General features: G+C 62.7%; 49 protein-coding genes, 1 tRNA gene and 1 rRNA gene (1 of these 51 running past the window's edge). 22 read left to right on the forward strand and 29 right to left on the reverse strand.

Going from position 1 to position 57,671, the window contains the following annotated elements:
- The 5 genes from ACW8PS_RS06065 to clpB all read right to left on the reverse strand — a co-directional run.
- Positions 1–734, reverse strand: a 16S ribosomal RNA gene (locus ACW8PS_RS06065); the annotation flags it as partial.
- Positions 735–1,401: 667 nt separating this feature from the next.
- Positions 1,402–2,004: a protein-methionine-sulfoxide reductase heme-binding subunit MsrQ gene (gene msrQ, locus ACW8PS_RS06070; RefSeq protein ID WP_491526417.1), complete on the reverse strand. Its 603-nt coding sequence runs from the start codon at positions 2,002–2,004 to the stop codon at positions 1,402–1,404.
- Positions 2,005–2,102: 98 nt separating this feature from the next.
- Entirely contained in the window at positions 2,103–3,008 is a 906-nt protein-coding gene (gene msrP, locus ACW8PS_RS06075) for a protein-methionine-sulfoxide reductase catalytic subunit MsrP (protein ID WP_491526418.1), read from the reverse strand.
- 70 nt (positions 3,009–3,078) lie between these two features.
- On the reverse strand, positions 3,079–4,566 hold the full coding sequence (locus tag ACW8PS_RS06080) for an FMN-binding glutamate synthase family protein (RefSeq protein WP_491526494.1): 1,488 nt from the start codon (positions 4,564–4,566) through the stop codon (positions 3,079–3,081).
- Between the two features lie 244 nt (positions 4,567–4,810).
- Positions 4,811–7,426 (reverse strand): ATP-dependent chaperone ClpB, encoded by a 2,616-nt coding sequence (gene clpB, locus ACW8PS_RS06085; RefSeq protein WP_491526419.1) that lies wholly within the window; start codon positions 7,424–7,426, stop codon positions 4,811–4,813.
- Between the two features lie 356 nt (positions 7,427–7,782).
- Here clpB and ACW8PS_RS06090 point away from each other — a divergent pair, with 356 nt between their 5' ends.
- Together ACW8PS_RS06090 and pyrF are read left to right on the forward strand one after the other, a co-directional pair.
- A complete protein-coding gene (locus tag ACW8PS_RS06090; RefSeq protein WP_491526420.1) occupies positions 7,783–7,965 on the forward strand; it encodes a hypothetical protein in 183 nt (60 codons plus the stop codon).
- Positions 7,966–8,185: 220 nt separating this feature from the next.
- Positions 8,186–8,881 (forward strand): orotidine-5'-phosphate decarboxylase, encoded by a 696-nt coding sequence (gene pyrF, locus ACW8PS_RS06095; protein WP_491526421.1) that lies wholly within the window; start codon positions 8,186–8,188, stop codon positions 8,879–8,881.
- A gap of 130 nt (positions 8,882–9,011) precedes the next feature.
- Here pyrF and ACW8PS_RS06100 read toward each other — a convergent pair whose 3' ends face one another.
- Entirely contained in the window at positions 9,012–9,296 is a 285-nt protein-coding gene (locus tag ACW8PS_RS06100) for an NfeD family protein (protein ID WP_491526422.1), read from the reverse strand.
- The gene (locus ACW8PS_RS06105; RefSeq protein WP_491526423.1) at positions 9,296–10,189 is read right to left on the reverse strand and encodes an SPFH domain-containing protein; all 894 of its coding nucleotides are present in this window, start codon (positions 10,187–10,189) and stop codon (positions 9,296–9,298) included. The genes ACW8PS_RS06100 and ACW8PS_RS06105 overlap by 1 nt, the downstream gene beginning before the upstream one ends.
- Before the next feature lie 106 nt (positions 10,190–10,295).
- Here ACW8PS_RS06105 and ACW8PS_RS06110 point away from each other — a divergent pair, with 106 nt between their 5' ends.
- Entirely contained in the window at positions 10,296–11,549 is a 1,254-nt protein-coding gene (locus ACW8PS_RS06110; RefSeq protein ID WP_491526424.1) for a DNA polymerase IV, read from the forward strand.
- A gap of 97 nt (positions 11,550–11,646) precedes the next feature.
- On the opposite strand, the gene ACW8PS_RS06115 is transcribed toward ACW8PS_RS06110, so the two are convergent.
- A complete protein-coding gene (locus ACW8PS_RS06115) occupies positions 11,647–12,525 on the reverse strand; it encodes an N-formylglutamate amidohydrolase (RefSeq protein WP_491526425.1) in 879 nt (292 codons plus the stop codon).
- Positions 12,526–12,662: 137 nt separating this feature from the next.
- On the opposite strand from ACW8PS_RS06115, the gene ACW8PS_RS06120 reads away from it, so the two are divergent.
- Both ACW8PS_RS06120 and ykgO read left to right on the forward strand, forming a co-directional pair.
- Positions 12,663–12,737, forward strand: a tRNA-Val gene (locus ACW8PS_RS06120).
- A gap of 67 nt (positions 12,738–12,804) precedes the next feature.
- Positions 12,805–12,930, forward strand: coding sequence for a type B 50S ribosomal protein L36 (gene ykgO, locus ACW8PS_RS06125; RefSeq protein WP_010141322.1), 126 nt, complete (start codon positions 12,805–12,807; stop codon positions 12,928–12,930).
- 76 nt (positions 12,931–13,006) lie between these two features.
- On the opposite strand, the gene ACW8PS_RS06130 is transcribed toward ykgO, so the two are convergent.
- The 9 genes from ACW8PS_RS06130 to ACW8PS_RS06170 all read right to left on the reverse strand — a co-directional run bounded on the left by ACW8PS_RS06130 (position 13,007) and on the right by ACW8PS_RS06170 (position 24,069).
- On the reverse strand, positions 13,007–15,322 hold the full coding sequence (locus ACW8PS_RS06130) for a peptidoglycan-binding protein (RefSeq protein WP_491526427.1): 2,316 nt from the start codon (positions 15,320–15,322) through the stop codon (positions 13,007–13,009).
- A 64-nt stretch (positions 15,323–15,386) separates the two neighbouring features.
- Positions 15,387–16,619: a phenylacetate--CoA ligase family protein gene (locus tag ACW8PS_RS06135; RefSeq protein WP_491526428.1), complete on the reverse strand. Its 1,233-nt coding sequence runs from the start codon at positions 16,617–16,619 to the stop codon at positions 15,387–15,389.
- Positions 16,619–17,446, reverse strand: coding sequence for an ABC transporter ATP-binding protein (locus ACW8PS_RS06140; protein ID WP_491526429.1), 828 nt, complete (start codon positions 17,444–17,446; stop codon positions 16,619–16,621). Before ACW8PS_RS06140 ends, ACW8PS_RS06135 begins: the two co-directional genes overlap by 1 nt.
- A gap of 97 nt (positions 17,447–17,543) precedes the next feature.
- Complete coding sequence (locus ACW8PS_RS06145; RefSeq protein ID WP_491526431.1) at positions 17,544–18,824, reverse strand: ABC transporter substrate-binding protein; 1,281 nt, start codon at positions 18,822–18,824, stop codon at positions 17,544–17,546.
- Positions 18,825–18,882: 58 nt separating this feature from the next.
- Positions 18,883–19,959 carry a branched-chain amino acid ABC transporter permease gene (locus ACW8PS_RS06150; protein WP_491526433.1) on the reverse strand — a complete coding sequence of 359 codons (1,077 nt, stop codon included), beginning with the start codon at positions 19,957–19,959 and terminating at the stop codon, positions 18,883–18,885.
- Positions 19,959–20,204, reverse strand: a complete 246-nt coding sequence (locus ACW8PS_RS06155) for a hypothetical protein (RefSeq protein WP_491526434.1) — start codon at positions 20,202–20,204, stop codon at positions 19,959–19,961. The genes ACW8PS_RS06150 and ACW8PS_RS06155 overlap by 1 nt, the downstream gene beginning before the upstream one ends.
- Positions 20,205–20,207: 3 nt before the next feature.
- Positions 20,208–21,194 carry a branched-chain amino acid ABC transporter permease gene (locus ACW8PS_RS06160; protein WP_491526435.1) on the reverse strand — a complete coding sequence of 329 codons (987 nt, stop codon included), beginning with the start codon at positions 21,192–21,194 and terminating at the stop codon, positions 20,208–20,210.
- A gap of 80 nt (positions 21,195–21,274) precedes the next feature.
- A complete protein-coding gene (locus tag ACW8PS_RS06165) occupies positions 21,275–22,096 on the reverse strand; it encodes an ABC transporter ATP-binding protein (RefSeq protein ID WP_491526437.1) in 822 nt (273 codons plus the stop codon).
- The gene (locus ACW8PS_RS06170; protein WP_491526439.1) at positions 22,093–24,069 is read right to left on the reverse strand and encodes an AMP-binding protein; all 1,977 of its coding nucleotides are present in this window, start codon (positions 24,067–24,069) and stop codon (positions 22,093–22,095) included. The genes ACW8PS_RS06165 and ACW8PS_RS06170 overlap by 4 nt, the downstream gene beginning before the upstream one ends.
- A gap of 228 nt (positions 24,070–24,297) precedes the next feature.
- Here ACW8PS_RS06170 and ACW8PS_RS06175 point away from each other — a divergent pair, with 228 nt between their 5' ends.
- The 3 genes from ACW8PS_RS06175 to ACW8PS_RS06185 all read left to right on the forward strand — a co-directional run bounded on the left by ACW8PS_RS06175 (position 24,298) and on the right by ACW8PS_RS06185 (position 27,233).
- Positions 24,298–26,202: a PAS-domain containing protein gene (locus ACW8PS_RS06175; protein ID WP_491526495.1), complete on the forward strand. Its 1,905-nt coding sequence runs from the start codon at positions 24,298–24,300 to the stop codon at positions 26,200–26,202.
- Complete coding sequence (locus tag ACW8PS_RS06180) at positions 26,199–26,900, forward strand: response regulator transcription factor (protein WP_491526441.1); 702 nt, start codon at positions 26,199–26,201, stop codon at positions 26,898–26,900. The genes ACW8PS_RS06175 and ACW8PS_RS06180 overlap by 4 nt, the downstream gene beginning before the upstream one ends.
- A gap of 201 nt (positions 26,901–27,101) precedes the next feature.
- The gene (locus ACW8PS_RS06185; RefSeq protein WP_491526442.1) at positions 27,102–27,233 is read left to right on the forward strand and encodes a hypothetical protein; all 132 of its coding nucleotides are present in this window, start codon (positions 27,102–27,104) and stop codon (positions 27,231–27,233) included.
- 2 nt (positions 27,234–27,235) lie between these two features.
- Here the strand turns inward: ACW8PS_RS06185 and fdhF are convergent, their stop codons facing one another.
- Entirely contained in the window at positions 27,236–30,010 is a 2,775-nt protein-coding gene (fdhF, locus tag ACW8PS_RS06190) for a formate dehydrogenase subunit alpha (protein ID WP_491526443.1), read from the reverse strand.
- A gap of 178 nt (positions 30,011–30,188) precedes the next feature.
- Here fdhF and ACW8PS_RS06195 point away from each other — a divergent pair, with 178 nt between their 5' ends.
- Complete coding sequence (locus ACW8PS_RS06195) at positions 30,189–30,839, forward strand: histidine phosphatase family protein (protein ID WP_491526444.1); 651 nt, start codon at positions 30,189–30,191, stop codon at positions 30,837–30,839.
- A gap of 14 nt (positions 30,840–30,853) precedes the next feature.
- A complete protein-coding gene (locus ACW8PS_RS06200) occupies positions 30,854–31,897 on the forward strand; it encodes a saccharopine dehydrogenase (RefSeq protein ID WP_491526445.1) in 1,044 nt (347 codons plus the stop codon).
- Here ACW8PS_RS06200 and ACW8PS_RS06205 read toward each other — a convergent pair.
- Together ACW8PS_RS06205 and ACW8PS_RS06210 are read right to left on the reverse strand one after the other, a co-directional pair.
- Entirely contained in the window at positions 31,894–32,196 is a 303-nt protein-coding gene (locus ACW8PS_RS06205; protein ID WP_491526446.1) for a DUF3775 domain-containing protein, read from the reverse strand. The genes ACW8PS_RS06200 and ACW8PS_RS06205 overlap by 4 nt on opposite strands.
- 128 nt (positions 32,197–32,324) lie before the next feature.
- Complete coding sequence (locus tag ACW8PS_RS06210) at positions 32,325–32,489, reverse strand: hypothetical protein (RefSeq protein WP_491526447.1); 165 nt, start codon at positions 32,487–32,489, stop codon at positions 32,325–32,327.
- Positions 32,490–32,653: 164 nt separating this feature from the next.
- On the opposite strand from ACW8PS_RS06210, the gene ACW8PS_RS06215 reads away from it, so the two are divergent.
- Both ACW8PS_RS06215 and ACW8PS_RS06220 read left to right on the forward strand, forming a co-directional pair.
- Positions 32,654–32,896: a hypothetical protein gene (locus tag ACW8PS_RS06215; RefSeq protein ID WP_491526448.1), complete on the forward strand. Its 243-nt coding sequence runs from the start codon at positions 32,654–32,656 to the stop codon at positions 32,894–32,896.
- Positions 32,897–33,003: 107 nt separating this feature from the next.
- Positions 33,004–33,651 (forward strand): pseudouridine synthase, encoded by a 648-nt coding sequence (locus ACW8PS_RS06220; RefSeq protein WP_491526449.1) that lies wholly within the window; start codon positions 33,004–33,006, stop codon positions 33,649–33,651.
- Between the two features lie 4 nt (positions 33,652–33,655).
- Here the strand turns inward: ACW8PS_RS06220 and ACW8PS_RS06225 are convergent, their stop codons facing one another.
- Entirely contained in the window at positions 33,656–34,705 is a 1,050-nt protein-coding gene (locus tag ACW8PS_RS06225) for a serine/threonine protein kinase (protein WP_491526450.1), read from the reverse strand.
- A gap of 50 nt (positions 34,706–34,755) precedes the next feature.
- A complete protein-coding gene (locus tag ACW8PS_RS06230; RefSeq protein ID WP_491526451.1) occupies positions 34,756–36,201 on the reverse strand; it encodes an aldehyde dehydrogenase family protein in 1,446 nt (481 codons plus the stop codon).
- Between the two features lie 164 nt (positions 36,202–36,365).
- On the opposite strand from ACW8PS_RS06230, the gene ACW8PS_RS06235 reads away from it, so the two are divergent.
- The 4 genes from ACW8PS_RS06235 to ACW8PS_RS06250 all read left to right on the forward strand — a co-directional run bounded on the left by ACW8PS_RS06235 (position 36,366) and on the right by ACW8PS_RS06250 (position 41,028).
- Complete coding sequence (locus ACW8PS_RS06235) at positions 36,366–37,019, forward strand: peroxiredoxin (RefSeq protein WP_491526452.1); 654 nt, start codon at positions 36,366–36,368, stop codon at positions 37,017–37,019.
- Between the two features lie 325 nt (positions 37,020–37,344).
- On the forward strand, positions 37,345–37,995 hold the full coding sequence (locus ACW8PS_RS06240; RefSeq protein ID WP_491526453.1) for a TetR/AcrR family transcriptional regulator: 651 nt from the start codon (positions 37,345–37,347) through the stop codon (positions 37,993–37,995).
- 11 nt (positions 37,996–38,006) lie between these two features.
- Positions 38,007–39,689 carry an ABC transporter permease gene (locus tag ACW8PS_RS06245; protein ID WP_491526454.1) on the forward strand — a complete coding sequence of 561 codons (1,683 nt, stop codon included), beginning with the start codon at positions 38,007–38,009 and terminating at the stop codon, positions 39,687–39,689.
- A gap of 67 nt (positions 39,690–39,756) precedes the next feature.
- Positions 39,757–41,028, forward strand: a complete 1,272-nt coding sequence (locus ACW8PS_RS06250; protein ID WP_491526456.1) for a tetratricopeptide repeat protein — start codon at positions 39,757–39,759, stop codon at positions 41,026–41,028.
- 21 nt (positions 41,029–41,049) lie between these two features.
- Here ACW8PS_RS06250 and ACW8PS_RS06255 read toward each other — a convergent pair whose 3' ends face one another.
- The gene (locus ACW8PS_RS06255; protein ID WP_491526458.1) at positions 41,050–42,057 is read right to left on the reverse strand and encodes an extracellular solute-binding protein; all 1,008 of its coding nucleotides are present in this window, start codon (positions 42,055–42,057) and stop codon (positions 41,050–41,052) included.
- Positions 42,058–42,232: 175 nt separating this feature from the next.
- Between ACW8PS_RS06255 and ACW8PS_RS06260 the strand changes: the two genes are divergently transcribed.
- From ACW8PS_RS06260 to ACW8PS_RS06275, 4 genes are all read left to right on the forward strand, one after another.
- Positions 42,233–43,408, forward strand: a complete 1,176-nt coding sequence (locus ACW8PS_RS06260) for an MFS transporter (protein ID WP_491526459.1) — start codon at positions 42,233–42,235, stop codon at positions 43,406–43,408.
- Positions 43,409–43,519: 111 nt separating this feature from the next.
- Entirely contained in the window at positions 43,520–45,010 is a 1,491-nt protein-coding gene (locus tag ACW8PS_RS06265) for a SulP family inorganic anion transporter (RefSeq protein ID WP_491526460.1), read from the forward strand.
- Between the two features lie 11 nt (positions 45,011–45,021).
- A complete protein-coding gene (locus ACW8PS_RS06270) occupies positions 45,022–45,873 on the forward strand; it encodes a universal stress protein (RefSeq protein WP_491526461.1) in 852 nt (283 codons plus the stop codon).
- Between the two features lie 48 nt (positions 45,874–45,921).
- Positions 45,922–46,884 (forward strand): ornithine cyclodeaminase family protein, encoded by a 963-nt coding sequence (locus tag ACW8PS_RS06275; protein WP_491526462.1) that lies wholly within the window; start codon positions 45,922–45,924, stop codon positions 46,882–46,884.
- Positions 46,885–46,914: 30 nt separating this feature from the next.
- On the opposite strand, the gene ACW8PS_RS06280 is transcribed toward ACW8PS_RS06275, so the two are convergent.
- From ACW8PS_RS06280 to dapE, 4 genes are all read right to left on the reverse strand, one after another.
- Positions 46,915–48,594, reverse strand: coding sequence for a DUF6504 family protein (locus ACW8PS_RS06280; RefSeq protein ID WP_491526463.1), 1,680 nt, complete (start codon positions 48,592–48,594; stop codon positions 46,915–46,917).
- Positions 48,595–49,156: 562 nt separating this feature from the next.
- On the reverse strand, positions 49,157–50,503 hold the full coding sequence (locus ACW8PS_RS06285) for a lytic murein transglycosylase (RefSeq protein ID WP_491526464.1): 1,347 nt from the start codon (positions 50,501–50,503) through the stop codon (positions 49,157–49,159).
- Between the two features lie 138 nt (positions 50,504–50,641).
- Positions 50,642–52,897, reverse strand: a complete 2,256-nt coding sequence (gene rnr, locus ACW8PS_RS06290; RefSeq protein WP_491526465.1) for a ribonuclease R — start codon at positions 52,895–52,897, stop codon at positions 50,642–50,644.
- A 70-nt stretch (positions 52,898–52,967) separates the two neighbouring features.
- Positions 52,968–54,107: a succinyl-diaminopimelate desuccinylase gene (gene dapE / locus ACW8PS_RS06295; protein ID WP_491526466.1), complete on the reverse strand. Its 1,140-nt coding sequence runs from the start codon at positions 54,105–54,107 to the stop codon at positions 52,968–52,970.
- Between the two features lie 247 nt (positions 54,108–54,354).
- Between dapE and ACW8PS_RS06300 the strand changes: the two genes are divergently transcribed.
- Both ACW8PS_RS06300 and ACW8PS_RS06305 read left to right on the forward strand, forming a co-directional pair.
- Complete coding sequence (locus tag ACW8PS_RS06300) at positions 54,355–55,923, forward strand: choice-of-anchor L domain-containing protein (protein ID WP_491526467.1); 1,569 nt, start codon at positions 54,355–54,357, stop codon at positions 55,921–55,923.
- An 85-nt stretch (positions 55,924–56,008) separates the two neighbouring features.
- The gene (locus ACW8PS_RS06305; protein ID WP_491526468.1) at positions 56,009–57,028 is read left to right on the forward strand and encodes a Hint domain-containing protein; all 1,020 of its coding nucleotides are present in this window, start codon (positions 56,009–56,011) and stop codon (positions 57,026–57,028) included.
- 126 nt (positions 57,029–57,154) lie between these two features.
- Here ACW8PS_RS06305 and ACW8PS_RS06310 read toward each other — a convergent pair whose 3' ends face one another.
- Entirely contained in the window at positions 57,155–57,490 is a 336-nt protein-coding gene (locus tag ACW8PS_RS06310; RefSeq protein WP_491526469.1) for a DUF8846 family protein, read from the reverse strand.
- A 10-nt stretch (positions 57,491–57,500) separates the two neighbouring features.
- Positions 57,501–57,671, reverse strand: the end of a protein-coding gene (locus tag ACW8PS_RS06315) for a peptidoglycan-binding domain-containing protein (RefSeq protein WP_491526470.1). 972 nt of this gene lie beyond the right edge of the window; the window shows 171 of its 1,143 coding nt (coding positions 973–1,143); its start codon lies off the right edge, out of view; it ends in the stop codon at positions 57,501–57,503.

A 57,671-nucleotide genomic window follows, 5' to 3' on the forward strand; every position in this document is an offset into this window, starting at 1 on the left:
AATCCTGTTTGCTCCCCACGCTTTCGCACCTCAGCGTCAGTATCGAGCCAGTGAGCCGCCTTCGCCACTGGTGTTCCTCCGAATATCTACGAATTTCACCTCTACACTCGGAATTCCACTCACCTCTCTCGAACTCAAGACTAGCAGTTTTAGAGGCAGTTCCAGGGTTGAGCCCTGGGATTTCACCCCTAACTTACTAATCCGCCTACGTGCGCTTTACGCCCAGTAATTCCGAACAACGCTAACCCCCTCCGTATTACCGCGGCTGCTGGCACGGAGTTAGCCGGGGTTTCTTTACCAGATACTGTCATTATCATCTCTGGCGAAAGAGCTTTACGATCCTAAGACCTTCATCACTCACGCGGCATGGCTAGATCAGGCTTGCGCCCATTGTCTAAGATTCCCCACTGCTGCCTCCCGTAGGAGTCTGGGCCGTGTCTCAGTCCCAGTGTTGCTGATCATCCTCTCAAACCAGCTATGGATCGTAGGCTTGGTAGGCCATTACCCCACCAACTACCTAATCCAACGCGGGCCGATCCTTCTCCGATAAATCTTTCCCCCTAAGGGCGTATACGGTATTACTCTCAGTTTCCCGAGGCTATTCCGTAGAAAAGGGTACGTTCCCACGCGTTACTAACCCGTCCGCCGCTCCTCACCGAAGTGAAGCGCTCGACTTGCATGTGTTAGGCCTGCCGCCAGCGTTCGTTCTGAGCCAGGATCAAACTCTCAAGTTGAAAAGCAATTGCTTGCTTATCCTTGACGTTCGAACCTCTGCACATCGTCCAACAATGCTCCGGCTAGGAAACATCATCGAACAGTTTTTTCTGTGTGTTGTGCTTCAGGTTTTCATAAGAAAACAAGAAACCGTCCAAACAGTGAAGCTGACACTGGATCATCGGGCCGAAACCCTACCAGCGTTGATATACAGAAGGTTGATCCATCGAACTGAACCAAACCGCCCACATATCTCTTCAGATACTATCAATTTCAAAGAGCGAGAGACAAATTCAACCGACTGCGCTAATCTCTTTAGCGCGGCCCGCTTCATTTACCTCAGTGTTTTTCGTCTTGCGTCTCGTTGCCCTGCGGCCCGTCTGGCGCCCCGTTGGAGCATCTCTGCGCCGCTGGTGAGGGGTGTTTAGGCCGCGGCGCTGAGACCCGCAAGCGCTTTTTTGCAGAAACATGATTTTTTTCTGCGCGGTCTATTTATCTTGTTATTTTTCAATAGCTTACCTGATTAACTTTTCTGATCTTTCTGCGCCTGCATCAGATGAATCTCTGCGGCGCAGCGACTCGGATTCGGCCCGGATATCAACATCTTGCGTTATCCACAGGCTTATCCCCAGAACTTGGTAGGTTTCACCGCTGTGGCGGCCCGATTCAGCCCGACTCGGGGCTGAATCACCGGGCAACCCGCCGCCGCATCCAGACCACCCGTATGGCAACCACACCAAAGGACAGTGTCAGATAGATGATCAACTGGACCGTCCAGACCCGTTCCTGCATCAGAAAATGGATGCCGGCCAGCGGCACCGCCAGATAGACCAGCCGGTGCAGTTTCTGCCAACGCGGGCCCAGACGGCGGATCCATTTCCTGGTCGAGGTCAGCGCCAGCGGCAGCAGCAGCAGAAATACCGTCATGCCGATGATGATAAAGGGGCGCTCGGTCAGATCCTCAAGGATCTGTCCCCACAGAAACACCATATCCAGCACCAGCCATGTGGTGAGATGCAGACAGATATAGCCAAAGCCCAGCAATCCCAGGGGTCGGCGGAATTTCAGCAGGTTCAGGCCCCCATAGCGGCGCAGCGGCGTCACCATCAGCGAGGCAATCAGAAACTGCAGCGCGATCCGCCCCAGATTCTGCTCCAGCGTCTTGATCGGTTCCACCCCCAGGCCGCCATTCACGCCAAGCCACAGCAAAACCGCCGCCGGAATGAAGCCGATGAAATAGAGCGGCCATTCAGGCAGCTTGCGCGCGGTCTGGTTTATCCAATCAATCATCTTCGTCATCCACAACAAGGGGGTCGCGCCAAACTCCAGGGGCGGCGAACCGATCGGCAAGAACAATATACACGATATTCACCGGGGCGCGGCGGCCCTCAGTAATCTACCGACAGGTCCATGCCTTCATACATGCTGGCGACCTGATCGGCGTAACCGTTGAACATCAGCGTCTGCTCGCGCCCGGAAAACAGGCCGCCGCCAACACGCCGTTCGGTGGCCTGGCTCCAGCGCGGGTGATCGACCTCGGGGTTCACGTTCGAATAGAACCCGTATTCGCGCGGGTTCTGCATGTTCCATGTCGCTTCGGGCTGTTCTGCCGTCAGCGAGATGCGCACGATCGACTTGATCGATTTGAAGCCGTATTTCCACGGCACCACCAGCCGCAGCGGCGCTCCGTTCTGATTGGGCAACGGATCACCATACAGCCCGGTCGCCAAAATCGTCAGCGGGTGCATCGCCTCATCCAGCCGCAGCCCCTCACGATAGGGCCAATCCAGGATCGCGCGGCGCTGGCCCGGCATTTCCTCGGGGCGCACCAGCGTCTCGAACGCCACATATTGCGCGCCCTCCTGCACCCCCACACGGGTCAGAAGATCGGCCAGTTCAAACCCGTTCCACGGCACCACCATCGACCAGGCCTCGACGCAGCGCAGCCGGTAGATGCGCTCCTCGATCGTCATGCCATCGAGCAGCTCGGCCAGCGAATAGGTGCCGGGGTTGTCGACCAGCCCGTCAATCTCGATGCTCCACGGGTCGGTGGTCAGCCTATGCGCATTGGCGGCCGGGTCGGTCTTGCCGGTGCCGAACTCATAGAAATTGTTGTAATTGGTGATATCCTCGAAACTGTTGGGCTCCAGCGCCCCCTGGGCCCGCGCCCCGGCCCCGATCAGGCCTGCCCCCAACAGGGCCGAACTGCCGGCCATCAACTGGCGGCGGTTCATATAGATATGTTTCGGGGTTACATCGGCGTGGGTCAGTGGCGAGCGATAGCGATAGGCCATGCGGTGTCTCCTTTGCGTTGTCGGCAACCTGCCAAAAAGATGGGGCCGAACAAAGACAAAGCTCGTTTCCTCACGGCATTGTTGGGGTTTCGTTACTTCGCGGATAAACCTCATGCATCGGTCTGGAGACCCCGTCGGGCTGCACCAGACGCACATGACGCCGCCGCAAAAGACGCGGCTCCGCCACCCCCACGGAATGGGCAATTGTCTCGACTTCCTTGATAATATTCCTTGCATAGCGCGCCACGCGGGTTTCCTTATGCGCCACGACCAGCCCCTTCTGCAGCCGCCCATCATGCGTGGTGATGCCGGTCGGGCAGGTGTTCTTGTTACATTTCAGCGCCTGGATGCAGCCCAGTGAAAACATGAAACCGCGCGCCGATGTTACAAAATCGGCCCCCGCCGCCAGCGCCCATGCAACATCGCCGGGGTTGATCAGCTTGCCCGAGGCCACCAGCCTGATCCGATCCTTCAGCCCGGCCCGGTCGCGCAGGTCCGACACCATCAGCAGGCTTTCGCGGATCGATATGCCCACCAGATCCATCAACGGCATCGGGGATGCGCCGGTGCCGCCTTCACCGCCATCCAGGGTAATGAAATCGGGGGCGCATTCCGGCCCGCGCGCGTTGATCAGGCCAAACAGCTCCGCAAACGGTTCGGCGCTGCTGGCCACTGTCTTGATCCCCACGGGCTTGCCGGTGACCTCGCGGATATGGCCGATCATATCCAGAAGATCGCCAAAATCATCGATCTCGGGATGCCGGTTGGGCGACAGGCTGTCCTGACCCGCCCGGATGCCCCGGATCGCGGCAATCTCGGCGGTGATCTTTTCGCCGGGCAGGATGCCGCCCTTGCCGGGTTTCGCGCCCTGCGCCAGTTTCAGTTCGAACATGCGCACCATGTCATGGGCCGCAATGTCGCGCAGCCTGTCATCATCCAGGCCGCCGGCAGCATTGCGCACCCCGTATTTCGCGGTGCCGATCTGAAAGACGATGTCGCAGCCGCCCTCCAGATGATAGGATGACAGCGCCCCTTCGCCGGTATTCATCCAGATATTGGCGGCTTTGGCCCCCCGGCTCAGCGCCTGCACCGCCGGCTTCGAGATCGCGCCAAAACTCATGCCCGAGATATTGAACAGGGACGGGGCCATATAGGGGTGGCGCGCATATGGCCCGATCTGCATCGGCTCGGTCGAGGCATATTGGTCATCGAGCGGCGGAAACGCGGCATTCACGAAAATCGGCGTGCCGGGAATGGCCAGGCTCCGGGTGGAGCCAAAGGCCAATGTGTTGGACCCGCCATCGGCAGCATGGGCAACCCAATGGCGCTGCGCCCGGTTGAAGGGCAGCTCCTCGCGGTCCATGGCAAAGAAATACTGCCGGAAAAACTCGCCCAATGCGGAAAACAGATGCCGGAACCGCCCGATCACCGGATAATTGCGGCGGATCGCATCTGCGGTCTGGAGCCGGTCCACAATGGCCAGCACCACAATGGCCAGCACGGTCAGGCCCAGAACCAGCAGGAACGCCTGCGCCAGAAGATTGAGAAGCACGTTCATCATTGGCCAATCTCTCCAGATTTTTCAGGGCCGAACCTGCCCTTGCCGGGGCTGTCATGCAACCGCCAAGACCTGACCGGGCGGCCAGGTTGCGGGAGTTTCCGGGGGGGGATCGATCGGATCGGGCGGGGATCGGTGATGTGGCGGCCGCGATCCGGCTCTGCGGATCATCCGCATGGGAAAAGCCGGGGGATGCTTTCCGAAAAAACGGGCAGGCCCGACCTGGACCTGCCCGTTTTCTGTTTCAGTGCACCACGGCTTCATCCGGCGGCTGGCGTTCGGAACTGCTGATGCGGTCGCCCACGATCAACCCGTCCGCCCCGGCGCTGACATGCACCGTGGCACCATCCTTGATCTCACCGGCCAGGATCATCTCGGCCAGCTGGTTCTGCAACGCGCGCTGGATCACCCGTTTCAGCGGCCTGGCCCCGAATACCGGGTCATAGCCCTCATCGGCCAGCCATTTCATTGCGCCCGCGTCCAGATCAAGGCTGATATTGCGGTCCGCCAGACGCTTTTGCAGCAGGCCCAGCTGAATTTTGACGATGCCATCCATATCGTCGCGCGACAGCCGGTCAAAGATGATCGTTTCATCCAGACGGTTGAGAAATTCGGGCCGGAAATGCGCCCGCACCGCATCCATCACGTCACGCTTGGCATCGCTGGCATCGGCCGTATCGGGCAATTGGCTCAAGGCCTGCGCCCCAAGGTTCGAGGTCAGCACGATCAGCGTCTGCTTGAAATCCACGGTGCGGCCGTGACCATCGGTCAGCACGCCATCATCGAGCACCTGCAACAGCACGTTGAACACATCCGGATGCGCCTTTTCGACCTCGTCGAACAGCACCACCTGATAGGGCCTGCGCCGCACCGCTTCCGTCAGCACGCCGCCCTCATCATAGCCGACATAGCCCGGCGGCGCCCCGATCAGGCGGGCCACGGAGTGTTTCTCCATGAATTCGCTCATGTCGATCCGCACCATCGCATGTTCATCGTCAAACAGATACGCCGCCAGCGCCTTGGTCAGTTCGGTCTTGCCGACGCCGGTTGGCCCCAGCATCAAGAACGAGCCAAGCGGGCGGTTCTCATCGTTCAGGCCCGCCCGCGCCCGGCGCACGGCATTGGCGACAGCCGTCACCGCGGTGCGCTGGCCGATCACCCGCTTGCCGATCTCATCCTCCATACGCAGCAGCTTTTCGCGCTCGCCTTCCAGCATCTTGGACATCGGAATACCGGTCCAGCGCTCGACGACAGAAGCGATCTGTTCGGGGCGCACGGCTTCTTCGACCATGACATCATTGTCATGCGCCTCGGCCTCGGCCAGCTGCTTTTCCAGCGCCGGAATGACACCGTAAGACAGCTCGCCCGCCTTGCCCAGATCACCGGCGCGCTTGGCCTGTTCCAGTTCGGCGCGGGCCTGATCCAGCTTTTCCTTCAACACGCGCGCGCTTTCCAGCTTGTCGCGTTCGGCCTGCCATTGCGCCGTCATTTCCGCAGAGCGCTCCTGCAACTCCGCCAGCACCTTTTCCAGCGTCTCCAGCCGCTCTTTCGAGGCCGCGTCATCCTCTTTCTTCAACGCCTCCGCCTCGATCTGCTTTTGCAGAATGTCGCGGTCCAGCGCGTCCAGCTCCTCGGGCTTGCTGTCGACCTCCATCCGCAACCGGCTGGCGGCCTCATCCATCAGGTCGATGGCCTTGTCGGGCAGAAAGCGGTCGGTGATGTAGCGTTGCGAAAGCTGCGCCGCCGCCACCAGAGCCGCATCCGAGATCCGCACGCCGTGATGCAGTTCGTATTTTTCCTTGATGCCCCGCAGGATGCTGATCGTGTCCTGCACGGTGGGTTCTTCCACCAGGATCGGCTGGAACCGACGCGCAAGGGCGGCGTCTTTTTCCACATATTTGCGGTATTCATCCAGGGTGGTGGCCCCGATACAATGCAGTTCCCCGCGCGCCAGAGCAGGCTTGATCAGGTTCGCCGCATCCATCGCGCCATCCGATTTCCCGGCCCCCACCAGCGTGTGCATCTCGTCGATGAAAAGAATGATCTCACCCGCCGCCGCGCCGATCTCGTTCAACACGGCCTTCAACCGCTCCTCGAACTCGCCACGGTATTTCGCGCCTGCGATCAGCGCGCCCATATCCAGCGACATCAGCGTCTTGTTGCGCAGAGATTCCGGCACATCCCCATCAACGATCCGCATCGCCAGACCTTCGGCAATCGCGGTCTTGCCGACGCCCGCCTCACCGATCAGCACCGGGTTGTTCTTGGTCCGGCGCGACAGCACCTGCATGGCGCGGCGAATTTCCTCGTCGCGGCCAATGATCGGGTCGATCTTGCCCTCGCGCGCGGCCTCGGTCAGGTCGCGGGCATATTTCTTCAGCGCCTCGTAATTATCCTCGGCACTGGCACTGTCGGCAGTGCGCCCCTTGCGGATGTCATTGATCGCGCCATTCAGCGCCTGGGCATTGACCTGGCCCGCCTCCAGCGCCTCGCGCGCCTTCGATTTGACCATCGCCAGCGCGGTCAGGATACGTTCGACCGCGACAAAGCTGTCACCGGCCTTTTCGGCCAGTTTCTCGGCCTCGCCCATGACCTTGGCGGTCTGGCCATCCATGTATAGCTGACTGCCGTCGCCGGTGACTTTCGGCAATTTCGACAGCGCCAGATCAACCGATTCCAGCACCAAGCGGGCATCGCCGCCGGCGCGGTTGATCAAATTGGCTGCCATGCCCTGATCATCGTCCAGCAGCGCCTTCAGCAAATGTTCGGGAACCAGTTTCTGGTGGTCCTCACGCTGCGCAATGGTCTGCGCGGCCTGAAGAAAACCGCGTGCGCGGTCAGTGAACTTCTCCAAGTTCATGTTCTACTCTCCTTCTTACAAGCGCCTGCCGTTTTGTCCGCCCGCAACCGCAGCACGGAGCCGTTTGCAGGCCTTGAAGGACAAATGGGGTGACGCGGTCGCCTTCGCAAGATTGCGCGCCGGAATTCCCGCCAAATTACCGATATACGTGCTGTTTGACTTTTTTCACACTACGGCACTTCTCAGAAATCTTGAGACAGGGTGCATCCCTTGACGCGTAAAAATCCTTGCTTTCAGGCAGCGTTAAGGGATGCAAGTTTTCCGAGACGTGCTTTATTTTGAAACCTATTGGCCCATCCGCACGACATACCAGCATGAAGAGACAAGACACCGCAAAGATGCAGGAGCCGGAAAAGATGCGTATCGACCTGACCCATGTCGCCTATGACGCCAAAAGCGCCTGCTTCCGCGCCGATGCGATCTTGCATGACGGATCCCGCCAACGCGCCATTTCCTGCGCCTGGCACGGGCCGCAAGATGCGCCCTTCCCGAAAATCAGCGCGGGCCTCAACCAGGAGGCGTTGCGCAACTCCAGATAACCCCCCCAGGCGCGGCTCTTTCTTGAGCCCTCTCCCCTCCCGGTCAGGGCCGCGCCACCCCCAATTACCCCAGGCCGAACCCTGCCCCTACGTTCTGCCTGTTTTCCCGGCCCGGATCAGCGGTTTGTCCCTCCCGCAGATCCGGGCCGCCCTTTTTGGCGCATGGACTTGGGCCACAATGGCGCATAATCACGGGCGCGCAGATGCGAAGGGGATGGACATGAGCGATGACCGGTTGATCGTGGGGCTAGATGTGCCCGATGCCGTGGCAGGGCTGGACCTGGCGACCCGGATCGGTGACGCGGTCGGGTTCTACAAGATCGGGCTTGGCATGTTGACCGGCGGAGGCCTGGCGCTGGCCAATGAGCTGAAACAAGAGCATGGCAAGCGCATCTTCCTCGACATGAAACTCTTTGACATCAGCGCCACGGTCGAGGCGGCGGTGCGCGGATTGGCGCAGTTCGATCTCGATTTCCTGACCGTGCATGGTGATCCGCATGTGATCCGTGCTGCCAAACAAGGTGCCGCCGGAACCGGAATGAAGATCCTCGGCGTGACCATCCTGACCTCGCTCGACCGGGCCGATCTGGATGCCTGCCTGATCAAAGCGGGCGATATTGCCGATCTGGTGGTTGAACGCGCCGGGCTGGCCTTTGACGCCGGGGCCGATGGCATCATCGCCTCACCGCGCGAAGCCGCCCGCATCCGCGCCCTGCCCGAGGCCGCGGGCCGCCTGATCGTCACCCCCGGCGTGCGCCCGAAAGGGGCCGATCTGGGCGATCAGAAGCGCGTCGCCACGCCGGCGCAGGCAATCACGGATGGGGCCGATCATATCGTGGTGGCCCGCCCGATCTGGCAAGCTAAAGACCCGGCCGCCGCCGCGCAAGCAATTCTGGACGAAATCGCCAAGATCTGAGGGCAGCGCCAGCGGGGGTTCTACCCCCGCACCCCCGAGGTATTTTCACCAAGATGAAAGCAATTTGAGCTAAATTTTCGGCGTCTTTGCGCCCCAAATATCCCCGCCGGAGGCATAAACTCTCTGCGCCTCAGTCGTCGTTGATATCAGTGTCGAATGTTTTCACCTGACCATGCCGCACCCCCACGACGCGGCGCAGCACCAACCACGCGATCAGCGACATCACGGAAAAAGACAGCAGCAGCATCGGCACGGTCCCGGCAATCATCGCCGCCAGCGGGCCGCCAACCAGCAGGATCAGCGCGATAAGACCCGCGCCAATACCAAAGCCGAGCAGCACGAAGGACGGCAGCAGGATCTCACCTATGGCCAACACAATGGCAGCCGCCCCCCAGACCCACCATTCGAACCACATCAGCCGCGCCCTTTCAGCATCTGGAAGGCTTTGCCAAAGGCATCGATCGCGTCGGCGGGCACCACGATGGTCTGCGCGCCTGATCCTTGCGCAATCTTGCCCAAAGCCTCCACCTGTTTCAGAGCAATCTGATACTGCGCCGCCTCCAGGCCGTTCTCTGCAATCGCTTCCGCCACCGCGCGGGTGGCATAGGCCTCGGCATCGGCCAGGATCTTGCGCGCATCGGCAAGTTTTTCAGCGGCATACAGTTCGGCATCGGCATTCAGCTCCACCGATCGCTTGGCACCCTCGGCCTCGGTCACCTGGGCCCGGCGCGCGCGTTCCGCGTTCAACTGTTGCAACATCGCGTCGCGGGTCGCCTGATCCAGATTCACATCCAGAAGCTCGGCCCGCGTCACTTCGATGCCCCAGTCATCCACAGCCTGTTCGACGCTGTGCTTGATCTCGCTGATCAACTGATCGCGGTTCGACTGCACCTCATCGAGATCCATCTTGCCAATCTCGGCGCGCACGATCCCTGCCACCACAGTGGCAATGGCGGCATCGACATCGCGGATCCGATAAACGGTCTTTTCCGGCTCGAGAATGCGGTAGAACACCGAGGTTTCCACCTGCACCAGCACGTTGTCCTTGGTGATCGCATCCTGGCTGGCATTGGGCAGCTGACGTTCCAGGATCGATATCTTATGTGCCACCCGGTCCAGAAACGGGATGATGAAATTGATCCCCGGCCCAAGCACCGAGCGCAGCCTGCCAAAGCGTTCCACCACAAATTTCTGGCTCTGCGGAACGATCCGAATACCCAGATAGATGCTGAGCAGAATAAAGCCCGCCAGCAGCAAGATCACGATGTTGCCGCCAAGCAGCCCATTCAAGATGGCCTGAAAGTCCATTATACTATCCTCGTTTTTCATATGCGTGACTATGCAATGGGTCAAAGAAATGTTCTAGATCACAAATGACCCCGATCTGCCCCGGTCTCAACCCCCAAGAACACCGATGCCCGCCTTTTGTCGCGATTGCCTGACCCAGTTTGACGCCGGAACGCGCTGCCCCGACTGCGGGCGCCCGCGCATCACGGCCCATCCAGAGCTTTTTGACCTCTCGATCGCGCATATGGATTGCGACGCGTTCTATGCCAGCGTCGAAAAGCGCGACAACCCGGATCTGCGCAACAAGCCGGTGATCATCGGCGGCGGCAAACGCGGCGTCGTCTCGACCGCCTGCTATATCGCCCGCATCAAGGGTGTGAAATCCGCCATGCCGATGTTTCAGGCGCTCAGGCTTTGCCCCGAAGCCGTGGTCCTGCCTGGCCGGATGGAGGTTTACGCCCAGGTCTCGCGCCAGATCCGCGAGATGATGGAGGAACTGACCCCGGCCATCGAACCGCTCAGCCTGGATGAGGCCTTTCTGGACCTCACCGGCACCCGAAAACTCCACGGGGCACCGCCTGCCGTGATGCTGGCGCGACTGGTGAACCGGATGCAGGGCGAATTGGGCATCACCGGCTCGATCGGTCTCAGCCATAACAAATTTCTGGCCAAGATCGCCTCGGATCTCGACAAACCGCGCGGCTTTTCGGTGATCGGAGCCGCCGAGACGGTGGCGTTTCTCGACCCCAAACCCGTGCGCATGATCTGGGGCATCGGTGCGGTCGGGCAGGCATCGCTTGCCCAGGCGGGCATCCGCAGTTTCGCCGATCTCAAGCGCTGGGACCGGCAAGACCTGAGCACCCGCTTCGGCCCCATGGGGGATCGGCTCTGGCATCTGGCACGCGGCCAGGATCACCGCCGCGTCACCCGCAATGCGCCAATGAAATCTCTCTCATCCGAAACCACGTTTTCCGAGGATACCGCCAGCCTCGACCTGCTCGACGGCCATATCTGGCGGCTGGCGGAAAAGGTTTCGGACCGCCTCAAGGCCAAGCGCATTGCCGGCCGGGTCGTGGTCCTGAAACTGAAGCGCAGCGATTTTTCGGCCATTTCCCGGCGCTTGTCGCTGGAGGATGCAACACAATTGGCCGATCGCATCTACCGGGTCGCGCGCGACCTCTTTGATCAGGTCAACCATGACAAACCCTACCGGCTGATTGGCGTCGGCGTCGCCGATATGGTGCCTGAGGATCAGGCCGACCGCAGCGGCAACCTGCTCGACCCGCAGGAAAATTCCCGGATTGCGGCAGAACGCGCCAGCGACCGGATCCGCGCCAGATTCGGATCCGGTGCCATCGTCAAGGGCCGCTCACTCCGCTAACCCCATATTAGGGTTAACGCGCCCGCCCGTCTTCTTCTTTGCAAAAATACTCGCCCGCCGCAGGCGCCCGCATTCTCCAATACCACCAGACCGCGTGTTATTCCGCCGCCACCGGCATGCTGTCGCCCCGGGCCCCGATCATCCGGCCCAGAACCCCCGTCAGCAGCGCCTTCACATGGCCGAAATTGCCGTTCGGGCGGATCAGCGCCTCGTTCATGTAGATGCCGCGGTCAATCTCGATCTGGATGGCGTGTTGGCCGCGCGACGGCTGCCCGTAATGCTGCGCAATATAGGCCCCGGCAAAGGGCGTGTTGCGGCTGACCACCAGCCCGGTGCCACGAAACGCCGCCTCCAGCGCATCGACCACATCGGCGCTGGCCGAGGCCCCGAACCGGTCCCCGATCACCACATCGGGGCGCGGCGCACCGGGCGTTCGCGCCACCGCGTCCAGCGCATCACCGGGCATGGAATGGAAATCAAGCAGGATGGCCGCGCCAAATTCCGCCCGCGTCTGGTGCAGCAGTTGATCCAGACAGGCATGATAGGGCCGCCAGACCTGTTCGATCCGGTCCTCGGCTTCCGCCAGGCTCAGCTTGCCGCGATAGATCAACCGCCCGTTTGCCACCACGCGCGGGATCACGCCCAGACCGGAACTGACGCGCGGATTTGACGGGACGCGCTCCAGCCCTTCGATCACGGCGGGGTCCATCTCTTCGCAGGATCGGTTCAGGTCGATAAAGGCGCGCGGGTATTCGGCGGCCAGCAACGGGGCCCCCATCGCCGGGGCCTCGGCCACCAGCATATCGACAAACGCATCCTCCGATGACCGGATCGTGCGTTCATCCAGAACCGTGCGGCGGGCAAAGCCCCAGGGGTAATGCCGCCCCGAATGCGGCGAGGCCACGACAACCGGCCCGGTCTGGGTTTTCGGCATCTCCAACCGATACGCGGGGCGGGTTTGCGAAGGCTCTGTCATCACTTGCCACCTTGCGCGATTTTTTGTGGCTTCAAAAGCCCTTGAACACCTGCCCGACTCCTTTTATAGACCGCCTACCCAACGTGGCGGTGCTGCGGCTGGCCGTATAGCGGTTTGTCCGGTCTCCGTGATCAAGGGGGTGATTAGCTCAGCGGTAGAGCACTTCGTTGACATCGAAGGGGTCACTGGTTCGATCCCAGTATCGCCCACCATTCCCGCCCTGTTTTCAAGGGCTTAACCCAAAGGCGCATCGCCGCGCCGCGAAAGAGGAGAGGACCGATGAAGGTCAGAAACTCACTCCGCTCGCTCAAGCAGCGTCACCGCGATTGCCGCGTCGTGCGCCGTAAGGGCCGTGTCTATGTGATCAACAAGACGCAGCGCCGGTTCAAAGCCCGCCAGGGCTGAGCCACCCGGCCAAACAGTTGCGAAAAACGCCGCAGAGTCACCTCTGCGGCGTTTTTTCATATCCGTGGCCGCAACTTCAATTGCCTCCGATCAGCGCCTCGCCCAAAAGCATCACCGTGGTCTGGCGATCCAGCAGGCCGGTTTCGTTCAACCCGCGCGACCGCTGATAGCGCCGCAGCGCCTCGACGATATCGGCTTCGGTCACATTGCCCTGCGGCAACAGCCCGATCCGCCGCAGATGGGTGGCCGCCAGTTGCAGCTGCGCATTCGACATCTGCCCGACCGCAGGATCAACAGGGGGCCCACCGCCGCTCATCGCAGCCAGTCGATCCCGCGCCTGCTGGGCATAGCGACCATTGGGATACTCATTCAGGTATCGCCGGTAGGCACGGGCTGTATCGGCGTTGCGGGCATCGCGCCAGGCCTGATTGTCGGCCCGGATTTCCTGCAACGCGGCGCGCGCCTCGCTCTCGTGACGCCCATTGGGGTAGGCATTCAGATAATCCCGGTAGGCATCGACCGTGTCGGTGGTCTGCGCCTGGCGCCAGGCCTGGTTGTCCATCCGAATTTCCGCTATCCGCGCCTGCGCCGCGCTCGCATTCGGGCTGGCCGGATAAGCGTTGAGAAATTGCCGATAGGCGTCGATCGTATCGGCCGCCTGCGCCGCCTGCCAGGCCGCGGCCTCATTGCCGGCACGGGTCAGCGCATTCAACTGCTGGCGCGCAGTCTGGGCAAACGCCCCGTCAGGATAGCGGTCCAGATAGGCGCGCAGCCCCGCCTCGGTGCCCGATGCCCCGGTCTGTTGCCAATAGGCGTTGTCCCGGGCGGCCTCGATATCCGCAATCCGCGCCCGCGCCACGGCTGCGTTCGGGCTGTTGGGATAGGCGTTGATATATTGCCGGTAGGCGTTGATCGTATCCGCCGCCTGCGCCGCTTGCCAGGCGGCGGCCTGATTATTGGCATGGGTCAGCGCATTCAACTGCTGGCGCGCGGTATGGGCAAAATCGCCGTCAGGATAGCGGTCCAGATATGCGCGCAGCCCCGCCTCGGTGCCACCGGCCCCGGTCTGTTGCCAGTAATCACGATCCTGGGCGGCCTCGATATTGGCCAGGCGCTGCCGGGCCAGGTTGGAGAACTGGCCATTGGGATAGCGTTGCAGATAGGCGCGCAATCCGGCCTCGTCGATGCCGCGCCCGGTCTGGTTCCAATAGTCGCTATCGGCCTGTTCGGCGCGCGCCTCTTCCATCGCGGCGATACGTTCGCGGGCAAGCTCGGCAAATTCGCCATGCGGATAGCGATCCAGATAGGCGCGCATCCCGGCCTCATTATTGCCGCCCCCGGTCTGTTGCCAATAGGCCCGGTCCTGGGCCTGAATCTGGGCCCTGCGAACATCACCCTGATCTGACAGGCGCGCGATCTGCGCCGCATCCAGATAACCGGTAACGGGCAGCCCATTGGCTTGCTGCCAGGCGCGGATCGCGCCGCGTGATCCCGGACCGAAAAGGCCGTCAATGGCGTTGGTGTAATAGGACAGCGCCGCCAGATCACGCTGAATATCGCGTTTCTGGTTGCGGTTCAGGCCAAGCGCAGACTCCACTTCCTGCGGTGTCAGTTGCGGCGTGGGCGGGGCCAGCGCGTCAATCCGGCTGCGCGCCTCGGCGGCGTAATAGCCATTGGGATAGCGGTTCAGATAGGCGCGATAGGCAAAGACATTGTTCAACGCAGCCATCGCCTCCCAATAGGATTGATCGGCAGGCGGGATCGTCGGTGTCACGACGGGGGCCGGAATGAAGGGCGTAAACGGCTCATTCAGCGCCACCACGCTCAACCCCGGCGTGCGGGCAAAGGCATCGCGGATCGGGCGCCCCGGAACCAGCAATTCACGCGATGCAAAGCGCGCGATCGCGGCCGGATGACCGGTCGCCAGCGTGACGCCCTCGGGCACCTCCAGCGTGCCGATCCCGTCACTCAGACCCACCCCCATCGGCAGGCCCTGATCTTCGGGCCCCAACAGAATGATCGCGCCGCCATCGACCTGCGCCGCGATATCCAGCAGCAATTGCACCGGAATGCCCGCGCCCGAAACACTGCCCAGATCCTGCACCCCGGCATTGCGACCCAGAAACCAGGTCAGCCCGCCGAAATTCGCAAACCGACCCGCCAGCACGATAACCAGCCGGTCCTCCTCGTTCCTCGCCACCATCTGCGAGACCAGCCCGCGCAGGGTATCGACATCGGCATCAAAGGCAGACAGGACGTCAAACCCGGCCTGATCCAGCGGTTGCAACGCGGTGCCGACATAGCGCGGCGCGCCGTAACTGGTGGTGGCGGTCGCGTCCACGCTGCCCACGACCAGGGCCGTATCGGCCTGGGCGGGAAGGGCGACAGACATCAACAAAAACGCTCCGATAAATGATCTCATGCGAAATCCTCCTCTAAAAAGAAGGCGCCCGGGATCATTCGTAGCTGCGGCGATCCTCAATGACTTTGCCGTCATTTGGCAGGGATCCGACCGGAACGATCTCGATTCGCCCCCTCAACTTTAGCGTATCCAGCACGGTTTGTTCATAGGCGCTTGTATCAGCGGCCGATGTTTCCAGTTTCACCTGCATCACATCCATCTCGCCTTCGCGCTCCGCGACCACCCGGGCGCGGGTAATCTCGGCGTGCCGGGCGACCAGTTGGGCCACCTGTTCGGGGCGCACGAACATGCCCTTGATCTTGGTGGTCTGGTCGGCGCGGCCCATCCAGCCCTTGATGCGCATATTGGTCCGGCCGCAGGGGCTGGCCCCGTCCATGATGGCGGAAAGATCGCCGGTGGCAAAGCGGATCAGCGGGTAATCGGGGTTCAGCGTGGTCACCAAAACCTCGCCCACCTCGCCCGGGGCGACCGGGTCACCGGTGCCGGGGCGCACGATCTCGACGATCACGCCCTCATCGACGATCATCCCCTCCATCGCATCGCTTTCATAGGCGATATTGCCCAGATCGGCGGTGGCATAGCTTTGCAGACAGGCAATGCCGCGATCGGAATATTCCTGCCGCAGGCTGGGAAACAGCGCACCGCCCCCCACCGCAGCCCTGGTGATGGACAGCCGCAACCCCATCTGCTCGGCCTTGTCCAGGATCACCTTCAGGTAATCGGGCGTGCCGGCATAGGCGGTGACGCCAATATCATGCGCCGCGCGGGCTTGCAGTTCGGTCTGTCCGGTGCCAGCAGGCAGCACCGTGGCCCCGACCGCGCGGGCACCCGATTCAAAGATCATGCCCGCAGGCGTCAGGTGATAGCTGAAACAATTCTGGATGATATCGCCCTGGCCGATACCGGCGGCATGCAAGACCCGCCCCATGCGCCACCAGTCATCGCTGATATTGCCGGGCTCATAGATCGGGCCGGGACTTTGGAAAATATGGTCAAACCCCTGCGCCGCGCCGGCGAAACCGCCCAACGGGGCCGCCTTGGCCTGCGCCTTGCCGATATCGGATTTGCGCAGCACCGGCAGAGCCGCCAGCGCGTCGCGGTCGGTGATGGTCGCGGCATCGACCCCGGCCAGACTGCTCCGATACCCCGGCAAGGCCTGCGCCCGGGCAATCTGTCGAGGCAAGGCACTGGCCAGATCGGCGGCGCGGGCATCGGCGCTGCGGGTTTCAAGCTGGTCGAAGAAATCGCTCACGGCATTGTCCCTCATCAACTCAACCACCTCTTGCGGCGGCGATAGGACCGAACTTCGCGGAAGCTCTTGCGGCCCTCCTCGGACATGCCGAGATAGAATTCCTTCACATCCGGGTTTTCGCGCAATTCCGCGGCCAGCCCGTCCATCACCACGCGGCCCGATTCCAGAATATATCCGTAATGCGCAAACCTCAGCGCCACATTGGTGTTCTGCTCGGCCAGCAGGAAGGTCACGCCCTGCTCCTCGTTCAACCGCTTCACGATGCCGAAAATCTGTTCCACCAGCTGCGGGGCCAACCCCATTGACGGCTCGTCCAGCAGCACGGTTTCGGGGCGGCTCATCAGGGCGCGGCCAATCGCGCACATCTGCTGTTCGCCACCCGACGTATAGCCCGCCTGGCTTTTGCGGCGCTCCTTCAGGCGTGGGAAATAGGTATAGACCATGTCCAGATCAGCCGCGATGGCCCCCTTGCCGCCGGTGGTCGTATAGGCCCCGGTCAGCAGGTTTTCCTCGATCGTCAGATGTTCGAAACAATGCCGCCCCTCCATCACCTGGACAACGCCGCGCCTGACCAGGTCGGCGGGGTCTGCATGGGAAATGTTCTGGCCGCGATACAGGATCGAGCCCTTGGTGACCTCACCGCGTTCCGAGGCCAGCAGCCCCGAAATCGCCTTCAGCGTCGTCGTCTTGCCAGCGCCATTGCCGCCAAGCAATGCGGTGATGCCGCCCTTGGGCACCTTCAGGCTGACGCCTTTCAGCACCAGGATCACATGATTGTAGATCACCTCGATATTGTTGATCTCAAGAAGGGTCTCTTGCTCGGTGGGTGCGGCGTCCAGCATGTCAGTTTCTCCGGCCGCTCCAGCGGGCCTGTTGGGTCTTGCATGGGGTCCCGGCGGCAACGGTCCTGCCGCCGCCGGGTGGTTCAGATCAACCGGCTCAGTTGCAGCGCCGCTCGATGTTGTTTTCTTCCGCAAACATGGCGCTGTCTTCCAGGATCAGCGGCTGTGTCACGGAATCATCGGGCGCGATGAAATCGGTCACCGTCACCCATACCTGATCGGCCGCGTTCCATTGCTGGATACGGCCCATCCCGGTGCCACCGTGATCTTCGCACGAGACCGTAAACTCCGGCCCGATGCCCGGCGCACCCCAGGAGGCCATCATCTCTTCGGTGATGACCAGGTTTTCCATCCCGTCGCGCATCATGGCGGCGTCAATCTCTGCCACGCCGTTCATTTCCTGCGCCACGCGCACGGCTTCCGCCGCCAGCATCGCCGCATACATGCCACGGGTATACAGAACCGACCCCAGGTTTCCGCCTTCACCGGCCGCAAGCCCGGCGTCGATCACATATTCCTGAATGTCGTCAAACACCGGCATATCGCCCAGACCGTTCATGTTCAGCGACAGATAGCCATCGGCGGCATCGCCGGCGGGAATCACATCAGGTTCGGCACCGGACCACCAGTTGCCGATGAACTGATCCATCGGATAGCGGATATTGGCGGCCTCCTGGATTGCGACCTGGTTCATCACGCCCCAGCCCCACATCAGGACATAATCGGGACGCTCGCGGCGGATGGTCAGCCACTGGTTGCCCTGTTCCTGACCGGGGTGGTCAACGGCCAGCTGCAGCAGCTCGAACCCATATTGCTCCGACAGCACTTCCAGCGTGCGGATCGGCTCCCGGCCATAGGCCGAGTTGTGATAGAGCAGGGCAATCTTCTGACCTTCCAATGATCCGTCATTCTCGGACAGCAGGTAGTTGATCATCACCGATGCCGCATCCCAGTAGTTGCCGGGATAGTTGAAGACATTGGCGAACACGGTGCCATCAGCGGCCGATGTCCGGCCATAGCCCATCGAATGGATCGGGATACCGTCGGCGGTCGCGCGCGGGATCAACTGATAGGTGATGCCGGTCGATAGCGGCTGATAGACCAGCGCGCCCAGACCCTTGGTCGATTCATAGCATTCCACGCCACGCTCGGTGTTATATGCGGTTTCGCATTCCGGCACGGATGTCATCACACCGCCGATGCCGCCATCACGCTGGTTGAGCAGCGTGAAATAATCGGCATAGCCATCGGCAAAGGGGATCCCCCCCGCCGCATAAGGCCCGGTGCGATAGCTGAGCGACGGGAACACAAGTTCGTCCGCCATCACAGGCCCCGTGGCAATCAGGCCAGCTATGGCCATGGTCAGAAGTTTCTTCATCGGTTAGGTCCTCCCTTGGATTATTCGATGATTTCTTCGTTCGGTCAGGCGGCCGCGCCTAATGCGGGAACGGCCAGAGTCTCAGTTTTTCCTTGGCCAGCCGCCACAGCTGCGCCAGCCCGTGCGGCTCGACGATCAGGAAAAAGATGATCAGCGCGCCGACGATGACGAATTGCAGATGCTGCACGATATCGGTGGGCCAGCCCAGCATATCGACGCCAACAATCTTCAGCGCCACCGGCAAGACCACCATGAACGCCGCCCCGGCCAGGGATCCGAAGATCGAGCCGAGCCCGCCAATGATCACCATGAACAGCACCAGGAAGGATTTCGAGATGCCAAAGGCCTCCCCCACCTCCACCGCGCCCAGATAGATCGAGAACAGCAACGCGCCGGATATTCCGACAAAGAACGAGCTGACCGCAAAGGCCGTCAGTTTCGCCTTCAGCGGGTTCACCCCGATGATCTCGGCGGCGATATCCATATCCCGAATGGCCATCCATTGCCGCCCCATGGATCCGCGTGTCAGATTGCGCGCCACCCAGGCCAGCACGATCACAAAAAACAGCAAGAACAGGTATTTCACCCAGACCTCGGCATTGGCACCCGTCAGCGGCACGCCGAACATGAACCGTTCCGGGGCGTTGATCTGGCCAGAGGCGGAATAGTTGTAAAACCACGGCACCCGGTTGAACAGCCAGACCAGAAAGAACTGCGCCGCCAATGTCGCCACCGCCAGATAGAACCCCTTGATCCGCAAGGACGGCAGGCCAAACAACACCCCGACAACCGCCGTGATCAGCCCGGCCAGCAGCGTCACCGTGACCATGTCCATCCAGACAAATGCCGTCATCAGCTTGTAGGTCGCATAGGCCCCCACCGCCATGAACCCGCCAGTGCCCAGCGATACCTGCCCGCAATAGCCGGTCAGAATATTCAGCCCGATGGCCGCAATGGCATAAATCAGGAACGGCAACAGCACGGCATTGGCCCAATAATCGTTGATCACCAGCGGGATCACCACGATGGCCACAAACAATATCGCGTAGTAACGCCAGCGATCAAATGCGATCGGGAAGGTCTGGTTGTCGGCCTGGTAGGTGGTCTTGAAATCACCGGCTTCACGGTAGAACATCAGACAGTCCCTTCATTATCATGGGTCGGCATGGCCCGGTTGGGCCGTTTGGCATAGCCGGTATTTTCGGAATGGCGCACCAGCCAGAGATAGGCGAACAGGCCAAGCCCGCCGCCCATCGCGGCCAGAATCGCGGCCACCGTCATCTGCCCGGTCTGGGTCACATCCGCCGACAGCGCCAGATATCCAAAGGCCCAGAACCCGGCCCATGCCACGACATTCAGGATGGCGATGATCTTGCTCATGCCTCAGACCCTCTCGATGATCTTCTCGCCGAACAGGCCCTGCGGCCGAAAGACGAGGAACAACAGCGCCAGCACATAGGCGAACCAGTTTTCCGTGGCCCCGCCGATCATCGGGCCGATCGAGAACTCGAACAGAGCCTCGCCCACACCGATGATCAACCCGCCCACGATGGCACCGGGGATCGAGGTAAAGCCGCCCAGCATCAGAACCGGCAGCGCCTTCAGCGCAATCAGCGACAGCGAAAACTGAACCCCCGATTTCGCGCCCCACATGATGCCCGCGACCAGGGCCACGAACCCCGCCAGCGACCACACCAGGATCCACACGAAATTCAGCGAGATGCCGACCGACAAAGCCGCCTGATGGTCATCGGCCACGGCGCGCATGGCCCGGCCCTGTTTGGTGTATTGCGCAAAAGCCACCAGCCCCGCCACCAGCACCGCCGCCACGATCGTGGCCACGATATCGAGATTGTCGATGAAAAACCCGTAGCCGAACCAGTTGAACGTGGCCAGGTCGATCGCATCATTGATGCCCTGCGGCAGCCCGACATCCAGCGTGCGGATCTCGGATCCCCACATCAGATCGCTGAAACCTTCCAGGAAATAGGCCAGGCCGATGGTGGCCATGAACAGGATGATCGGATCCTGCCCCACCAGATGTTTGAAGACCACCTTCTGCACCAGCCAGGCAAACCCGATCATCACCAGCACCGTCAGCGCAATCGCCAGCAGCGCCGGAACCTGCCAGCCAAACTCATGGATCCGGGTGCCGAAGGTAGCGTTGATCAGGGCGGAAAACGGGATCCGGCCTTCCTGAATGCCGACCAGCGTCATGGCCGCAAACAGCGCCATCACGCCCTGCGCATAGTTGAAAATACCGGACGCCTTGTAGATCAGCACAAAACCAAGCGCGACAAGGGAATACATCACCCCGGTCATCAGGCCGTTCAGAAAGACCTCCATTGCAAAGACGAGTTGTTCAGGCATGAGTGTCTCCGTGGCTCGGTATATGCACGGGCTGTGCAGGGGCTGTGCACGGGCTGTGCATCGCGGTTTCTTGGCTCGGGTCAGTCATGGCTGACCCCCAGATAGGCGTCGATCACCTCCTGATTGTTGCGCACCTCATCGGGGGTGCCGTCGCCGATCTTCTTGCCGTAATCCATCACGACCACACGGTCGGACAGGTCCATGACCACGCCCATATCGTGTTCGATCAGGGCAATCGTGGTGCCAAATTCATCATTCACGTCAAGAATAAAGCGGCTCATGTCCTCTTTTTCCTCAACATTCATCCCTGCCATCGGCTCATCCAGCAGCAACAGCTTCGGTTCCGCCACCAGCGCGCGCGCCAGTTCGACCCGTTTTTTCAACCCATAAGGCAACCGCCCCACCGGCGTTTTGCGGATCGCCTGAATCTCGAGAAAATCAATGATTTCCTCGGCCTTGGCGCGGTGTTCCACTTCCTCGCGCTGCGCCTTGCCCCACCAGATCACCTGATCGAGAAAGCTGGAGCTCATGTGATTGAGCCGGCCCGTCATGATGTTGTCCAGCACAGACATGCCTTCAAACAGGGCGATGTTCTGGAACGTCCGGGCGATGCCCTGCCGCGCCACCTGAAAGGGCCGCATCGACGGGCGGCGGGTGCCGTGATACCAGATCTCGCCTTCCTGCGGATTGTAAAAGCCCGAGATCACGTTCAGCATCGAGGATTTGCCGGCCCCGTTTGGCCCGATGATGGCCCTGATCTCACCCTCGCGGATGTCAAATGAGGTATCCTTGATCGCAACAACACCGCCAAAGCGCAGGGTGATGTTGCGCATCTCCATCATCACGCCGCCAATGGTGCGCCCATCCGCGGTCACGAAAGAATCCGAAGCCATATCGTTCATTCCGCTGCCACCCTTGTATGTGCCGTATCCATCACCACCGCCGCGTCACGGATCTGCAATGTGGCGGTCATCTGGCCCTTGCGACCGTCTTCATAGGTCACTTCGGTCTCGGTATAGATCTCGTTCGACCCGTCATAGAGCGCGCCAATCAGATCGCTGAATTTCTCCTCGACGATCTTGCGGCGCACCTTGCGCGTCCGCGTCATCTCGCCGTCATCGGCATCCAGTTCCTTGTGCAGGATCAGAAACCGGTGGATCTGGCAGCCCGACAGCATCGGGTCATTCGCAACTGATTTATTGACCGCCTCGATATGGGCCTGAATCGTGTCCAGCACCCGCGGGTGGCCGGCCAGTTCCTGATAGGAGGCATAGGCGATATTGTTGCGCTCGGCCCAGTTGCCCACTGCCGTCAGGTCGATATTGATGAACGCGGTGCAGCGGTTGCGGCCACTGCCAAAAACCACCGCTTCCAGAATGTCGGGGTAGAATTTCAGCTTGTTTTCAACGTATTTCGGCGCAAACAGGCTGCCATCGGCCATCTGGCCCACATCCTTGGCGCGGTCGATGATGCGCAGATGCCCGGTGCCTTCCTCAAAGAACCCGGCATCGCCGGTGGCGACCCAGCCATCGGGATCCTTGGTAGAGGCGGTGCTTTCGGGGTTCTTGTAATATTCCACGAAGGTGCCGGGGCTGCGGTAGAAGATCTCGCCATTTTCGTGGATCTTGATTTCCACGCCGGGGCTCGGCACGCCCACGGTATCGGCCCGCACTTCACCATCGGGCTGCGCGGTGATGAAAACGGTGGCTTCGGTCTGGCCGTAAAGCTGTTTCAGGTTGATCCCCAGCGAGCGGTAGAAATCGAAGATCTCCGGCCCGATCGCCTCGCCCGCCGTATACCCGACGCGGATGCGGCTGAACCCCAGCGTGTTTTTCAGCGGCCCGTAGATCAGCTTGTCACCGATCCAGTATTTCAGCCTGTCCAGCGCGCTGACCGGCTTGCCATCCAGAATATCGGGGCCGACGCGCCTGGCATGGGCCATGCATTTGTCGAACAGCCACTTCTTGAACCGGCCGGCATCCTCCATCCGGATCATCACATTGGTCAGTTGCTGCTCGAACACCCGCGGCGGGGCAAAATAATAGGTCGGCCCGATCTCGCGCAGATCGGTCATCATCGTGTCGGCGCTTTCGGGGCAATTGACGCAAAACCCGGTCCAATAGGCCTGCCCGATGGAAAAGATGAAATCGCCGACCCAGGCCATCGGCAGATAGGCCAGGATCTCGTCATCGGACCGCAGATTGTCAAATTCGGATGAATTCCTGGCGGTCTCGATCACGTTGCGGTTGGACAGCACCACGCCCTTGGGCTTGCCGGTGGTGCCCGAGGTATACAGCATCACGCAGGTATCATCATATGTCTGGCTGGCCTCGCGCTCCGCCAGTTCCTTTGCAAACCGGTCATGCGCGGCGCGGCCTTCGGCCTTCACGTCTTCCATCGCATGCATCTTGGAGTGGTCGTATTTGCGCAACCCGCGCGCGTCGAGATACAGGATATGTTCGATCTGATGCACGGTCTCCTGCACCTCGATCACCTTGTCGACCTGTTCCTGATCGCCGCAAATGGCAAAGCGCGCGCCGGAATGTTCCAGCACATAGGCCATCTCTTCGGCCGATGCTTCCTGATACAGCGGCACCGGCACCGCGCCGACCTTCATCGCGGCAACCATCGACCAATACAAGGCCGGCCGGTTGCGCCCGATAATCGCGATATGATCGCCTTGTTCGACCCCAAGCGCCAACATCCCGGTGGCAATCGCCTCGATCTCCTCGGCGGTCTCGGACCAGGTCCAGCTTTGCCAGATGCCGAACTCTTTTTCCCGATAGGCGGGTTTGCTGCCAAACTGAGCCGCGTTCCGGGCCAAAAGCTCCGGTACGGTTTTCGGCGCGCCCGAACCTGCGACGATCTGAGTCAAATTCTGTCCTCCCCTCACCGGCCCCCTTGCCGATGTCTTCTGCCACGGGCTCATATCCCTGACCCCGCCAGCAATGGCTGGCAAATTTTGCCTGACTTTGTCGCAATCCTAACGAATTGTAACAAGATGCCCAGGGGCAGGACCCCAGAGGGCTTGGCGATGGCGCGCAGCATGGTGTAGCCAACTGGCAGAGAAAAGGAACACGCATTGGCCCGATCCGACGCCACGATGAAGATGACCCAGGCCGGGCTGAACCTCATTCAGCAGGCGCTGTCGATCTATGACAGCGATCTGCGCCTGGCCGTCTGCAACCGCCCGTTCCAGACCATGTTCGGCCTGCCCGAAGATCTGGTCACGCCCGGCGCATCCTTCGAGCAGACCATCCGCTATCTGGCGGCATCCGGCGAATATGGCGCGGTCGGAGATATCGGTGATTTCGTGCAGAGCCGCGTCGATCAGGCCCGCGCCTTCGTGCCCCATTACATGGAACGGACCCGGTCGAACGGGCATACCATCAGCGTCGAGGGCAGCCCGCTGCCCGGCGGCGGCTGGATCACCGTCTATACCGACATCACCGCGATCAAGACCCAGGAGGGGCTGTTGCGCGCCCGCTCCGAGGAATTGTCCGATCAGGTGCTGACCCATGCCGAGGAACTGGCCCGGACCAACCGTCAGCTTGCCGCCACCATCGCCCAGCTGGAAGAGGCCAAGCGCGGCCTGGCCGAGATGGAGGCCCGCATCCGCCTGACCACCGAAATGATGCCGGCCCATATCGCCCATGTCGATACCGACCAGATCTACACCTATACCAACCGCCGCCTGTCGACGGTGCTGCCCGGGCGCAGCGCCGATATCACAGGGCTGCATTTCAACGACGCGCTGGGCCATAGCACGGGGCGCCGCCTGCGCCCCAATCTGACCCGCGCCCTGGCCGGGCAATCCAGCGTGTTCGAATTCACCGACGAAGACAGCGGCCGCCGCATCCGCACCGCCTTTACCCCCGATACCGGCCCGGACGGCCAGATCAACGGCGTCTATCTGCTCTCGACCGATGTCACCGAAGAGGCGCAGGCGCGCGCCGTGCTGGCCCAGACCCGCAAACGCGAACTGGCGGCACAGCTGACCAACGGGCTGGCGCATGATTTCTCCAACCTGCTGACCATCATCCTGGGCCTGCAAAGCCGGCTGGCCAGGCTGCCGCTGCCTGAACCGGCCCGCGAGATGACCACCGCCACCATCGCCGCCGCGCGGCGTGGCGGCACCCTGCTGGATCGCATCGCCCATATATCCGGCCCGCGCGAATTGCTGCCCGCCCCGGTCGATCTGCGCCGGTTCTTTGAAACCTTCGCGGCGCTGGCCCGCGCGCCCCTGCCCGACAATATCGCGCTGTCGATCACCCAATCGGTGCCCGGCGAACTGGTGCTGCTGGATGAAGGCTCGGTGCAGGACAGCTTGCTCAATCTGGTCCTGAACGCCCGCGACGCCATCGGCGCGCAAGGCGGCGAGATCCGCATCCTGGCCCATAAGGTCCGCGATACCTGGCTCGATATCGCGGTCGAGGATACCGGGCCGGGGTTTTCGCCCGAGGCGCTGAACTACGCGCTGGATCCGTTCTTCACCACCAAGGGCCAGGCCGGGTCCGGGCTGGGCCTGTCGATGGCCTTCGATCTGGCCAAGCTGTCGGGGGGCAATGTCAAACTGGAAAACCATCGCAACGGGGCCCGGGTCACGCTGCGTCTGGCGCTGCGCCCGGTGCCGGCCGATGCCGCGCAACCGATGCTGGTGCTTCTGGTCGAGGATATGCCCGCGCTGCGCGTGTCGGTGCGCGAAATGCTGACCGATATGGGCCATCAGGTGATCGAGGCCGATAATTTCGCCGAGGCGCTGACGCTCTCCGATCTGCCCGCCATCGATGTCGTGCTGTCCGATATCAAACTGCCCGGCAGCACCACCGGCGTTGACCTTCTCGAACGCATCTCGGGCCAGCGCCCGGATCTGAAACTGGCCCTGATGACATCGCTTCCCGAAACTGATCTGCTGCGCCAACGCGGCGCGAAACGCTGGCCGGTGCTGGCCAAACCGTTCAATTCGGGGCAACTTCACGCTATCCTCAGCAAGGCCAACCCGGCATGACCCAGCCCTTGATAACCATATTGGACGACGAGCCGCAGATCCGGCTGATGCTGTCCGAGGCCTTGCAGGAAGCCGGGTTTCGCACCGCGACCTATGCCCGCGCCACCGAGTTCGAGGCCGCCTTGCGCATCACCACCCCCGATGTCTGCCTGGTCGATCTGGGCCTGCCGGATCGCGACGGGCTGGCGCTGGTGCATCGTCTGGCGCTGGAATCCGGCGCCTCGATCATCATCATCTCGGGCCGGGCCCAGGTGCAGGACCGGGTCACCGGGCTGGAACTGGGGGCCGATGACTATATCATCAAACCGTTCGACCCGGCCGAGGTGGTGGCCCGCGTCCGCGTCCGCCTGCGCGACACCAAACAAAAAAGCGCCCAAAGCGAGACCGCCCGCTTTCAGGGCTGGACCGCGCATTTCGACCGCTATGTTCTGGTCGCGGAATCGGGCGATGAAGTCAGCTTTTCGCATGCCGAAGGCGAGGTGCTGCGCCTGTTCCTGAACAGCCCCAAACGCCTGATCAGCCGCCAGCAGATGCAGGAAACGCTTGGCGGTGCGGCCGGCGAAAGCTTTGATCGCGCCATGGATGTGCGGGTCTCGCGCCTGCGCACCAAACTGCGCGAAGACCCGAAAAACCCCCGCCTGATCAAGACCATCTACGGCGCGGGCTATATCTTTCTGGGCGATGTGGTCTGGGGCTGACACGCGGCGGCGGATAGGCGGGTATCGGCCCCTTGAAAGACAAGAAAAACACCACTTCATGGCATGTCTGGCAAAACCTGACCCTCATGCATCCGAGATTGGCTATAGCGTGTCGCGCCTGATCGGATTCGAGCATTCATCACCCGGACCGAGGCAGCGTTCGCGCAATCGAATGCGTTCGGGCCGGCCGGTGAATTCGATTTGGCGCGACCCGCTCTAAGCGTGCTCAGCCCCGGCCTCGGCCCGATGGGCACGCGGTTGATCATCGGCGCGGGCGTCGGGCTTGTCGCTGCCGCCTTCTTGCCCTTCATCCGCGGCAGCCTCGGCATCTGACCCTACTGCGCCGCCACCGCATCAATCTTTTCCACCTTCACGGCGGCAAATTTGAATTCGGGGATCTTGCCGTAGGGGTCGATGGCCGGGTTGGTCAGCACATTGGCCGCCGCCTCGACATAGGCAAAGGGCACAAACACCATATCCTCGGCAATGGCCCGGTCGGCCCGCGCCATGATCTCGATCGAGCCGCGCCGCGTGGTCAGGCGGATCATCTGGCCCGGCACCACCCCCATCAGCTTCAACGTGCGCGGGTTGAGCGAACAATTGGCCTCCGGCTCCACCGCATCCAGCACCTTTGAACGCCGCGTCATCGACCCGGTATGCCAATGCTCCAACTGCCGGCCGGTGGTCAGGATCATCGGATAATCGGCATCGGGCACCTCATCGGGCGCAATCACATTGGCGGGCGTGAACCGGGCCCGCCCATCGGGCCGGGGGAAACCATCGCCAAACACCACCGCCTGGCCGGGATCGGTGGGCGAGAGCGACGGGTAGGTCACGGTTTCGGTTTCCAGCCTTTCCCAGGTGATATTGTCGAGGCTTTTCATGTTCAGCTTCATCTCGGCAAAGATCTGGCTGGGGTGCGTATAGCTCCAGTTCAGCCCGATCCGCTGCGCCAGTTCCACCGTCACCGCCCAATCCTCGCGCGCGTCACCCGGCGGGGCCACGGCGGGGCGCACCATCTGCACCTGCCGGTTGGTATTGCTGACGGTGCCCGATTTTTCATAAAGCGTTGAGGCCGGCAGAATCACATCGGCGAAATTCGCCGTCTCGGTCAGGAAAATATCCTGCACCACAAGATGCTCCAGCCTGGCAAAGGCGGCGCGGGCGTGATCGACATCGGGGTCAGACATGGCCGGGTTTTCGCCCTGAATATACATGCCCTTGATATCGCCGGCATACACCGCATCGACAATCTCGGTCACGGTCAGGCCCTTTTCATTCGAAAAGTCCCCGGACCCCCAGATATCGGTGAAATTCTTGCGGATCCTGTCATCGGTGACGCTCTGGTAATCGGGCAGGAACATCGGCACCAGCCCGGCATCCGAGGCACCCTGCACATTGTTTTGCCCACGCAGTGGGTGCAGCCCGGTGCCCGGACGCCCGACATGGCCGCACATCAGCGCCAGCGAAATCAGACAGCGCGAATTATCGGTGCCGTGAATATGCTGGCTGATCCCCATGCCCCAGAAAATCATCGCCGCTTTCGCGGTCGCAAACAGCCGCGCAACCTCGCGGATCCGGTCCGGCGCGATGCCGCAAATGCCCTCCATCGCCTCGGGGCTGAAATCCTTCAGATGCGCCTTTTCGGCCTCCCAATTCTCGGTATAGGCCGCGATATATTGTTCATCATACAAGCCCTCCTCCACGATCACATGGGCGATCGCGTTCAGCATCGACACATCGGCACCGGGGCGAAATTGCAGCATATGGGTCGCATAGCGCCGCAGGCCGACGCCGCGCGGGTCCATCACAATCAGCTTGCCGCCGCGTTTGGTGAACTGCTTGAAATAGGTCGCGGCAACGGGGTGGTTCTCAATCGGGTTGGCCCCGATCACGATCGCCACATCGGCATTCTCGATCTCGTTGAACGTGGCCGTCACCGCGCCCGAGCCGATATTCTCGATCAGCGCCGCAACCGAGGACGCATGGCACAGCCTCGTGCAGTGATCGACATTGTTATGCCCAAATCCCTGGCGGATGAATTTCTGAAACAGATAGGCTTCTTCATTGGTGCATTTGGCGCTGCCAAACCCCGCCACAGACCGCCCGCCATGGGTGTCGCGCAGATCGGTCAACCCGCCCGCCGCCTTGTCCAGCGCTTCTTCCCAACTCGCTTCGCGGAAATGCGTCTGCCAGTTGGCCGGGTCCACATTCAGCCCCTTCGCGGGCGCATCGTCGCGCCGGATCAGCGGTTTGGTCAGCCGGTGCGGATGGTGGATATAATCAAAGCCAAAGCGCCCCTTGACGCAAAGCCGCCCTTCATTGGCCGGGCCATTCAGCCCCTCGACATATTTGATCCGGCCATCCTTGACCTTGAGGCTGACCTTGCAGCCAACACCGCAAAACGGGCAGACGCTTTCGGTCTCGCTGTCGAAATCGGCACTGTCGCCAACTTGATCAGCGTCGACCACAGTGGCCGGCATCAAGGCCCCGGTCGGGCAGGCCTGCACGCATTCACCGCAGGCCACACAGGTCGAGACCCCCATCGGATCGTTGATATCGAACACCGGCCAGGCATCATGGCCGCGCCCGGCCATGCCGATCACATCATTGACCTGCACGTCGCGGCAGGCCCGCACGCAAAGCCCGCATTGGATACAGGCATCCAGATTGACCGACATCGCCACATGGCTGTCATCGAGCAGCGGAATGCGGCCTTCCTCCAGCTTGGGAAACCGGCTGACGGAAACCCCGTTCAGATCAGCCATGTCCCATAGATGGCTTGATTTGTCATGCGCTGCCGCGCGTTCCGGCTGATCGGCCAGCAACATCTCGATCACCATCCTGCGCGCCGTTCTGGCGCGGCCCGAATTGGTCACCACCACCATGCCCTCGGCCGGTTCGCGGATGCAGGACGCCGCCAGCACCCGCTCGCCCTCGATCTCGACCATGCAGGCGCGGCAATTGCCATCCGGGCGGTATCCCGGCGCAGGCTTGTGGCACAGATGCGGAATCACCAGACCGCGGCCATTGGCCACTTCCCAGATCGTCATGCCCGGCGCGGCCACGACGTCTTCGCCATCAAGCTGGAAACGGATATTTTCGGACATCTGCGGCTCTCCCGGATTCGCGCCAGATCATTCTATGCCAAAGCGCGCCGGTGAAAAGACCACCATCCGCGACCGCCCCCGGCGCTTTTCCGTCATGGCACCTGCCAATGCCCGGATTGCCCCCCTTTTCCCCGCCCCGCCAAGGCCCTAAAAGGCCATGATCAGGAGCCGCACCACCATGTCCCACCTCACGCTTGTCCGCCACGGTCAGGCCAATACCACCGCCCGCGATGAGGTCAGCTATGACCAGCTCAGCGAATTGGGCGTGCAGCAATCCGCCTGGCTCGGGCAATATCTGACCGCCTCGGGCGAAGTTTTCCCACGCAGGTTTCGCGGCGATCTGCACCGGCACCGGCAAACCGCGCAGGCCATGGGCGTGACCGATGCCGTGATCGACCCGCGCTTCAACGAGCTTGAATATTTCACCCTGGCAAATCTCCTCGAAGCTCAGCACGGCGTGCCCCTGCCCACCACCCGCGAGGGTTTCGTCACCCATCTGCCGCAGGTTTTTACCGCCTGGCATCAAGACCGGATCAAGGATGCGCCCGAAAGTTTCGCCAGTTTCGAGACCCGCGTGGGCGAGGCCCTGAACGCGGTCAGCCAGGGCGATGGCCGCGCCATCATCATCACCTCGGGCGGCGTCATCGGCATGGCGCTGCGCATCACCATGGGGCTCGATGTCACCGCCATGTCGCGGGTCTGTCTGGCGGTCGAAAACACCTCGCTCAGCCGCTGGTTGCCGCTGCAAGGGGCGCTGGCGCTGACCCAGTTCAACGCGCTGCCCCATCTCGACCAGCCCGACCGCCAGTTCGCCCGCACCCATCTGTAAAAGGACCTCCCCCCATGCCCCATCTCTGGGTTCGCGCCGAACAACGCGCCAATGAACAACGCTGCGGGTTGACGGCCGAGGGCACCCGCGCCCTGATTGCGGCGGGCATTCGCGTGACGGTGGAACACAGCAGCACCCGCGCCGCCGGGCTGACTGGCTACGCCGATGCCGGGGCCGAAATGGCGGCTGAAAACAGCTGGCCCGACGCCCCCGCCGACGCCATCATCTTCGGCCTCAAGGAACTGCCCGAGGATGGCACGCCGCTGACCCATCGCCACATCATGTTCGGCCATGCCTATAAGGGCCAGCACGCGGGGCGTGCGCTGCTGGATCGGTTCAATACCGGCGGCGGCACGCTCTATGATCTGGAATATCTGGTCGATGACAGCGGGGCGCGGGTGGCGGCGTTCGGCTATTGGGCCGGGTATGCCGGGGCGGCGGTGTCGCTCAAGGCCTGGGGCGCGCAGGCGCGCGGCCAGATCTGCGGCCCCGTCACGCCCTATGCCGACAAAGACGCGCTGTTGGAGGATCTGGGCCAGGAACTGCAAGGCCACGCGAAACCGCCCGCCGCCCTCGTCATCGGGGCGCTTGGCCGGGTCGGCACCGGGGCCGCGGATCTGTGCATGGCGATGGGCCTGGAGGTCACCAAATGGGATATGGCCGAGACCGCCCGCGGCGGCCCCTTCCCCGAAATCCTCAACCACCCGATCTTTCTCAACGCCATCTTCGCGCGCCCCGGCACGCCGGTATTCGTGCCCGAAACGGCCCTGACCCGGCCCCGAGACTTGCGCGTGATCGGCGATATCGCCTGCGACCCCGACAGTGATTACAACCCGGTTCCGATCTATGACCGCGCCACCACATGGGCCGCGCCTGTCCTGCGTGTGGCGACCGATCCGGTGCTCGATGTGATGGCCATCGACAATTTGCCCTCGATGCTGCCGGTCGAAAGCAGCCAGGATTACGCAGCCCAGCTTCTGCCATCGCTGCTGACACTCACCGATCTGAATTCCGGGGTCTGGGGCCGCGCCAAAACCATGTTCGACGCGAACGCCTAGGCCGAGCTTGGCTCGATGCCCAGCTCATCCAGCCCGCTTTCCAGATGGTCCGACATATGCGGCGTGCCGATCAGGTAATCGGCCGTCGGCGTGGTGCGCTCCGAATAGGCGGTGGCCAGCGCCTCGCGGAAATCACCCGGCTCGAAACTGCCGCGCCCGATCCACATGATGGCCACCAGTTCGGCCTGCTCATCATCATTCAGCGCCTCGATGAAGCCGCGCAGCTCGCCCTCGGCCCGATCCAGCTCATGCCCCATCAGGATGATCTGCGCAATTTTATGGGTTGAGATCGCCAGCATTGCCTGCCCCCCTGATCCTATACGTTACATCACGCCCAACTGTGCGCTTCTTTGAACGATCTGGCAATCAGGAGGCCATTGGCCAAAAGGTCACAAGAGCGGCCAACCAAGGCCGCCCTGATTCTCGATCAGCCAAAATGGCGGTTTCCGACGGTTCGGTCGCGCAAGGCTTCGGCCCCGCCCAGAAGCATCCAGATACGAAATGTGGTCATCATATCTCCGGCCCGTCCCATTTCATCAGGATGGGTTTCCTTCAGCTTGATCACCCGCACTTCGCTATTGTTGTTCACCATGACGTCTACCCTATCGGTCTACGCCCCCACTGGCCCGACCCTGCCGCACTCCGGTTTATGACGGGTTAACGCGGGCCCGGCCCAATCGGAACAAATTGAGCCAACCGATAAAAACCCTTGCCCGATCGACGCCATGCAGGTCTACTCGTCGGATGGAAACCGGTATGCTCATCCTTCTCGTCATACAGGGCCTGGCCTTCGCGGTCTGGGCGTTTTTCTTTTTCAAGGCGCTGTTTCAGATCCGCGCCATCGCGGCGCGCGCAACCGACAGCTTCAACCCCGGCCCGGTCTCGTTTCTGGCGGCGGCACGGGGCTGGATGCGCGACCCCGCCACCCGCACCACCCGTATCGGCTGGCTCGTCGCCTTTGCCGTGATGATCCTTGCAAACATTCTGACGGCAATTTAGATCGCGCCGCTGCAATAAAGCACGTCTCCGAAAATCTGCGATCCGCAAGTTTGCGAACGTGCAATAGCGCTTTGCCCTCGCGCGCCGCAAAGGCTAGACCGCGCGCCATGGCCCATGACTACCGCCCGCCAGAGGCACCGCTGGCAATATTGCATCATGATCACGAGATTCTGCTGGTCAACAAACCGGCGGGGCTGCTTTCGGTGCCCGGGCGCGGCGATCACCTGCGCGATTGCCTGATCAGCCGCATTCAGGCGGTGTTTCCCACCGCATTGCTGGTGCATCGGCTGGATATGGACACCTCCGGCCTGATGGTCTTTGCCCTCACGCCGCATGCGCAACGTCACCTGAACCTGCAATTCGAACAACGCCGGGTCAAGAAAACCTATGTGGCGCGGCTCTGGGGGCAGGGGCTGGACAAAACCGGCACTATTGATCTGCCGCTGATCGTCGATTGGCCGAACCGGCCCTTGCAGATGGTCTGCCATGAGACCGGCAAACCGGCCCTGACCAAGTGGCGCGTGATCCGGTCGGGCGGCGGCGAAACCCGGGTCCGCCTGAGCCCCGAAACCGGCCGCACGCATCAATTGCGGGTCCATTGCAAGGCCATTGGCCATCCGATTCTGGGCGATCCGTTCTATGCCACCGGCCCGGCCCGCGATCATCCCCGCCTGATGCTGCACGCCGCCACGCTGCGCCTGAAACACCCCGATTCGGGGCTCGGCATGACCTTCACCGCCAAGCCGGAATTCTGAACACCTAGCGTTTCAGCACCCGGTCGGTCAGGTTCTGCCGCCCGGCCACAATATCATTGACCAGCCCGGCCAGCTCCGGCGCATCCGCAATCAGCAGCGCCAACTCATCCAGCCGATTGGCCGCGATCAGATGCAGGATATCTTCGCGCACACGCCCGCCGGTGCGCGGAAACTCCACCACCGCCTGGACCAGTTCGGCGCGGGCCTCCGGCACCAGGGCACGCAGATCATCACCCGCCAGTCCGGTCTCGAAAAACGCATACACCCCAACGCCGCGCGCCGGCAGCGCATAGGTGCAGAGCAGGATATCGGAGATATCTTCCCGCGCCGCAATGGCGCGCAGCGCAGGCCCGTCACGCGCGATCCGATCCTCGGTGCCCTCGCCATCGGACCAGTTCATCAGCCGCCGGGTGACAAAATTATAGACCCGCTTGCCGGTCGCCATCCAGATCCGCGAGGGCAGCGATTTGCGCGCCAGCATGCGGCGTTCCGAGGCCACCAGCAGCCCCCCCGCATAGGCGCGTTTCTGTTTCAGAAGATGGCGCAGATCCTCGCGCGCCAGCAGCAAAAACCAACGCCCCTTGCGCGGATGCACCGAGGCCAGTTGAAAATCAATCACCGCGGCGCGGCCCTGCGGCGTCATCAGCCAGTTTTGCGGCTTGGCAATGTCATTATGCGCCACGCCGCGCGCCCGCATCTGGCGCAGCAACCGTTTGGCGTCACGATACCAGGCCGCATCGCCGGGCCGGGCCAGATGCAGCGGCGTGCCTTCGGTCCAGCTTCGCAACAGCCCCACCCGATCGACCCGCAGCAGCTCCGGCACGCCCTCAATTCCCGCCACCGCGCGCAGGCCGCGCACTTCCTTGCGGGCCAGATACCAGGCAACGGGCCGGGCATACCAAGGCACCCCGTCCAGCTTGCGCAGCACCACCTTGCGGCTCGGATCCTCTGCCAGATGGCCGACGATGGTCTCGGAAAATATATCGCGCTTGAGCACCGTTTCGGGCACAAAACTCATCGCATCCATGTCAGGCCGCGCCCCAGAATAAAGCATCCCGCGCCTTCTCTGCCCCGGTTGCCCTCACATTGCAAATCCGCCCGGCCTCAATCGTCCTCAGGCGACCAGCCCGACACCGCCTTGACCTCCAGAAAATCCAGCAAGCCCCAGACCCCGCCTTCGCGCCCATTGCCCGATTTCTTCATGCCGCCAAACGGTGCCCCCGCACCGCGCGCCTGGCCGTTCATTTCAACCATGCCCGAGCGCAGGCGCCGCGCCATCCGGTTGCGCCTGGCCCCATCCTGGCTCTGGACATAATTGGTCAGGCCATATTCGGTGTCATTGGCAATACGCAGCGCCTCGGCCTCATCCTCGAACGGAATGATCGACAGCACCGGGCCAAAGATCTCCTCGCGCGCAATGGTCATGTCATTGCTGACATCGGCAAACACGGTGGGGCGCACGAAATAGCCCCGGTTGAACCCTTCGGGGCGGCCCAGGCCACCGGCCACCAGCCGCGCGCCCTCCGTAATGCCTACCTCGATCAACCCCTGGATCTTGTCATATTGCGCCTGGCTGACCACCGGTCCGATATGGCGGCCGGGCTCTGACGCCATGCCAATGGCGGTCTTGTCGGCCACATCGGCCGCAATCTCTACCGCTTGGTCATAGATACTGCGCTCCACCAGCATCCGGGTCGGCGCATTGCATGATTGCCCGGTATTGTTGAAACAATGCAGCGCGCCGCGTTTCACCGCCTTTTCATCGGCATCGGCAAAGATCACATTCGCGCCCTTGCCGCCCAGTTCCAGATGCACCGGCTTCAGCGTGTCCGCCGCCGATTTCGAAATGGCGATGCCGGCCCGTGTCGATCCGGTAAAGCTGATCGCATCCACATGCGCATGGCTGGTCAGCATGGTGCCAACCCCGGCACCATCGCCATTGACCAGGTTGAACACGCCCGCAGGCACCCCCGCCTCATCCATGATCTCGGCAAAGAGCAAGCCCGAAAGCGGCGCAATCTCGGATGGTTTCAGCACCATGGTGCAGCCCGCCGCCAGCGCCGGAATGGTTTTCAGCGTCACCTGATTCATCGGCCAGTTCCAGGGCGTGATCATGGCGACAACGCCCACCGCCTCATGGATGATCCGATCATTGGGCGCGTGATCACCCAGCGGTGCCTCGAACTCGAAATCCTTCAGCGCGGTGATGAAGTTCGAAATGTGCCAGATGCCCGCACCGACCTGCGACGTTTTCGCCAAATCAATCGGCGCGCCCATCTCGGTGCTGATCGCCTGCGCCATGTCATCGGCGCGGGCCTTGTAAACCTCCAGAATGCGCTCCAGCAGCGCCAGCCGCTCAGCCTTGCCGCTCTGTGACCAGCCCTCGAATGCGGCCCGCGCGGCAGCCACGGCGGCATCGACATCGTCCTGCCCGCCTAGCGATATGGTGGCGCAAACCTCCTCGGTCGAGGGGTTGATGACTTCGAAACCCTGCGCCGCGGCGGGCGCGACCCATTGCCCGTTGATGTAGAAATCGGTGGTGTTCGGCATCGTCACTCTCCCCTGAATTATCGCCGCGCAACCTGTCACCGGGCGGGCCGCTCCGCAAGACCTGGCCTCGCGCCATTTCGCCGATACCGGCCCGGCCCCCCTTGCCCCGGCCTGCGCAAGGGCACATCTTGGGCTCAAACCACCCCCAAAAAAGGACATGTCCCATGGGCCTGCGCATCAATGATACCATCCCCGATCTCACCGTCGAAACCGATCAGGGCAGCTTTTCGCTGCATGACTGGATCGGCGATAGCTGGGCGATCCTGTTCAGCCACCCCAAGGATTTCACGCCGGTTTGCACCACAGAATTCGGGGCCGTCGCGCAATTGGCCGATGAATGGGCCGCGCGCGGCACCAAGGTGATCGGCGTCTCCGTGGACGGGGTCGAGGATCACAAGAAATGGAAGGCCGATATCGAGGCCGTGGGCGGGGCCAAAGCAGGCTTTCCGATCATCGCCGATGAAGATCTGGCGGTCTCCAAAGCCTTCGACATGCTGCCCGCCGAAGCCTATCTGCCCGATGGCCGCACCCCCGCCGACAGCGCCACCGTGCGCGCGGTCTTCATCATCGGGCCGGACAAGCAGCTCAAGCTGTCGATGACCTACCCGATGAATGTCGGGCGCAACTTTGCCGAGGTGCTGCGCGCGCTGGATGGCCTGCAAACCGCCGCCCGCGAAAACGTGGCCACGCCGGCAAACTGGCAGGTCGGTCAGGATGTCGTAGTGCCCACCACCGTCAGCGACGCCGATGCCATCGCCAAATACGGCTCCATCGAGACCAAACTGCCCTATCTGCGAATGGCAAAACTGCCGGGCTAGTCATACCGCGCGTCACGATACGCGGGCAGCAGACAAACGTAAATTGCGCCGCCGGGCAGTCATCCGGCGGCGCTTTATCATCGCCGATGCGCAAGCCGGGCGAGCGCCTGTCCGTGGGCTGACGCAGCGACGCTTTTCCGGAGCCGTTTATCTCCCGGCCTGCATCCGCCCCATGACCGATGCGCCGCCCTCACCAAAGCGCCAGCCGCCGGAGCGCGGCCGTGCCGCAGGCGATCCGCCCGAAAATGACACATCCGTCATTTAAAAGTGACACTTGCGTCACTTATTTGCCAGAAGGCCCCTTGCGTGATAGGCGGCAGAGGCGATGACTGTCCGGAAACCAGACAAAACCCATGGCTGGCGCGGCTCGGCAGAGCTGTGGCTCGATGCCGGCTATGAACGGCTGATTTCGGGCGGTATCGAGGCCGTGAAAATCCAGCCATTGGCCAAGGATCTGGGCCTGTCGCGCACCAGCTTTTACTGGCATTTCGCGGATCGTGACGCCCTGCTGAGCGCGATTGTGGATCGCTGGAGCGCGCAGAACACCGGCAATCTCCTGGCCCGCTGCGCCGCCCCCGCAAAAACCATCTGCGGCGCGGTCTTCAACCTCTTCGATTGCTGGATCGATGCCAGCCTGTTTGACGCGAAACTGGATCTTGCCATCCGCAACTGGGCCCGGAACGATTCCGGTTTGCGGGCCCATCTCGATGCCGGTGACGCAGCCCGAATTTTAGGGATTTCCAATATGTTTCAAAGGTTTGGCTATAGTGAAACCCAGGCCCGCACCCGCGCTCATACGATGATCTTTACCCAGGTCGGCTATTACGCCATGGCACTGGACGAAACCCGGGCGGAGCGTCTGCGCGCCATGCCACCCTATGTCGAGGTCTTTACCGGGCATGCGCCCAGGCCAGATGAGATCACGGCCTTCTTTTCGCGCCACGCTCTGGTGGACGAGGCCGCCGGATTGGCCTAGAGCAATTGGGCATGAAACTAAGCCGACGATATCGCTCAGGTAACTGGCTGGCCGCTCTGGCCTGGGGCGCGGCCGGTCTCAGCCTGCTGCCGATCATCGCGGTGGTGCTGGCGGCGGTCACCGGCGGGTTCGACACGGTCTCGGGGCTGATGGCCACCGTGCTGCCGCGCTATGCCCGCACCACGCTCTACATGGTTCTGATCGTCGCCACCGGCACCGCAATCATCGGCACCGGAACCGCCTGGCTGGTGACCATGACCCGGTTTCGGTTTCGCCGTGTGCTCGAGATCGCGCTGGCCCTGCCGCTGGCCTTTCCGGCCTATGTTCTGGCCTATGCCTATACCGATTTTCTGGATCATCCCGGTTGGGTCCAGGCCACGTTGCGCGATCTGACAGGATGGGGCCCGCGCGACTATTGGTTCCCTGAAATCAGGAGCTTACCGGGTGCCGCCCTGATGCTGATGCTGGTGCTTTACCCCTATGTCTACCTGCTGGCGCGGGCCGCGTTCCTGCAACAAAGCGCCACCGCCTATATCGCGGCGCGCACGCTTGGGCGGGGGCCATGGGCGGCCTTTTTCCGGGTCAGCCTGCCGATTGCGCGCCCGGCCATCGCCGGTGGCGTGTTGCTGACGATCATGGAAACCATCGCCGATTTCGGCACCGTGTCCTATTTCAATGTGCAGACCTTTGCGACCGGGATTTACCAAAGCTGGTTTTCCTTTGCCGATCGCGCCGCCGCCGCGCAACTGGCGCTGACCCTTCTGGGCGTGGCGCTGTTGCTTGCCGCACTTGAACGCGCGCAGCGCAGCCGCCAAAGGCATCATGGCGCCGGCCGCCGGTTCGAGGTGATGGTGCCGCCCCGCCTGACCGGCTGGCGCGCCGGCGCGGCGGTGACGTTCTGCGCATTGCCGGTGACGCTCGGCTTTTTGCTGCCTGCGGGGCTGCTGATTTCGATGGGGTCGGCATCGGGCCAGTTGATCCTGACGCCGCGCTATCTCGGCTTTTTGCAAAACTCGGTCACGCTGGCCGCAATCGCCGCTGTTGTCACGGTCACCGCCGCGGTGCTGCTTGGCTTCAATGCCCGCCTGCACCCGAGCCGCGCCAACCGGGCCGCGGTTGCCATTGGCGGGCTTGGCTATGCGGTGCCGGGCGGGGTGATTGCGGTCGGCCTGATGGTGCCCTTTGCGGCTTTTGACAATGCGCTGGATGCCTGGATGCGGGCGACATTCGATATTTCCACCGGCTTGCTGCTGACCGGGTCGATCTGGCTGCTGATCATGGCCTATACGGTGCGGTTCATGGCGGCGGCACTTTCGGCCTATGATGCCGGTCTTGCCACGATCAACCCCAATATCGACGCCGTGGCGCGCACCCTTGGCCGGTCACCCACGACCATGCTGCGCGGCGTGCATCTGCCGATTTTGCGGCCCTCGCTGCTGACCGCGATCCTGATCGTGTTTGTCGATGTGATGAAGGAGCTTCCCGCCACCTTGATCATGCGCCCCTTCAACTTTGACACGCTGGCGGTTCAGGCCCACAGGCTGGCCGCCGATGAGCGCCTTTCCGAGGCCGCGGTGCCCTCGCTGGTGATCGGCGCGGTGGGGCTGTTGCCGGTGATCATCCTGTGTTGGAGCCTGGGCCGCGAGGACAAGACCGAGGCCAATTTCGTGCCCGACCCGGTGGCCGCCGACTGAGCCCGGGCCTTTGACAGCGCCCGGCCTGGCATCCATGCTGATTGCCACCCCGAACCCGGAGACAGCAATGCAAACCGACATGTATGATCTGCCGATTTCGACCCGTTCCGCCGATGCAGCCGATGCCTTCCGAACCGGGCAGCACCGCCTGCTTGGGGCCGAGGCGGAAATGGTCGATGCCTTCGCGCAAAGCGTGGCCCATGACGCGGGCTTTGCGCTTGGCCATGCCGGGCTGGCCCGTGCCCGCCAGTTCAGCGGCGACATGGCCGGTGCCAGGGATGCGATAAACACCGCCCGCGACCTGACCGGTGGCATCACCCCCCGTGAGGCCGGGCATATCCACGCCATGGGCCTGTTGATCGACGGCAAGACCCCCGCGGCTTACACCGCCATCCGCGCCCATGTCGCCGATCACCCGCGCGACGCGGTTCTGGCGCAGACCTGCAGTTCGGTATTCGGTCTGATCGGGTTTTCCGGGCAACCGGGCCGCGAAGCTGAATTGCTGGCCTATAACGCATCGCTGCTGCCACATTACGGCGAGGATTGGTGGTGCCTCAGCCAATATGCCTTTGCCCTGTGCGAAACCGGGCAATTGGCCAAGGCCAGCAGTTATATCGATCGCTCACTGGCGATCAATCCCGACAATGCCAATGGCGCCCATGTGCGCAGCCATATCCTCTATGAGACAGGCGATACCGGTGCCGGGCGCAGCTATCTGGCCAACTGGGTTGGTGCCCATGACCGCAACGCGGTGCTGCACGGGCATCTGTCCTGGCATGTTGCGCTGTGGTCATTGGATCAGGGCGATGAGGCCACGATGTGGGCGATCATGGATGCCGATGTGGCCCCCGATACCTGCAAGGCGCTGCCGATCAATGTGCTGACCGATACCGCGTCGCTTTTGTTCCGGGCCGAGGCGGCGGGCGTCACCGTGGCTCCGGAACGCTGGCACCAGATCAGCGATTACGCGACGCGTTGGTTTGCGAAATCCGGCAATGCCTTTGTCGATATCCACGCCGCCCTGGCCCATGCCATGGCCGGCAATGCCGAGGCCCTGTCACAGATCATCACCGCGCCGAAAGGCCCGGCCGCCGATCTGGTGCCGGATCTGGCCAAAGGCTTTGCCCGGATCGCGGATGGCAATTGGGCAGCGGCCACCGACCATCTGACCGCCGCAATGGCCGATCACGCCCGGATCGGCGGCAGCCGGGCGCAGCGAGATCTGCTGGAACTTGCGTTACTGACGGCGCTTCTGAAACAGGGCCGGACCGAAGAAGCCCGCCATATCGCAGCCCTGCGGCGCCCGGTGCTGGCAGCCGCGGTCGGGCGCGCGGCATAGAGGCGGAACAGGCGGGCTCGTTTAAGGCCAGCCGACCGCGTTGAAGATGCGCTGCGCGGTGGGGATGTTATCGGCCACATCCGACAGGTTGACCGTATCGGCTTCAAAATCGCCAAGCGCCGCCACGGATGGCGCAAGCGCCACACCTTCCACCACCGGATATTCGTCATTCCCGGCCGAGAAATATTCCTGCGCCTGATCCGATGCCAGATATTCCAGAAACAAGACAGCCGCATCGCGGTTCGGCGCATAGGCCGCCACGCCGCCGCCCGACAGGTTCATATGGGCACCGTTGCCCTCCTGATCTGGAAACACCCATCCGATCATGTCGATAGCGTCGCTCACGCCCTCGACCTCGCGGCGCAGGGCGCGGGAAAAATAGTAGCTGTTGGAAACGGCAATGCCGCATTCGCCCGACACCACGCCGCGGATCTGATCGGTATCACCGCCCTGCGGCGAGCGGGCGAAATTGCTCACCACCCCCTGCGCCCAGTCCCGCGCCGCCTGTTCGCCCTCATTGGTCACGATCGCAGCCAGCAGGGTCTGGTTATACATGTTGCTCGAGGACCGGATACAGACCAGCCCCGCATAGGCCGGATCGGCCAGATCGGCATAGGTCATGGGCGGGTTTTGCACGGTGTCGGTGTTGTAAAAGATGATCCGGGCGCGTTGCGAAAAGCCGAACCACCGGTTGTCGTTATCCTGCAAATTCGCCGGAATGCGGGCCTCGAGCACCGCGCTTTCGACCGCCTGTAACAGCCCGGCCTCGGCGGCGCGTTGCAGGCGCGAGGAATCGACCGTCAGCAGCACATCGGCGGGCGAATTTCTGCCCTCCGCCTGCATCCGCGCGATCAATTCATCGGCATTGCCTTCGATCCGGTTGATGGTGATGCCGGTGGCATCGGTGAACTCGGAATAGAGCCGTTCATCGGTCTCGTAATGGCGCGAGGAATAGAGGTTCAGCTCCTGCGCCTGACCGATACCGGTCATCAGGGTGGTTGCCAGAAGCATTGTCAGAGTCAATTTCATGGGCTTGGTCCGGTTGTTGATAATTGATTGAAAGACTCAGGCTTTCAGCGTCTTGATACACCGCCATATTCCCACGTCAAGATTATCTGACAAAATTACTTGGGATTAATTGCCGCTTGCGCCCGGCCCGAGCCAAAGGCACGGTGCAGCGGTTTTTCACTGCCAAAGGCCCGTCATGCCCATCGGATTGATCGCCCTTGTTCTGGGCTATGTGCTCAGCCAGTTCTATCGCGCCTTTCTGGCGGTTCTGTCACCGGTTCTCGATACCCAGATCGGGGCCGGGCCGGATGATCTGGCGATGGCGTCGGGCCTGTGGTTCGTGACCTTCGCGGCGATGCAGATCCCGGTGGGCTGGGCGCTGGACCATATCGGGCCGCGCCGCACGGCTGCGGTTCTGCTGGGGCTTGGCGGGGCCGGAGGGGCCGCATTGATGGCGGTGGCGCAGGGGCCGGGCATGGTTTCGGTGGCGATGGTGCTGATCGGCATTGGCTGTTCGCCCGTTCTGATGGCCAGCTACTACATTCTGGCGCGTGATTTTCCGCCCGCCGCCTTTGCCACATTCGCGGGCATGATCATCGGCGTCGGGTCGCTTGGCAATATCGGCGCGGCGCTGCCACTGGCCTGGGCGGTCGAGGCGATGGGCTGGCGCGCCACGATGTGGGCCATGGCCGGCCTCACGCTGGCGGTGGCGGCGCTGCTGATGGCGCTGGTCCGCGATCCCGCCCGGCTGGAGGGCGGCATCACCGGCTCGCTGATGGATCTGCTGCGCATTCCCGCCCTGTGGCTGATCTTTCCGGTGATGCTGGTCAATTACGCCCCCGCCGCGGGCATTCGCGGCCTCTGGATCGGTCCCTATCTGCAGGATGTCTTTGGCGCGGATGTCACCCGTATTGGCACCGCAACGCTTGTCATGGGGCTGGCCATGGTGGCGGGCAACCTGATCTACGGGCCGCTGGACCGGGTTTTCGGCACCCGTAAATGGGTCGTCGTGGTGGGAAATTCCCTGGGTATGCTGTGCCTTGGGGCGCTGTGGCTCGCGCCTGCGGGCAGCGAATGGACTGCCTTCGCACTGTTGGCGGCGATCGGGTTTTTCGGGGCCAGCTTTGCGGTGATCATGGCCCATTCCCGCAGCTTCATCCCAGCCCATCTGGTCGGTCGGGGCATCAGCCTGATGAACCTGTTTGGCATCGGCGGTGTCGGCATCATGCAGTTTGCCAGCGGCCCCATTTTTCTGGCGCTGTCTGACGATGGTGACCCGGCCCGGGCCTATGGCCAACTGTTCGGCCTGTTTGGCATTGCCATGGCCATCGGGCTGGTGATCTACCTGTTCAGCCGCGACAGCACGAACTGAGCCATTCCTGCCACGAGTGCCCGAATTGCGTTCCGGGGGGTGGCAAACACCCGCAACCCGGCCTATGCCGCGCCCAAACGCGAAAATATCCCTGACGGAGACCTCCCCCTCATGTCCCCGGACTTTCTGAACCGGATGCGTGTCGAATGGTTCGGCACAATCCGCGCCGACCTTCTGGCCGGTCTTGTCGTGGCGCTGGCGCTGATCCCCGAGGCCATCGCCTTTTCGATCATCGCCGGTGTCGATCCCAAGATCGGCCTCTATGCCTCCTTTTCCATCGCCGTGATCACCGCCATTGTCGGCGGCCGCCCCGGCATGATTTCCGCCGCCACCGCCGCCACCGCCGTGCTGATGGTCACGCTGGTGCGCGATTACGGGCTGCAATATCTGCTGGCGACCACGGTTCTGGCGGGCCTGTTGCAGATCGCAGCGGGCGTTCTGAAACTGGGCAGCGTGATGCGCTTTGTGTCGCGCTCGGTGATGACCGGCTTTGTCAACGCGCTGGCGATCCTGATCTTCATGGCGCAATTGCCCGAACTGATCGGGGTGCCGTGGCTGACCTATGTGATGGTCGCGGGCGGGCTGGCGATCATCTATCTGTTTCCCTATGTCACCACCGCCATCCCTTCGCCGCTGGTCACCATCGTGGTGCTGACCGCCATTGCGCTGATCTTTGGCATGGATCTGCGCACGGTGGGCGATATGGGGGATCTGCCCGATACCCTGCCGGTGTTTCTGCTGCCCGATATTCCGCTGACCTGGGAAACCTTGCAGATCATCTTTCCCTATTCCGCCGCTGTTGCCGCCGTGGGCCTGCTGGAAAGCCTGATGACGGCGCAGATCGTCGATGACCTGACCGATACCAAATCGGACAAGAACCAGGAATGTATCGGCCAGGGCGTGGCCAATTTCACCACCGGGTTCTTCGGTGGCATGGCCGGGTGCGCGATGATCGGGCAATCCATGATCAACGTGAAATCGGGCGGGCGCGGGCGGCTATCGTGCTTTGCTGCCGGCGTCTTTCTGCTGATCCTGATCGTGGTGCTTGGCGATATCGTGTCGATCATTCCGATGGCGGCGCTGGTGGCGATCATGATCATGGTCTCGGTCGGCACCTTCTCGTGGTCGTCGATCGCCGGTTTGCGTGATCATCCACGATCTTCCTCCATCGTGATGCTGGCCACCGTGTTCGTCACCGTCTACAGCCACAATCTGGCGATGGGGGTTCTGACCGGTGTGCTGTTGTCGGGCATCTTCTTTGCCGGCAAGATCGCACAGCTTTTCAGCGTCACATCCGAGCTTTCGGATGACGGCACCACCCGCATCTACCACGTCCACGGGCAGCTTTTCTTTGCCTCCTCGGATGAATTTTCCAACGCCTTTGACTTTGGCGAAGTGCTCGACAAGGTCATTATCGACGTCACCCGCGCCCATATCTGGGATATATCTTCGGTGATCGCCCTGGACATGACCGTGCTCAAATTTCGCCGCGAGGGTGCCGATGTTGAAATCAGGGGGCTGAACGAGGCCTCGGAAACCATTGTCGACCGGCTGGCCGAACATGACAAACCGGGCGCGATGGACCGCCTGATGGGACATTGAGAGGACCGCTCATGAGCAAGATCATCGCCATGGTGGACGGCTCGGTTTATTCCGAAAGCGTCTGCGATCACGCCGCCTGGGTCGCCAAGGGCAAGGGCTGGCCGGTTGAGGTGCTGCATGTGCTTGGCCGCCGCGATGAAGCCGCCGATCCGCGCAACCTGAGCGGCAATATCGGGCTTGGCGCGCGCACCGCGCTGCTCAATGAACTGGCCGAGCTGGACGCGCAAAGGGCGAAACTGGCGCGCAAGCGTGGGCAGGCGATTGTCGAGGATGCCGCGGCCCGGATCGGTGCCGAAGGCGTCGAGGTCACCGCCCGCCTGCGCCTTGGTGATCTGGTCGAGACCCTGCGCGATGCCGAGGATGATGCCGATCTGGTCATCATCGGCAAACGCGGCGAAGGGGCCGATTTCGCGGCCCTGCATCTTGGCAGCAACATGGAACGCGTCGTGCGTGCCTCGACAAAACCCGTCCTGGTCGCCTCGCGCGCCTTTCAGCCGGTGAAGAAACTGCTGGTGGCCTTCGATGGCGGGGCCTCGGCGCTGAAGGCCGTCAATCACATTGCCCGCTCCGAGCTGTTTACCGATCTTGCCATTCACCTGCTGACCGTGGGCACCGCCACGACCGAGGCCAAACGCGCCATCGAAGGGGCGGCGGCCCTGCTGAAAGGCTCGGGCTATGCCGTGACTTCGGAAATTGCCGAGGGCCAGCCCGAGAACCTGATCGCAGTGCGCGCCGAGGCGCATGATTTCGACCTGCTGGTGATGGGGGCCTATGGCCATTCGCGCATTCGCAGCCTGCTGATCGGCTCGACCACCACCGCGATGATCCGGGCCTGCAAAGTTCCCGTCCTGCTCTTTCGCTGAGGCCTGATTGCGCCTAGCCTACGGGTTTGAAACCAAAGGAGGGGCGCGATGTCGGGTGACCAATTTCTGTTGCTGTCCGATGCCGATCTGGCGGGTCTTGGCCTGTCGGGTGTGCAAATTGTGGATGCCATCGAGGCGGCCATTCTGAAAGAAGCGGCGGGCAAGATCTGGACCACGCCGAAATCTGCCGTCCTGCCCGGCGATGGCCGCTACATGATGACAACGCTGGCCGCCGCCGATGACCCGAACCTGACAGTGGTGAAATCGGTCATGGTCAGCCCGCGCAATCCGGCCCGGGGCCGCCCCGGCATTGATGGCGCGATCCTGATCCAGGACAGCGAAACCGGGCAATTGCGGGCGGTGGCAGAGGCCGGTTGGATCACCGGTCTGCGCACCGCCGGCCTGTCTGCCGTTGCCGCCCGGCGTCTGGCCAACCCAGAGGCGCAATCAGTGGGTTTCATCGGTTGCGGCATGCAGGCGCGCAGCCATTTGGCCGTGTTCGCCGATCTCTTTCCCCTGACCTCGATCCGCGCCTTTGGCCGGGGTCAGGCCAATATCGACCGGCTCTGCGCCATGGCGCGCGACATGGGGCTGGAGGCCACCGCCAGCGCCACGGCCAAGGACGCGCTGGAGGGGGCCGATCTGATCGTGACCTCGGTCACCCTGTCCTATGATATCGAGCCCTTCCTCGATGCCCGTTGGCTGAAACCGGGGGCCTTTGCCACCGTCACCGATCTGGGCCTGCCGTGGAAACCTGAGGGGATGGGGGTGCTGGCCCCGCTATTCATCGACGATCAAGCGCAGGAGGATACCAGCCCGAAAAAGCTGGTCGATCCGGGCCTGGTGACCGGCGATCTGAAGGCGCTTTTGACCGACGGCCCCGGCGATTTCAGCCCGGATGCGCGGCGCGCCTTCGTATTTCGCGGCCTCGGCATCGGCGATTTCGCCATCGCGCGGCTGGCCTATTTGAAGGCCGTGGAAAACGGGGCCGGGCAGGCGGTGGGCTGGTAACGGGCGCTGTGGTTTTGGGGTGAAGGCAGCTCAGCCGAAATCGCCCTGACAGAACCACCCGCCCGAAATGGCCCCGCCATGCGCGTAAAACAGCCATAACCGTTCGCCGCTGGCCGTTTCCACCCGCCAGTAATCGCGCACCCCGCTGCGCCAGTTGGGATCATCCAGCCACCATTCCGGCGCAATCCGTTCCGGCCCCAACCCGCTGGCGGTGGTGAAATTCCGGCCCCGCCAGTGGAAGGTTTCGGGCAGATCGGGGCATTCTTTGGCGCGCACGGGTTCGGGGCGAAACAGCGTCAGGGGCCGGGGCCGGGGGGCTTTCGGCCAATCCCTTGCGGGCGTGGTCCAGGCGGCGGCCTGCGTGCTCGATGTCTTTTCGGGAATGTGGCTGTCGGTCGGATATTGCCGCGTGATCGCCTCCAGCCCGACCCGCGCGCCGATCCGGCCCATCAGATCCTCCAACCCGGTATCCTGCCCCTGCCGCCGCGCCGCAGTTGCCGCCGCGTCCATGCCGCCGGTCATCTGGCGGGCATGCACAGGCTCGGTCACATGCGCCTCAAGCCGCAGCATGTCGATGCCATACCCGGCCTCGACCTTATCAAGCTTCATCGCAAAAAGCGGCCGGATCCGGGCCGGATCGCTGCTTGGCCGCGCCAGCCCGATCTCGATCACCTGATGCTTGCCATCGACCAGCGCCAGTGCCAGCCGCAGCCGCCGCGCGCCGCGCCCTTTGCTCGCCAATTTCGCCGACAGCGCCGCCAGCAACCGGTCAAGCCCGGCCAGAATATCGCTTTCCAGCCCAATCGGCTCCGGCAAGCTTAGCCGCACCGCAAACCGGACCTCGGGGCGGGCCGGCGTGATCGGCTCCGGCTCCAGGCCAAGCGCCTGATCGAGCCGGCGCACCACCCCTCGCCCAAAGCGGCGCGCCAAGGTCGCGCGCGGGATGCCGAAAAGATCGCTGATCCGGCGCAGGCCCAACCGGTTCAGCCCCTGCACCGCGTCCGGCTCCAGCCGCAGCGCCGCCACCGGCAGATCGCCAATCGCCTGGCGCAGCTGCCCCGGTGCCGCGATCCGCCCGGCATCGCTTGCCGCTCTGCGCATCGGGGCCGCGCCGCCCCTGGTCCAGTGCCACCGCTTGCCCGCGCGGGACCGTGTCGCGCGCGCCTCCTGATCAATCGCATCGCCAGTTCGGCCCGCCACCACCCCCTGCCCCGCATAGCGCGCCAGCGCCCAGGCCGCGCCGCCGGTATCGGCCAGCCCCGCCCGCACCGTCAGCCGCAGCAAGGCGCAATCCGCCTCGACCTGCGCCAACAGCGCCGCCTCGCCGCCAAAAAGATGGGCGCAGCCGGTGAGGTCCAGCATCAACCCGTCCGGATCCTGCTCGCTGACCCAAGGGGAAAACTTGCCCGCCCATCGCCGCAGCACGCCCAGAAACGCCGCCTCGCGCAGCGGGTCCGCGGCCTGGGTGATCAAATCGGGGCAAAGCGCGCGCGCCTCCGCCAGCGACTGGCCCACCCGCAAACCGCGCGCCAGCGCCGCGCCGGAAACCGCGCTCAGCAGCCGCATATTGCCGCTTTCGCGCAGCACCGCCAGCGGCGCATCGCTGAGCCCCCGGTTTACCCGCTGCACCCGTTCAGCCGCCAGCCGCGGAAACCACAGCGACAAAATCCGGCGCGGACCGTCAGAGTCAAAGGCGGGCGGGTCAAACATGTGACAACATAGATGTTCCTGATATGTTCTGACTCCTACCCCGCGCCGGGGGTGAGAGTCGAGTCCCCCCACAACGCAAAACCGCCCTCAGCCCCGGGGCCTGTAACGCGATGCGCGGTCATGGCAGCTGGACGGCAGGGGTCGCGACCCAAGGCCAGATCACCACCGGAGACATGGGTTACCGTTCTGCCCCGACAGCCCCGGCTTCTTTGCGCCACAAATATCCAAATTCCAGGAACCGCCGGCAATACCCGACACCGCCACATGGGCGGCCCCCCGCAAAAAGCATATCCCGGATCGACGCGCGGAACGCGCGGCGACCCGCCTGCAACACCCGCACGCCCTCCAATATCAACTCAGCCCGACTGCTTCTTCTTTGCAAAAATACTCCCGCCACCGCCACGCCGGCAGAACCACCTCAAACCAGGCAGAGCGACATCCCCCGCCGCGCCCGATATCCGAAAACGAATGGCCGACAATCTCGCCAGCCCATGACAACGCATCACGAGAAGAACTTCGGAAGATCACCCAAGCCGGGTGCCCCCAGAGGGGGCACAATCGCTCAGCCGCGCCGCAACCGGCGCAGCAGATCGACCGAGGCATAGCCATCCGGCACCAGCCCTTCGGCGGCCTGATACTGGCGCACCGCCTGGATGGTCAGCGGCCCGACAATCCCGTCAATGCGCTGCGTCGAAAACCCCGCCGCCGTCAGCAGCCGCTGCAATTCGAACCGCTCGTCCCTGCTCAGGGCCCGGTCACCGCGTGGCCAGCCGCCGTCAAATGCACCGCCCCCGGCGATGCGGTCGGCCAGATGCCCGACGCCAATGACATAGGCATCGGCCGGATTATAGGCCTCGATCACGTGGAAATTTTCATAGATCACCAGCGCCACGCCATCATGGCCGCCCGGCAAAAGGATCGAGCTTGGCCCATGTTCCGGCACCGGTCCGCCCGCGGCCAGCCGCACGCCGGCACCATTCCAAAAGGCCGCGTCTTCATGCACCAGCTCGCCGCTCAGAGTATAATCGAACCCCTCCGGCAGCACCACTTCCAGCCCCCAGGGCTGACCATGGACCCAACCGTTCGCCGACAGATATTGCGCGGTCGAGGCCAGCGCGTCGGCCGGGTTGTCGCCCCAGATATCGCGCCGGCCGTCGCCGTTTCGATCCACCGCATGCTCCAGAAAACTGGTCGGCATGAACTGGGTGTGGCCCATCGCGCCGGCCCAACTGCCGCGCATGTTATCGGGGCTGATATCGCCCGCCTCGATGATCTGCAGCGCCGCCATCAATTCGGTCTCGAAAAATTCCTGCCGCCGCCCCTCATAGGCCAGCGTCGCCATCGCCTCGATGATCGCCACATCGCCACGAAAACTGCCATAGGCGCTTTCCAGCCCCCAGATCGCCGCCACAATCTCGGCCTCGACGCCATAGTCGCGCTCAATGGCCATCAAGGTCTGGTGCCACTCTGCCAAGGCCGCGCGCCCGTTGGACACACGCGCCGCCGACGTGGCGCTATCGAGATACTCCCACAGGGTGCGGGAAAATTCGGATTGGTTGCGGTCCCGCTCGATCACCTGCCGGTTCAACTGCACCCCGTCAAAGGCGCGGGTCAGGGTGGCCTGCGAAATCCCTTCGCCCCGGGCGCGATCCGAAAACCCGGTGAGCCAGGCGCGAAACCCTGCCTCCGAGAGCGAGGCTGCAACCGGCACCTCGACCCGGGCCGCCACGCGCATCACGGGCACGACATCGCCGCGCATCACCGGGCGCAACGCGGCCAGCGATACCGCCGCCGGCATCTGCCCCAACAAAGGCCGCATGACCGGGCGCAGGGAACTGTCGAGAGGTGACGCAGAAACTGCCCCGGCCCAAACCAGCACGGCACCAATAAGTGTGAGAAGAATTTTCATAACCGCCCTGCCCTGCATTTTGCCAGCAATCAGATCATACCCGGTTGCGGCATCCGCAAAAGGCCCGCTCAGTGGCATCGGCAATCTGTCGCCGGGATCATCGCAAAGAGATGTTACCCAAACCTGAACGCCGGGCGCTCAGCGCCGTTTGCGTTGCAGTTTCTTCTTGGTCTTGGCCGCCTTGGCGCGCGCCTGCCCGGCTTTGCGCCGCGGCGGCGCGCCGCGGCGTGGGCGGTGGCCCTGGACCACGCTCTTGCCCTCGATCTCGATCAGTTCCAGCGTCAGCCCGCCGGTCACCGGCACCGCCTCGGCCAGTTTCACCACCACCCGCGCGCCAAGGCCGATGCGCAGCCCGGTATCGGCCCCGGTCAGGGTCTGCGCCTCGGCATCATGGTGGAAATATTCCCGCCCCAAAGCGCGCATCGGCAACAGCCCGTCGGCCCCGGTTTCCTCCAGTTTCACGAATACGCCAAACCGTGCAATGCCACTGACCCGACCGGCAAAACTGGCCCCGACCCGGTCCGACAGGAAGGCCGCAAGATAGCGGTCGGTGGTATCCCGCTCGGCCATCATCGACCGGCGTTCGGTATCTGAAATATGTTTGGCGGTGTCCTCCAGCCCCTCGATCGCCTCAGGGCTCAGCCCGTCCCGGCCCCAGCCATGCGCCGAGACCAGTGCCCGGTGCACGATCAGGTCGGAATAGCGCCGAATGGGCGAGGTGAAATGCGCGTAAGCCTTCAGCGCCAGCCCGAAATGGCCGAAATTCTGCGGGCTGTAATAGGCTTGGGTCATCGAGCGGAGCGTCGCCAGATTGATCAGCTCGGCAAATTCGCTGCCCTTTGCCGCGTTCAGCAAGCGGTTGAGATGCGCGGTTTGCAGCACCTGCCCCTTGGCAAGCGTGAAGCCGCTGGCCTGGGCCGTCTCGCGCAGCGCCGCCAGCTTGTCGGGGTTGGGTTCCTCATGCACGCGAAACAACAGCGGCTGGCGTTTGGCAATCAGCTCCTCTGCCGCGGCGACATTGGCCAGCACCATGAATTCCTCGATCAGCTTATGGGCATCCAGCCGATCGCGAAAGCTGACGGAGGTGACCGTGCCATCATCCGACAACTCGATCCGGCGCTCGGGCAGATCCAGATCCAGCGGCTGACGCTTGGCGCGGGCAGCTTTCAGCGCCTCATAGGCGGCAAAAAGAGGCCCGATCACGGGTTCGACCAGCGGCGCGGTTTTCGCGTTCGGCTGGCCATCGCGCGCGGCCTGCACCTCCTGGTAATTCAGCGACGCCGTGGACCGCATCAGCCCGCGCACAAAGCGATGCCCGATTTTCTGTCCAAACTCATCGACCACCATGCGCACCGCGATACAGGCCCGCGGCACGCCTTCATGCAAGGAACACAGATCGCCCGACAGACGGTCCGGCAGCATCGGCACGACCCGGTCGGGAAAGTAGCTGGAATTGCCGCGCTTGCGCGCCTCCCGGTCCAGCGCCGAGCCGGGGCGGACGTAATGCGCCACATCGGCGATGGCCACCCAGATGACATGCCCGCCGGGGTTTTTCGGATCGTCATCGGCATGGGCATAACAGGCATCATCATGGTCGCGCGCATCCGATGGGTCGATGGTGATCAGAGGCATGTCGCGCAGGTCTTCGCGGGTCTGCAACCCGGCCGGTTCGGCGCGGTCGGCCTCGGCAATCACGGCATCGGGGAAATCATCGGGAATGCCATGTTCATGGATCGCAATCAGCGACACGGCGCGCGGCGCTGACGGATCGCCAAGGCGCGCAATCACCCGCGCGCGTGGCAGGCCCATCCGGCCCTTGGGCCCGGTCTGCTCGGCCTCAACCAACTCGCCGTCCTTGGCCCCGTCCGTGGCCCCGGTCTCGACCTGCCATTCCTTGTCGGACCCTTTGTCGATGGGCAGAATGCGGCCGCCCTCGGCGGTTTTGCGGAACACGCCCAAAATCTTGTGCGGGTTGGTGCCGATGCGCCGGATCAGCCGGGCAACATAGGCATGATCTTCGCCCGATACCTCCTGCAGGCGCGCCAATATCCGGTCGCCTTCGCCCAGGGCCGGATCGGTCGGCTTGGCCGAAAACAGGATCCGCGGGGCCGGGCCGTCGCCATGCCATTCCAGCGGGCGGCAAAAGATATCGCCCAGATCATCGGGGGCCAGCACCTGCAACACCGAGACCGGCGGCAGCTTGTCGGGGTCGCGATAGGTCTTGGCGCGCTTTTCCAGATGGCCTTCATCGGCCAGTTCGCGCAACAGCCTTTTCAGGTCAATCCGCGCCGCCCCCTTGATGCCAAAGGCGCGCGCAATATCGCGTTTGGTGGATTTGGTGGGGTTCTCGGCTATCCAGTCGAGAATCTCGGATTTTGAGGGGATACGTGCCATGGCCCTTGGCTAGCATGGGGCGCGCATCCCGTCATGCGGATAATCCGGCCGCATTCCCTGACCCAACCGGTCAGGCGAAATAGTCGTGCAGCATTCGGGTATAGATGCGTTTGAGATCGTGAATATCGGCGATCCACACCCGTTCATCGACCTGATGCATGCGGTGCCCGACCAGCCCGAACTCCACCACCGGGCAATGCGCCTTGACAAAGCGCGCATCCGAGGTGCCGCCGGTTGTGGACAATGTGGGGTTCTGGTTGGTTTCGCGGTGGATGGCGCGCGCCACCAAATCCGACAGATCCCCCGGCGGGGTGATAAACGCCTCGCCCGAGATCTTCACCTCCATCGCGATCTGCACGCCGGTCTCTGCCGCCACCTTGTCGGCCTCGGCCCGCAGCCATTGCGTCAGGCCGGCCCCGGAATGCCTGTCATTGAACCGCAGGTTCACCACCATCCGTGTTTCGGCAGGGATCACATTGGTGGCGGGGTTGCCGGTATCAATCGTGGTCACCGAACAGGTCGAGGCATCGAAATGCTCGGTGCCCTGATCCAGCACATGCGCCGACAGCCGCTGCGCCAGCGTCGCCACGGCGGGCATCGGGTTCAGCGCCTTGTGCAGATAGGCCGAATGGCCCTGCTTGCCCGTCACCGTGAACCAGGCCGACATCGAGCCGCGCCGCCCGATCTTGATCATGTCGCCGATAGTCTCGGTGCTGGTCGGCTCTCCTACAATGCAGATATCCATGGCCTCGCCATTGGCCGCCATCCAATCCAGCAGCGCGGCGGTGCCGTCGATGGATGCGCCTTCCTCATCGCCGGTGATGGTCAATATCACCGCCCCGTCGGGGGGCGTATCGGCCACGAAATCCATCGCCGCCGCGACAAAGGCCGCGACGCCCGATTTCATGTCGGTGGCCCCGCGCCCATAGAGCCAGCCGCCATCCTCCTCGGCCCCGAAAGGCGGGTGCGTCCAGGCGGCGGCATCGCCCACCGGCACCACATCGGTGTGGCCGTTGAAACCAAAGCTGCGCGCATGGCCCTTGTCGCCCCACCGGGCGAAAAGGTTCGACACCGCACCACGATCAACCCGCGTGCAGGCAAACCCCGCCGCGCTCAGCAACGCCTCCAGCAGCACCAGCGCGCCGCCTTCCTCTGGCGTGACCGAAGGGCAACGGACAAGATCGGTGGTCAGGCTTTGCGGATCAGTCATCAGGCAGGCTCCGGGGGTGCGTTCTATCGGCTCTGCAATTGCTAGACCTGCGGCCCGAGGGACACAAGACCACGCCCGCGCGCCATAACCCCCTTAACCTGCGGCATAATCTGGGCTAGTTTCGGGCAAAAGAAGAATACTGAGGCGGTCACGAAGGCAAAAAGACCTTCGATACACGGGCAATCCACCCTTGAAAACAACAGGATTGCCATGCGTTGCCGCCTGATATGGGCAGAGGACAGGCAGCATGGTTACAGCCAGCGAATTACCGATTCAAACCAATGCCAGCGCCATGGATATGGCCAACGAGATCTTTGGCGACGGCGTGACCGTGGTCGACGCGACCTATTCCGGCGATAACAGATCTTCGGGAATCTGGAGCGATGGCGATAGCGTCTCGGGTGCCGTCACGCCCGGCGATACCGGCGTTATCCTGTCCACCGGGCGGGTGTCGAATTTCACCAATTCCTCAGGCGATCCCAACATCCGGTCCAACACATCCTCGAATACGAGCGGCGTCAATAACGACCCCGATTTCAACGCGGCGGCGGGGCAGCAGACATATGACGCCGCGATATTGGAAGCGGATTTCATCCCGACCACCGATTACATTTCGATCCAGTTTACCTTCGCATCCGAGGAATACCCCGAATATGTCGGATCGGTCTTCAATGACGCGGTCGGCATCTGGATCAATGGCGAACTGGTGGCATCGCCCATTTTCGAGATTGCGCAGATCAACAACGTCAATGAAGGCGCAAACGAGACGCTCTATCAGGACAACACCAATGACAGCGCCAATACAGAAATGGATGGCTATACTGTTACGCTGACAGTCAAGATTGCGGTCAATAACGGAGAGGTGAACACCATCAAGCTGGGCATCGCCGATGTTGCCGACAGCAGCTATGACAGCGCGCTTCTGATTGGCGGCGATTCGGTTCAGGGCGAGGTCCTGGCCTGGGACGATTCCAAGACCGTGCTCGAGGGCCAGACCACCACCGTCGATGTGCTGGCCAATGATGATTACATCAATACGATGGTCATCACCCAGATCAACGGCCAGGATGTCGTGCAGGGCGACACCATCACGCTTGGCAACGGGTTCGAGGTGACGCTGCTGGCCAATGGTGTTCTCGAAGTGGTCCCGCCGGTGGGCTATGGCGGGCTGACCGGGCCGGATGCGTTCAACTTTACCTACACCGCCGCCGATGGTGCGATCACCGATTCCGCCTTTGTCACCATCACCTCGATCCCCTGTTTCGCGGCCGGCACCCATATCAGGACGACGCGCGGCGAGGTCAGGGTCGAAGACCTGGAGCCAGGCGATCTGATTGAGACCCGTGACCACGGCCCGCAGCCCTTGCGCTGGATCGGGCGGCGCAGGATGGCGGCGACGGGCAGGTTTGCCCCCGTCGTGATCGAACGCGGCACGCTTGGGCTGCATGAAACGCTTGTCCTGTCACCGCAGCATCGGGTGCTGATCCGCCATCACATGGCGCAACTTCTGTTTGGCGAAGACGAAGTGCTGGTGGCGGTCAAGGATCTGGTCAATGAATGCTCGATCCATATCCGCGAGGGCGGCGAGGTCGAATATTTCCACCTGCTCTTTGACAGCCATCAGATGATCTGGTCCGAAGGCCTGCTGACCGAAAGTTTTCAGCCCGGACCCCAGACATTGCCCGGTTTCGACGATGCCGTGCAGGCGGAACTGTTTGCCCTGTTCCCACAGCTCGACCCCGCGACCGGCCAAGGCTACAGCGCCGCCGCGCGCCCGTCGCTGCGCAGTTTTGAGGCCCGTGCGCTTCTTGGCTGAACACATTTTCTCCTCATTGTGGTAAAACTCGGCACATATTCCACGCCTAGACTCCGATCATATCTGAATTGGAGCATGGTCTAATATGGCATGGCTTGCGATCTGGGACAGCTCCCGGCTCATTCATCCGACAAGGCCGATCCGCACCCCGGATCTGTCACAAGGCATGCTGACCTTCGAGGTCCGGCTGCGCGCAGCCCGCTTGGTGCCCACGATCATCTGGCAGGGCCGCACCGGAACCGCCGAGGATTTTCGCGTCATCCACTACCCCAATGGGGTGGTTTCCGTCGAACATGGGTTTTTCCGCTATGAAACGCCGATACGCTTCCTGTCTGCGGGCGATAGGTTCAGCCTGCATTACTCCTGGGACGTTCTGGGCCGCACCGACAGGCTGATCCTTGAAAACTGCGAAACCGGCGACCGGCTGGTGGCCCCCGTGGGTCCGCAGAAAGCCCCTGCCCTCAGCGCGCTTTTGCCGGCACCGATGGATGCCGCGGTGGCCATTGATCACGCCGGAATTGCCAATCATTTCGTGCCGCCCGTGCCGCTGCCCGGCCTGGCCACAGGCGCATCGGTCGACACGCCCGATGGCCCGCGCATGGTCGAAACCCTGGGCCCCGGCATGCTGGTCAATACGGCCAGCCAGGGGCCGCAACCAATTCGCTGGATCGGCCGCACCGAACCGCTGGCGCGTGGCCGCACCGCACCGATTGAAATGCGCGCGCCCTATTTCGGCCTGACCAGCGACACCAGCGTCGCCCGCAACCAGCGCATTCTGCTCAGCGGGCCGGATATCGAATATCTGTTCGGCAAGGATCATGTGTTTGCCCGTGCCGGCGATCTGGTCAATGGCCGCTCGGCGCGGCTGTGCATGACCTATCCGACCCGGGTCTATCACCATATCCTGCTGGATGATCACGACTGCCTGATTGCGGGCCGCTGTCGGCTGGAATCGGTGCTGTTGGGCGATATTCTGACGGCGCAGGGCAGATCACCGGCCTGCCTGGGCGAGGATGACCGACAGGCCGCCTGGCCGACCCTGGACCGCGCCGCCGCGCAATCCTACCTGGCGCTGCTGGGGGCCAATGGGCGCATCGCGGCCTGAGGAGGGCCGCCGATCCGGCCTTATAGCACGTCTCGAAAAAACCTGAATCCCTTGACGCTGCCTGAAATCAAAGATTTCAACGCGGTCCAAGCGATGCACCCTGTCTCAGCTATTCCAAGACGTGCTCTAGCCGCCATCATCCCCGAAAAACGGCGTCATCTGGGCCACGATCACCGAATTTTCATCCGCCGCGCGGGCCATCAGCGTCAGTTCATCCTCACCGATCTCATGGCCCTCTGCCTGGCGTTCCTCCAATGTGCCATAGCCCTGCACATCCAGCGGGGCCATATTGGCCTGTTTCAGAATGGCCACGCTTTCGCGCACCGCCTCGGCCTCGTCCACGCCCGACGCATAGAGCATCAGCGCCGCACCGGTGGCCCCTTTCGGCAGCCCGTCGCCCGCCTTGCGACCGACCTGAACCACCAGCGTATAGACCAGTTGGGGTTTCTTTTCCTTCGCCATGGCCTTGCGCCTACAAGCCGCGTGCCGGGCGCGTCAAGCCGGGCATTGGCGCGGTTTTCACCTCGGGCCGGCCGCTGCCCGGGTCCAGCTCCAGAAACGCCCGATAGGCCTCGGTGGGGGTCTGGCCAAACTGATCGGCAAAGGCGCTTTGCCAGTCCGATCCCAGCCCGATCGCCTCATA

Source organism: Alterinioella sp., assembly GCF_058343375.1.

Coding starts and splice junctions, on each gene's coding strand:
- ACW8PS_RS06280 (WP_491526463.1), bottom strand. CDS start 48,594: ATGTTTGACCCGCCCGCCTTTGACTCTGACGGTCCGCGCCGGATTTTG.
- ACW8PS_RS06080 (WP_491526494.1), bottom strand. CDS start 4,566: ATGAACGTGCTTCTCAATCTTCTGGCGCAGGCGTTCCTGCTGGTTCTG.
- ACW8PS_RS06200 (WP_491526445.1), top strand. CDS start 30,854: ATGCCCCATCTCTGGGTTCGCGCCGAACAACGCGCCAATGAACAACGC.
- msrP (WP_491526418.1), bottom strand. CDS start 3,008: ATGGCCTATCGCTATCGCTCGCCACTGACCCACGCCGATGTAACCCCG.
- ACW8PS_RS06245 (WP_491526454.1), top strand. CDS start 38,007: ATGAAACTAAGCCGACGATATCGCTCAGGTAACTGGCTGGCCGCTCTG.
- ykgO (WP_010141322.1), top strand. CDS start 12,805: ATGAAGGTCAGAAACTCACTCCGCTCGCTCAAGCAGCGTCACCGCGAT.
- msrQ (WP_491526417.1), bottom strand. CDS start 2,004: ATGATTGATTGGATAAACCAGACCGCGCGCAAGCTGCCTGAATGGCCG.
- rnr (WP_491526465.1), bottom strand. CDS start 52,897: ATGGCACGTATCCCCTCAAAATCCGAGATTCTCGACTGGATAGCCGAG.
- ACW8PS_RS06165 (WP_491526437.1), bottom strand. CDS start 22,096: ATGAACGATATGGCTTCGGATTCTTTCGTGACCGCGGATGGGCGCACC.
- ACW8PS_RS06145 (WP_491526431.1), bottom strand. CDS start 18,824: ATGAAGAAACTTCTGACCATGGCCATAGCTGGCCTGATTGCCACGGGG.
- ACW8PS_RS06270 (WP_491526461.1), top strand. CDS start 45,022: ATGAGCAAGATCATCGCCATGGTGGACGGCTCGGTTTATTCCGAAAGC.
- ACW8PS_RS06115 (WP_491526425.1), bottom strand. CDS start 12,525: ATGACAGAGCCTTCGCAAACCCGCCCCGCGTATCGGTTGGAGATGCCG.
- ACW8PS_RS06210 (WP_491526447.1), bottom strand. CDS start 32,489: ATGGTGAACAACAATAGCGAAGTGCGGGTGATCAAGCTGAAGGAAACC.
- ACW8PS_RS06215 (WP_491526448.1), top strand. CDS start 32,654: ATGCTCATCCTTCTCGTCATACAGGGCCTGGCCTTCGCGGTCTGGGCG.
- ACW8PS_RS06285 (WP_491526464.1), bottom strand. CDS start 50,503: ATGAAAATTCTTCTCACACTTATTGGTGCCGTGCTGGTTTGGGCCGGG.
- ACW8PS_RS06225 (WP_491526450.1), bottom strand. CDS start 34,705: ATGCTTTATTCTGGGGCGCGGCCTGACATGGATGCGATGAGTTTTGTG.
- ACW8PS_RS06260 (WP_491526459.1), top strand. CDS start 42,233: ATGCCCATCGGATTGATCGCCCTTGTTCTGGGCTATGTGCTCAGCCAG.
- ACW8PS_RS06275 (WP_491526462.1), top strand. CDS start 45,922: ATGTCGGGTGACCAATTTCTGTTGCTGTCCGATGCCGATCTGGCGGGT.
- ACW8PS_RS06110 (WP_491526424.1), top strand. CDS start 10,296: ATGCCCGCCTTTTGTCGCGATTGCCTGACCCAGTTTGACGCCGGAACG.
- ACW8PS_RS06175 (WP_491526495.1), top strand. CDS start 24,298: ATGAAGATGACCCAGGCCGGGCTGAACCTCATTCAGCAGGCGCTGTCG.
- ACW8PS_RS06100 (WP_491526422.1), bottom strand. CDS start 9,296: ATGTGGTTCGAATGGTGGGTCTGGGGGGCGGCTGCCATTGTGTTGGCC.
- ACW8PS_RS06155 (WP_491526434.1), bottom strand. CDS start 20,204: ATGAGCAAGATCATCGCCATCCTGAATGTCGTGGCATGGGCCGGGTTC.
- ACW8PS_RS06135 (WP_491526428.1), bottom strand. CDS start 16,619: ATGAGGGACAATGCCGTGAGCGATTTCTTCGACCAGCTTGAAACCCGC.
- ACW8PS_RS06250 (WP_491526456.1), top strand. CDS start 39,757: ATGCAAACCGACATGTATGATCTGCCGATTTCGACCCGTTCCGCCGAT.
- ACW8PS_RS06230 (WP_491526451.1), bottom strand. CDS start 36,201: ATGCCGAACACCACCGATTTCTACATCAACGGGCAATGGGTCGCGCCC.
- ACW8PS_RS06105 (WP_491526423.1), bottom strand. CDS start 10,189: ATGGACTTTCAGGCCATCTTGAATGGGCTGCTTGGCGGCAACATCGTG.
- ACW8PS_RS06180 (WP_491526441.1), top strand. CDS start 26,199: ATGACCCAGCCCTTGATAACCATATTGGACGACGAGCCGCAGATCCGG.
- ACW8PS_RS06130 (WP_491526427.1), bottom strand. CDS start 15,322: ATGTCTGTCGCCCTTCCCGCCCAGGCCGATACGGCCCTGGTCGTGGGC.
- clpB (WP_491526419.1), bottom strand. CDS start 7,426: ATGAACTTGGAGAAGTTCACTGACCGCGCACGCGGTTTTCTTCAGGCC.
- ACW8PS_RS06150 (WP_491526433.1), bottom strand. CDS start 19,959: ATGTTCTACCGTGAAGCCGGTGATTTCAAGACCACCTACCAGGCCGAC.
- ACW8PS_RS06265 (WP_491526460.1), top strand. CDS start 43,520: ATGTCCCCGGACTTTCTGAACCGGATGCGTGTCGAATGGTTCGGCACA.
- ACW8PS_RS06220 (WP_491526449.1), top strand. CDS start 33,004: ATGGCCCATGACTACCGCCCGCCAGAGGCACCGCTGGCAATATTGCAT.
- ACW8PS_RS06140 (WP_491526429.1), bottom strand. CDS start 17,446: ATGCTGGACGCCGCACCCACCGAGCAAGAGACCCTTCTTGAGATCAAC.
- ACW8PS_RS06310 (WP_491526469.1), bottom strand. CDS start 57,490: ATGGCGAAGGAAAAGAAACCCCAACTGGTCTATACGCTGGTGGTTCAG.
- fdhF (WP_491526443.1), bottom strand. CDS start 30,010: ATGTCCGAAAATATCCGTTTCCAGCTTGATGGCGAAGACGTCGTGGCC.
- ACW8PS_RS06305 (WP_491526468.1), top strand. CDS start 56,009: ATGGCATGGCTTGCGATCTGGGACAGCTCCCGGCTCATTCATCCGACA.
- ACW8PS_RS06300 (WP_491526467.1), top strand. CDS start 54,355: ATGGTTACAGCCAGCGAATTACCGATTCAAACCAATGCCAGCGCCATG.
- ACW8PS_RS06235 (WP_491526452.1), top strand. CDS start 36,366: ATGGGCCTGCGCATCAATGATACCATCCCCGATCTCACCGTCGAAACC.
- pyrF (WP_491526421.1), top strand. CDS start 8,186: ATGAGCGATGACCGGTTGATCGTGGGGCTAGATGTGCCCGATGCCGTG.
- ACW8PS_RS06205 (WP_491526446.1), bottom strand. CDS start 32,196: ATGCTGGCGATCTCAACCCATAAAATTGCGCAGATCATCCTGATGGGG.
- dapE (WP_491526466.1), bottom strand. CDS start 54,107: ATGACTGATCCGCAAAGCCTGACCACCGATCTTGTCCGTTGCCCTTCG.
- ACW8PS_RS06090 (WP_491526420.1), top strand. CDS start 7,783: ATGCGTATCGACCTGACCCATGTCGCCTATGACGCCAAAAGCGCCTGC.
- ACW8PS_RS06160 (WP_491526435.1), bottom strand. CDS start 21,194: ATGCCTGAACAACTCGTCTTTGCAATGGAGGTCTTTCTGAACGGCCTG.
- ACW8PS_RS06255 (WP_491526458.1), bottom strand. CDS start 42,057: ATGAAATTGACTCTGACAATGCTTCTGGCAACCACCCTGATGACCGGT.
- ACW8PS_RS06195 (WP_491526444.1), top strand. CDS start 30,189: ATGTCCCACCTCACGCTTGTCCGCCACGGTCAGGCCAATACCACCGCC.
- ACW8PS_RS06240 (WP_491526453.1), top strand. CDS start 37,345: ATGACTGTCCGGAAACCAGACAAAACCCATGGCTGGCGCGGCTCGGCA.